The sequence below is a fragment of the methanotrophic endosymbiont of Bathymodiolus puteoserpentis (Logatchev) genome (assembly GCF_900128525.1).
In the GTDB taxonomy this organism is placed as follows: Bacteria; Pseudomonadota; Gammaproteobacteria; order Methylococcales; family Methylomonadaceae; genus Methyloprofundus.
On the sequence record NZ_FQTQ01000007.1, the window covers coordinates 1 to 56,285 of the forward strand.

Below are 56,285 nucleotides of genomic sequence, written 5' to 3' on the forward strand. Positions count from 1 at the left end.
TCATTGTTAGTTTAATGAGCTTGCAGGTTACCTTCCTATGCGAATAGAAGGAAGTGAGGTTACAACTTTAATTACCGGCGTGGTGGTTCTTTTCTCCGCGTTAGCGGCTTCGTCCAACTAGTGGATTCTGGCTTGCCTTTTTGTTTGCCATAATGTAAAAATTATTTCATTTTCATTCCTAAGTGATTTTTTAATAGGACTAAATAAGGGGAAATAATAATGATAAAAAATAAGTCTTTAAAATTAGTATGTTTAATCGTTAGCGTTGGTTTTACTGGCTCTGTCTTTGCTTATGGGACATCGGCAACCAATAACGGCTGTAAAAAGCCTAAGTTTAAAACTTTTACGCCTGCGCATAAGTCCGAAGTAGACCCTGAGTCAGAAATTTCGTTTACTGTCTCTGGTTATGCTGATCCTGCAACGATCAAGGCGACTGCCAAGAAAATTCCGTTAGAAGTCGATACTGAATATAAAATTAGCTTTTATGCAGTAAAAGCAAAACTTCCCGCATCTTTAAGTGGTAAGTATGCTCGTATCCATGTGCAAGCAGATGCGATGCTAGGCTGTACGGGAAAGGATGGCTGGTTACTGAAAATTAGAGATAGTTGCAGAGGGTTTTAAAGAGTCAATGCGAATTGTATTTGATGAGCACCTGAGGCAATGGAATTATACTGCCATTCCTGACGCAACAACTTTATAAGTTGCCTAAGTTATTTCATGCACATTCCTTATCTCAAGATGCTGCATATTGATAGTGCGTTTTTCTGGCGCTACAGCAATTTCATTATAAATAAAACTATCATCAAAGCCTGCTTGTGCGGCATCAAGGTGATTACAAGCAAAATAGACCTGCTCCAAGCGTGCCCAATAAATAGCGCCTAAGCACATAGGGCAGGGCTCGCAACTACTGTAAAGGGTGCAGTCAGTGAGCTGAAAATTGTTTAAATGCTTGCAAGCCGTACGAATGGCAGTGATTTCAGCATGTGCGGTCGGATCATTACTACAAGTTACGATATTAGAGCAAGCTGCAATGACTTTGTTGTCTTGACAAATAACGGCACCAAACGGTCCGCCATTTCCTGTATGTACATTTTTTATGGCTAAGTCAATTGCTTGTTGCAAGAATTGCGCGTGCATTTATAAGTTTAGGGGATTGTTGGGGTCTATGCCATCCATAAAGGGGAGGCGACGATCCTGATTGGTAATTTGATACACTTTTCCAAGCCAATTATTAAAAACGGCTTTTGCAGTATCGCGCCAAGTATTGTCTAAAAATGGTTCAACTTCTTGTTCTGGAAAATCGTCAATAGGGCTGTGATTCTTTAGTGCATCTTGTACATGCTCAGCGTAGCGAGTAAAAATTGCTTGCGCCTCGTGACTAAAATAATGCTCTGGAAAATGCGGGTACTGATCAATCTCTTGATTAATATAGCGCAATACTTCGCGTTTATATTCTTTCAATAAACTGATGTTATCGTACTCTGGGTGTCCCTGGAAAAATACAATGCGAAAACCATCGGGACTGACCGCGAGATGCAAACCAGCTTCTGCGCTAGAAACCAGTGTTTTTACGCCATGGTGTTCTAAGTCTTCTTGAAATACAGCGTTAAAGCGTGAGTGAGGAACATCAAAGCGTGTGTTAATTTCGGCAATCAAAGGGTGCTTACGATCAATGACTTTATGCGCATAAACGCCCCAACATTTTGCGGGTAAACGTGTACGCTCTATGCCATAGCAAAACTGAATCAGTGCATGTGTAGCGAGGCATGAACAGAGAATTGAGGTGACATTGTCTTTTGCCCAATCAAATACTTCCGTTAACGGTTGCCAAAAATCTTCGTCCTGTAAATGTGCGTGAGTAACATTCGCGCCACTGATAATTAAGGCATCTAAGCCATCGAGTTTAAGTTGCTCAAAGGTTTCATAGTATTGGTCGATATGTGCTTGCGCGCTCACACCTCTAGGTAAACCATTAATGGTGAATGGGTGGACGTGAAATTGTGCAATTTGATTACAGGCGCCGATTAATCTAAAAAATTGACGTTCTGTGGCCTCGAGCGCTGCATCCGGCATAATATTTAGAAAACCAATATGCAGTTCACGGATATGTTGATGCGTGGCGCGTTCAGGGTTAAGAATATCCTCGCCTTCTTCTTGCAAGCGTAGGAATGTGGGTAATTGTGTGTGGGCAACTAAAGGCATCGTGGTTAAGTAGTTTGCTGTTCTAGCGCAGCGGCAATCAGCTGAATAAAGTCTTCTTCGTTACTAACTTGGGCGACATCATTAGCATCGAGCGTATAGCCATACTGATCGGCTATGGCTTGGTAGCGTGGTAAGCGAGAGCGAAATAATTCAGGAAAAATCCATGTTACAAATTCATCTGGCGGAATGCTACTAGTCTCGCTGTAGTGGTTTTGTTGCATAAATTCGGCAAGCTTTTTATCCAGAAAAGATTCACGATAATACAATGGCTTGGGTGATGATTTAGCCCGGTTAATAATCATTTTCTCTTGCTCGGGAGAGGTTTTTATATAAAGAATAAGTGTTTGTTCAGCGAGATGATCTAATACGGCTTGATTGTCTAGTTCGCAAACGCTGCCACCTGCATCATTAATAAAGTTTTTATAGCCGTAAATGTCTTCAGCCTTATGAATAAAATTGCCAACATCCAGCATAGCAGCAACTTCAGCATGATAATGTAGGGCTTGTCTGCGTTTAAATTCATCTAGTGTTAGCCCCCCTAAGTCAGGGTTACCTAACTTGCTTAAAAAACTGGAAATGGGTGCTAAATTTTCTACTGTGACGTTATTGCGAATATAAATAGAATCAGACAGCAGAAGTTCCTTTAAAAAAGGCACTTCCATTGCCTGTTGTTTAATATTGTCTAATATTGGCTCGTCTAAATATTTAGTGCCTATACGGTAATCACCTGAGTAATGGAACCATTTCTCTTTAGGCAGTTTACTTGATAGCGTGGTTTTTCCGGCACCAGACATACCTAGTAAAGTCAGGCTTTTAGAGCTCCAGTTTAGGAACTCTTGAGAACTCATTTTCATGCAGGGGTATATCCTAATCTAGGTAGTCTTTTAAAGGCGTGTCGTCCATATCAGTACGTCGTGTGTCTGAGTTAGAATAGCCTAAATCATCAGATTCAAGATCATCAAAGGGAGCACTCCAATCTTCTGGGTCTTCAATGAAGTCAAAGGTCGAGTTATACCAACTATCAGTATCATATTCGCCAATATCACCATTACTATATTGCACTTCAATGGTATCATCGCTCTCTTCAATAGCGACGACTTTGAATGTGAGGTTATTTTCTACGTCTTTGTACCACTGTTCAATAACGGGATCTGTTATGGTAGTCATGATCAATTCCTTGTATTGTTTAGTTAATATTCTAGTCGTATGGGTATGGCTAGAAAAATAGGGGTAGCCAGTATGTATTAGTTCTGCTGTTTATTGGCTGAGTTAAGAGAATATTATGCTTATGATGTGTAGATTGCAAGGCGGATTTGCACAAGTTAATGAGTAATAGCCTGTAGACTGATAGTATAAAACCTAATAAAAGTGGGAGCTGATTTTAGCCTAAATTATAACGGGTAGACTAGAGTTTGTTTCATGCACGGTCCTTATTGTGCCAAAGTTGCTGCATATATTTATTGGCCCTATCAGGCTGCAATAAGCAGCACATTTAATTAGAGTGAAAATAAAGAGGAATAGTGATGGAGTTGTCTGTGTGGGAAAATGTTTTTCTTGGAGCGATGGCGTTGGGTCTAATTTTTTGGATGCGACCGAGCATTAAAGCTTCGTTACAACAAAATAAAGAGACTCCTTCCGACTGGGTAGGGGCGTTAATCCCTATCGTTGGGGTAGTGTTATTTGTTATTTTTTTAATTACGATGGTTTGATATGAGTGATTTTACAGATGAAGAGTTTGACGAGCTTCAAAGGCATGAAGAAGGTGATGAATATGAAGAGCAAACCTGGGCGATTAGGCCCAATAAGACACAGCTAAAACGTGATATTGCCGTTATACATAAAATGTGTGAAGACATGGCTTTGCTTGCCCCAGCGCAGATTGAAAAATTAAATCTTCCTGAAGAGATAGAGGCAGCGATTTTGGCGGCGGCTAAAATGCCTTTTAAAGCAGCGCGTAAACGGCAGTTAAAGTTTATTACGGGCTTAGTGCGAAAGATTGATATTGAGCCAATTGAGGAGGCTTTAGCTAAGATTAAAGCAAAAAGCGCACATGCTACTCGTGAATTACATCAGCTAGAGCGCTGGCGAGAGCGTTTATTGTCTGATGATAAACAGGCATTGACCGAATTATTAGATAAATATCCGGAGGCTGATGTTCAGCAGTTACGGCAGCTCATTCGTAATGCGAAAAAAGAAATTAGTCTTGAGAAACCTATTAAATCATCACGACTCTTGTTTAAGTATTTAAGAGCTTTATTTGAAAATACCCAAAATATAGAAAATGAACAAGGTCTTGAGGGGGATTCAAGTGTTGAGTAGGTTTAGACAATTTTTATTGCGTTTAATTAGGTCGGTTAAGGGAGGCAGATGTAGTGGTAGTTAAGCAATTTATACGTATATTTTTATGCTTAGGCTTGATGTTTTTTTCAATGCAAGGGTTTGCCGAAGAAGGTGATAGGCGGTATGCCGCTATTGAGGATGTTCTTATAGACGTTGCTACTCTCAATCAACAAATTTCAGAGAATAAAGACGAAACAAAGTTGACACGGCTCATTAAAAATAAGGATGACTTATTTGATCGATTAATGATGGTGATACGCGGTTCAGCGCTTGATTATGATATTGAATCTATTAATAAATCAGAATTGCAATTACTTAACTCGAAAATAAGAATAAACCGAGCGAGGGGTAATAAGGCAGCAGTGCAGCGAGATCAGTTTAGTATTGATTATTACTTGGCTAAGCGTGATATAGGTAGCTTTGTTGTATTTTTAGTTGAAGCAAGTCGTAATTATCTGCCTGAAGAAGAAATTTTAGCTGAAATCGAAGCTAGAATAGCAAAAATTAAGAAAAAGATAAAAGCGATGCCAGAGCCTCTGCAGGGTGATAGTAAGATTTATCAAGATATAGCTAAAAATTATCAGGACTTAAAACGTATTTATACTGTGTATTTGGATTTTTTGGAATATGTAAAAAATAACCCAGAAGATGTTGTTACAAGCAGTTTTTTAAATAAAATTTCTTTAATTGCTTTAATTTCTTATTTCAATAATATTGAAGTATTGAATCGTATAAACCCTATCATCGCGCCTTTGCGTATTGATATGGGAGGGCTTATTGTTTCTTTATGTATTTTCTTGTTGACCATGATTTTTTTCCCTGTTGTTTCCAGAGGAAGTAATAGCTTGATTGAGCGCTTTATTTTAAATGATGGCAAAGTAGAAAATATGGAGCTTGTTTTTATCAGTATTCATAAGCCACTTTTGTATTTAGTGTTCTTTTTTGGTATTGATTTAGCCATGAATGCTTTACTTTATAAAACTGAATATAAGGGCGTTGTTGATCATTTTATTTATATTTTTTATCAGGGGCTTTGTGTTTACTTGCTGTTTAACTTAATTGATAGCGTAGTGGCTGTCCAGTTCGATAGGGCAGATAAGAGGAATAAGGAATTAAGTAGAGAGCTCGTCTTATTAATGGTGAAAGCCTTAAAGGGTATTGTTGTATTGCTTTCTTTAACATTTATATTGAGCCACTTTGGTATAAATGTAACCGCAATTCTTTCTACTTTAGGAATCGGTGGTCTAGCTTTTGCAATGGCTGCAAAAGATAGTTTGTCTAATTTTTTTGGTGGCCTAAATATTATGGTCGATCATATTTTCAAAATGGGCGACTGGATTAAGGTAGGCGATGTTGAAGGGACAGTAGTTGAAATTGGGCTACGCAGCACTACAGTGAGAACCTTTGATAATGCCTTGGTGACTATGCCTAATGCGATGGTTTCGACAGCGAGTGTTCTAAACTGGAATCGTCGCTCCGTTGGGCGGCGTATTAAAATGTATATTGGTGTAACTTATGAAAGTAATATGGATGATATTCGTCAAGCAGTGGCAGATATTAAGCTGATGCTGGAAGAGCATCCTGGTATTGCCAGCCCTAAAGAATCACATACTTCCTATAGAGCGCGTAATAAGTTTTTAAAGCAAGAAGACTTGCACGGGATTAAATCGACGCAATTAGTGTTTGTAGATCGCTATAGTGACTTTTCGATAGATATATTAATTTACTGTTTTTCAAAATCGGTAGATTGGGTGAAGTGGCTGGAGGTGAAAGAAGATGTGTTATTTCAAATAGCGAATATTTTACAAACAAATAACCTGTCTTTTGCTTACCCAACAAATGTGCAAATTAATCGAAATGAGGAGACTGAAGAAATTAATTTAGGCGAGATTTTAAGAGAATAAAACCGTTTGACTATAAACTTAGCCCTCCTAAAATAAACCTTGATATGCCTGCACTGTACACTTTAGTAGCTAAATAATTGGGAAACTTCAGCTTTGAAAGTAAAAGCTAAAAAATGGAAAAAAAATTAACAGATAAAGTCAGTGCTTTGGCAGGGCTAGTAGGCGCTTACGAACCGATTGTTGGTTATCTTACTCAACTTGCTTAATTGAGGGGCTGTAAGCGTTACTTTGTGAATAAATTCGCCCTTATTCAGGGTTATTTGATGCTAAATCTGTCTTACTATTCACTTGGGCCTGCTCATGATATTTGGTTAATAAATACCTTGTGAAAGCTTGTAATTGCTGCAACTGTGGGCTGTATAATGATATTTGACGCGCTTGGTATAAACATTGATTGGCGGATAATAACTGCTTTTTCTCAAGTCGTTGTACGACGTCTTGATAGTATTTCTGAATCAGAAAATTACGAAATGTGACGGCCAGCTGCGTCTTTTTTAAACGCAAGGAAAGCACGAGTGTATGAATACTTTGTTCCTTATTATTTTGCGCCCAATGCTGTATTGCCTTGGCTAAGTAGTGTTCGGCTGCTTGTTCTGAGCCGATTACAGCACTTAGGTTTGCTTGGCAGCGCGGACAGATGAGCGCTTCTTTTAAGCGTGCATTACAGCAAGGGCAGCGTTTCATCAAGATTCCAAATAATAAATAATATCAGTTAATTGTGCGCTAGACTTATCTAAGCCTTCAATATCTTGCGCTTCAATGCAGCCGGTCATTGTTTCAATTAAATCTACCATATCCTCTTTATCTTCAGCAGATATTTTCTCGAATAAACCTTCAGCCTTAGTTATTAATTCACGCGCTGCTGTAATTTCTGGTGTATCAGAAACAGTGCTAGGCTCTTCCTCAATAATGCGCGGATCCATTTGTCCAAATAAAGAGGTAATACGTTGTTTGGCGGTATCTAATGATTCGCCTTCAAATTGAGATAACGCATTTTTAATGGTAATGGATTTCTCTAGTCCGGTTTCTTTTTCTACTGCGGAAACATTTAAAATACCATTCAAATCCAAACCTAAAGTTAGTGTAATAACATTACCTCGAGGCACCTCTAATAAGCCTTCAACTAAGAACTCACCTATTTTGACATTATTTAAAGCATCAGGGTCTTCACCTTGGTAAATAATAATTTCAACTGTATCTTGGTTATCATAACTGGTCAAAAATGCTTCAGTTTTACGATTAGGCAAAACGCTATTTTTATGAATAATAGGCACAAACATAAAGGGATAGGGTTGGCCATCTAATACACCGATAGCACTGGTTCCATAAGTATAAGGTGTTACATCAACCAGCACTGTATCGACTTCTTGACCGCTAATCATAGCGGCTTGTATTGCTGCCCCCATGGCAACGCATAAGTCAGGATCAACTTCGCTATGTGGTTCAAAACCAAATTCATTAAGTAAGCGCTCACGGATGCAGGGTGTACGTGTCGAGCCACCGACTAAGATCACTTCATCTATATCCGATGCGGTTAGTTTTGCGCCTTTTAAGGCGATATGCGTAGCATCAATCGTGGCATTAATATAGTCTTCAATCATGTCTTCGTAAGCTATCCTGGATAGCTCAAGCGATAGATGCACGGCTGCGCCGTCATGCTCTAATAAGTATTCTTCATTGATTTGTGCATAAGGCTGGTCGGACAGTAAAAATTTCGCTTCTTCAGCGGCTCGTGTAAGTCGTGCCATCGCTTTACTGTGCTGGCGCACATCAACATTATGTGTTTCTTGTATATGTTCAATTAAATATTCAATAATTTGTTGGTCAAAATCATCACCGCCTAGATGGTTGTCACCATGACTGGAGAGTACCTCAACTACGCCATCTTGCATGTTCACTACGGAGACATCAAAGGTTCCGCCGCCCAAATCATAAACCAAAACCTGCTTTGCTTCAGCTTGCTCAGTGCCATAAGCTAATGCCGCCGCCGTTGGCTCATTAATCATACGCATGACTTCTAAGCCTGCAATTTCACCTGCTTCACGGGTTGCTTGGCGTTGTGCATCCGAGAAGTAAGCGGGTACAGTAATGACTGCTTTACTGACGGCTTGACCTAGATATTGTTCGGCGATACCTTTTAGGCGAGTAAGAATAATAGCGGATATTTCTTGCGGCGTATAAGCTTGATCTGCTAATACGACTTGCGTATCTTGTCCCATTAAACGCTTGATGGATTTAATCGTTCGCTCTGGGTAGACGAGGTATTGATTGCGTGCGGTTTCTCCGACAATCACCTGACCTGCGTCATCAATACCAACAAAAGAGGGGAGCATTTTTTTGTCACCCTCTTTAATAATAGTAACCTTACCTTGTTCAACAACCGATACTTCTGAGTTAGTTGTGCCTAAATCTATACCTATAATGATATCTTTCATTTATTTGCCGTTAATTTTATTGACTTTGACTTCTGCTAAACGCAGAACCTGACCTTTAAATAAAAAGCCTTTACGTAATTCTTGTAATACTATGCCATTTTCGTGTGTGGTATCCTGCCCTGTTTCCACAGCACTCATGGTTACTGGATCAAGGCGCTTACCAACACAATCAATCACTTGTACTTTATACTCTGCGAGTAATTGTTCAAAACGTTTTAAAGTCATTATTTGGCCTTCTTTAAAGCGCTTAATAAAATTGACATCTTTTACCCGAGATTTTTTAAACGGGCGATTGACTGGTCGATAGTTTTGTAAAACGTCAACCCCTGTATTTAAACGATCATACATATCGACCATTTGTAATAGCATAGTGCGCATTAATTTTTCTTGCTGTTGCTCTAGTCGTTGACTATAAGCGGCCAATTCCGTTGCTAAGGTTTTATTATCTTCTTGAACAGTCGTTAGTGCTGTCGTTAAGGTGTCTAAAGTATTTTTAAACTGCCTTGCTTCTGCCTTTACTTCAGTTTTTAGACCGCTCATTTCACTTAGCAGACTGTGTAAGTCTGGCTGGTTCTGGATAGCAAAAGGATCAAGCGTATTTTGCTCTAGGTACTTCTGGAAATCTTCCAATAATTCGTTTTTCTGACCTTCTGTACTCATCATTTTTTAGAGGTGGCTGTGGCATTTAAAAGCGTTGTATCATCTATACTGGCTTGTAACAATTGATTAATAAATTCGGCACTCAAATTAAGCGTGTGCTCAGTTTGTAACAGTTGCTCCATTAAGGTATCAAAATTAACCTCGGGTAGCCTAAATAATGCATAACTAACTCGGCTTTTATGGTCTTTAATTGCACTATAAGCGTCATGAATTAACTGAAATTTTTCTTGGTTACGATCTGGCGGGTTATCTTTTACTAATCGTAAATAGGCTTGTTTAATTTCAGCATCATTGGCTGTTGTTGCTACATTTAAAACTTCATAAGCTGTGCTCATAACAGACCCCCTTAAAAAGGAAAAGGAAAAGAAGATGAACTTGTACGTTTACCTATACCATAATATGCAAGTACATCCTCTATGCTGACATCAATATTAATACCGAGTTTATCGGCTGCTTTAACAATCATCAGTGCTGAAAATAGATCAGGTTCTTGCATAATAGCTAACATAACACTCTTATCGCCTATGGACTGTATAAGCTCTATAGCGACTTGTTCAATACTGGTTTTTTTAGATAAAGATTCAACGGTTTCATCGAGTTTCATTACGACTTCATCAGAAAGATGACCAAATAATATATCCAGCTTATCATCCTCTTCGTCATCATCATTTATACCAAAGAAATTATCAAGAAAGTTCATACTGCTTTGTGGGTGTGCGTGATAATACCGGTCTATTAGTTTCTGCAGCTTTATGCCCACCTGAAAATCCTTAGCCAGCATGGCTTGCTCATGATAATGTTCTAAGCTCATCAGCTCTCTATAGGTACAATCCTCGGGTTTGCCATTATTATCTGCATAAACGCGGTAATACATCCATATAGGTTCTTGCCATTTAGCAAAGGCAGTTTTGGCACAATGCCGTAATAATTCAAAATGCTCAAGCTTTTCTAATAGTTTGCATAAATGGCGTAAGGTGGATTCTGCAAAATCTTGCCCTGTTAGTGCCTTTTTCAGTGGTGCCTTAACTTTTTCTAATGCCTTGTGTATCTGGCTATTATCAGCCTCATTGATAAACTGCTCTAGCAGTTGTATAAATTGAGTGAATTCAGACTCTGTCAGTAAATAATCTTTCGCAGGTGGTAAGACGCGTAAAATAGTCGCAACGGGTAAGCCTGCAGACAAAGCTGCCATGCTGGCATGAAAATGCCTATTAACTGGGTCGGTATATAAGTTAGCTAAGGCATCGCTAATTAATTGTAAGCCCTGCTCTTTATCTTCATGAGCAAAACATAATAGCGCACGCATAAGTTGGGTTTGCTTAACATAAATTTTACCAATATTGAGCGCTTCTGCCAGTGCAATTTCCTTTGCGACTAAAGGGTAAGATTTTTCGCGCATCAACCGATAGGCATGTGCTAAGTGACTCGCAAACAAAGTTTGCTTAGCAAAGGTATTCAGTGGGTCGATTTTTAATATTTTTGTTGCATATTGGCTGGCTTTTTTATAAGTTTTGTTACGTGTTGCTTCGCGCACAGCCTGAATAAGTATATCAATATCTTGTGGGAATTTTTTCAACGCTTTAGATAGCCATAACTTATAGTCCTTAGTCGCTTCTGCTTGTTGATAATGCTGTAAGATTTGTAGATAAATATCGCGATCTTCAGCATCATATTGTAAACTTTCAATCAATAATTCAGTTTTCTCAGCAGGTTCCTCTCGCTTGCTGAGATGACGTAAAATCAACGCTATTTTTAAGTTGTTTTCCTCAAGGTGTTGACCTATTAATTCTTTAATACAAAGACGCCAATAATGTTCAGCATCATAACTATTGCCCTGGCGCTCACATGCTAGAGCATGAAGGCGATTGTTTTCAAACTCATCCACTGCACCAAAATTCTTTTTAAAAATTTTGTGTCCCGCCGAGTAATTAACTAAAAGCTGTTGACAGTAATTTTTCGCAAATTCTGTACCGCATAGCGATTGATACTGAATAGCCATATTGAACTTTACTTTATCTGATAAATGCTCATATTGACGTGTCAAATGCGTTAGAAATTCAAGCTGAGTTTTATTAAACCCTTTTATATTAGAGATAATATTACGTTGTGCAGGACTAAGCTTAACTAGATTTTTTGCCAATTCAGCACCGTCAAAAGTGCTGACTAACAATAAATGAGCAAAGTTAGAATAAGCTGAATTGTCAGGTATCTTGGCTAATAATACACGTGCTTGATCTATTGACTCAGGTAGGGTTATTAAAGCATTTAGCACAGTACGCAAATCTTTAAAAGCAGAGCGGTACGGTAATTGTTTTAATGCCTCGTCTAGCTTTTCTCGGTTATTATCTTGGTAGGCCTGCAATGCCATTTTCACTTGTTGCAAGTGCGCAATAAACATAGAATCTTGCGGTAAATCTAACGCAAACTCAGGGTGTTCAGTGAGTATTAATAAACCTAATACAGCGGCGAGCGCAGGATATTCTTTATCTAGCTGCTGCGCTGATAATTGCTGAATATTCTCTTGGATACGTGCTTTATTTTTACTTAAAATAAGCCAAATAATATATTGATCATAAGCGGCATAAGGTGCATGTGTATGTTGACGGTGATTTTCCCACAGCACTAAAGCCTCTTTAAACATTCCTTGCGCAGCCAAAGCCGTTGCACGCTGCACATAACAATAGGCTAATTTCTTATGCCACTCGTTATGATCAGAAATTTTTAATAATTTCTTATATAGCCCAATCGCCTCTTTATATTTGCCAGCACTTAACTGAGTTTGAGCTTGTTGCTCAAGGCTATTGGGGTCAGCTGGGGCAGCTGCAGGTTTCTTTTTCATAAGCTTGTTACGAGAATTTAAAAGGAGGAGATTTGAAATTATAATCTAATTCGACGATAGGAGGTATAGTCGGGCGCTGAATTTTATAGCTATAGCGCACTCCGGTGGCGAGCATGTAAATCCATACATTTTTAGAGGGCTACAGAGTGTCGTAGCTGCTGAGGAGCGAAGCGCATCGTTTACGTGATGCGCTCTCTACAGACCTTAATATCTCAAATATTTGTGGGTATGAGGATTTTATGCGAGTCCTAAATCTTTTTCAGTAGGGCTGAGGGTAATGAGAAGGGGGCTGAACGGTTATACTTTATTTGGCTGTTGCGGCACTACGTGAGCGAGACCTATTACGATTTCTACTACTTGGACTATTGCCTTGTTTATGAGTACCTGAGCGCTGTCCATCGCGGTGCTCTACTTTCGGTTTTTTCGGTTTTTTTGCTTTGAACGGACGTGTATCCAAGCGTGACTCCGGTAAGCTATGTACAGGATCAAAACCTTCAATAATCTCGCGCGTGAGTAACTTCTGAATGAGGCGCTCAATATCTGATAGTTGCTCGAATTCATCGGCGCTGACTAATGATACGGCTTGACCTGATGCGCCTGCACGACCAGTACGGCCAATACGATGCACATAATCTTCAGGAACATTTGGTAAGTCAAAATTCACTACTTGGGGGAGCTGATCAATATCTAAGCCGCGTGCGGCGATATCTGTGGCAACCAAAATACGCACTGTACCTGCTTTAAAATCAGCTAAGGCTCTGGTGCGCGCGCCTTGGCTTTTGTTGCCATGAATGGCGGCAGATTGAATACCTTCTGCTTCTAAGTGACGGGTAAGTTGGTTTGCACCGCGTTTTGTTCGTGTAAACACGAGCACTTGTTGCCAGTTCTGCTCATTGATGAGTTTGGTTAATAGAAGGGCTTTTTTCTTTTTATCAACGGGACAAATCCATTGTTTAACGGTTTCTGCTGTTGTATTGCGAGGACTGACCGACATTTCTACAGGGTTATGAACAATGCCTTTAGCTAACTGACGAATCTCATTTGAGAAAGTAGCTGAAAATAATAAGTTCTGACGTTGTTTAGGTAAAAAGGCTAATATTTTACGAATATCATGAATAAAGCCCATATCTAACATGCGGTCAGCTTCATCTAGGACTAAGATTTCTAATTGTGAAAATCTGACGGCATTTTGATTGTATAAATCTAATAGTCGCCCAGGCGTTGCTACTAGAATATCTACGCCTTGGCGTAAGCGCATCATTTGTGGATTTATTTTTACGCCACCAAAAACAACGGCAGACTTCAGAGGTAAGTTTTTACCATAGCTAGTGATGCTTGCTTCAACTTGAGCCGCAAGTTCACGCGTGGGTGTTAAAACCAGAGCACGCACTTGATTTACTGGTGCGCGCTGGCCTTTAGACAGTAGCTCTAATAAAGGCAGTGTAAAGCCCGCTGTTTTCCCTGTGCCAGTTTGCGCGGCAGCCATAACATCCTTGCCTTCGAGAATGGCTGGAATCGCTTGGGATTGTATTGGAGTGGGGGTGTTATAACCTTGTGCTGTTACAGCGTCAAGAATAGGGAGGGATAGGCCTAGGGAGGCAAAACTCATAGATTTTCTCTTTTAATTTGGAATTACTTTTTGCGATAGAAAGGAAATGATCTCCGAGACGCGGGCATCATAACTGTTCCATTTCTTGGTGCGGACACCTAGTTTACAGGATCTTAAGGGCATGCATGAAATAAATTAGGGGATTTCCTCGATAAATAAAAAATGTAGTTATTTTCGAGGTTTTAATGGGCGCTATTTAGTTGATTTCAGAGGTTATGCATATTATACGAATTCAGGATTACTTTAGAAGAAATAATAGGTGGAGCAACGTAAAGCTTGATTATTATATGGTGACGCAAGATAAAAAGAGGTCATTATAGATTATTCTTGTTCAGCTTTCGTTCAGTCTTTGCGCGGTAAAGTATCAATAACGGAAAATTACTCCGTTTTAAAAATGTTACTTGGAGCAATAAGATGAAAATAATCACAAAAATAAAATCAATTACATTCGTTAGCATAATATTAGTTTTCACATCGTCTATCGCTATGGCAGAGAGGGGAGAACATAGTAATAAGCATGGCTCGCATCGTCATGAAGCTGAAACACACTATAATGACAGGTTTGAACATCAACATAGACAGGGTTATGGTAATGAATATCGCCGCCATCATAAGCATCATGCGTATGGTTGGCGACATAATAGACATCACCGTTACTTTGATAAGCATGCTTATCGGCACGGGCACAGAAAGCATCATAATCATAGGTATTATGCTCAAAATCATAATTATTATCAGCCTGCACGTATTTTATTTGGCTTGCAAGGTGGCGATTTTAGATTCTTATTCCGTGATTAAAATATCAACCTAAACGAGCTATTGTACCTAAGTGCTGCTTGATATGATTAGTCATGCAAATGAGTTTTGCGCCTTAATAAGAACGCAGTGTAAACTCTAGTGATTAAATAAATTAGGCTAATTTAATGAAAAATTTGATGAATTATCTATATATTATCTGTTTATTGATGGTGAGCTGTAATATTTATGCGGCTCCCGTCAATATTAGCCAGCAACAGGCGGTTAGTATTGCTCAACAAGTAAATGTAGGGCGAGTATTGGGCGTAAAGCGTAAAGGTAATACATATCGAGTAAAAATACTGCTCAGCAATGGCGAAGTGAAAATTACTCAAGTTGATGTTAATAGTGGGAAAATCAAGTAAAGGCGTGGCTAATGCGAATACTGTTGATTGAAGATGACCCTGATTTACAAGATCATATTAAACAAAGTTTAGAAAAAGAAAGTTATATAGTCGATGTTAGCGGTGATGGTAATGAAGGGTACTTTTTTGCCACCGAATATCCTGCGGATGCTGCGATTATTGACCTAGGTTTGCCGGGAATGAACGGCATAGAAATTATTCAAACACTACGCAAGCAAGGGTCGGTACTACCTATACTGGTCTTAACTGCACGTAGTCGATGGCAAGAAAAAGTAGAAGGCTTAGAAGCAGGAGCGGATGATTATTTGGTTAAGCCATTTCAAATGGAAGAACTACTTGCTAGGCTTAAAGCCTTATTACGTCGATCGGCTGGTTCGGCAACTTCAGAGCTAAGTTGCCAAGGTCTAAGGCTAAACCCGTCCACAGAACAAGTCTGGTTAAACAATGAATTATTAGACATAACAGCTTTTGAATATCGTATGTTAGATTATTTAATGCGTCATGCAAATGAAGCCGTTTCTAAAGCGCGTCTCGCAGATTATATCTATCCGCACGATCATGATCGAGATAGTAATGTGATTGAAGTATTGATTGGTCGTTTACGTAAAAAATTAGACCCAAATAGTTGCTTGCACCCCATAGAAACTTTGCGTAACCGCGGCTATCGTTTTACGCTTTACGATCAACAATAACATGTCGCTTGCTACGCGAATTAACTTAAGTGCAGCTTTAGTACTGCTCAGTTTTATTTGTCTAACAGCCTTTGCATTGGAGCGGGCTTTTTTTGATAGCACGGAAAGCGCGTTGCGCGACACGATGAGCAGTCAACTATTTGCATTGATGGCTGCTGCTGAAATGGAAAATCAGCAAGTGATTATGCCTTCAAACGAGTTGGATGCCTTATTAGGTCTACCGGCTTCTGGTATTTATGCGACGATTAGTAACCCTACTGGCAATATTCTATGGCAGTCGTCTTCAACACTTGGCACTACATTACCCAAACCTCCTTTATTAAAACAAGGCGAAAAAATTTTTAACAAAGTCTATGTTGATGATAAAGGTTTTTATCGTACCGCATACACAGTGCTTTGGCCGACTCAGGCAGAAAGTGTCGAATTGACCTTTAGCGTGATTACAGATTTACGCTCCTTTGATAAGCAAATTAATCGCTACCGCGCCTCCTTATGGGGTTGGCTTGGCGCGATGGCAGTTTTGTTATTATGTAGTCAAGCCATTATTTTGCACTGGGGGCTATCACCTTTACGTAAAGTTGGGCGCGAACTTAATCATATTGAAACAGGTCAGCAGCGGCAAATTGAGGCACAGTATCCACAAGAGATTAAGCAGCTGACCGATAATATTAATTTACTTTTAGAACAAGAGAGACAGCAGAAAATACGCTATCGTGATGCGATGGGCAATTTAGCGCATAGCCTAAAAACCCCATTAGCTGTTTTACAAGTCAATTTACAAGCAGGGGCGCAGCAACAAGATAAGCAAGGTATGCAAGAGCAGTTAGATAGAATGGATATGATTGTAAAATATCAACTGCAATGGGCGGTATCAGCAGATACTAAACAGGGTACAAGAGTGAATTTATTATCTACTATTGAGCGTTTGCTAAATTCATTACAAAAAGTTTATGCGGATAAAGCCATCGCTGTGCAAGTTATTGTTGATAGCAGTTTGAACTTTAGGGGGGATGAAGGCGACTTAATGGAGGTGCTAGGCAATTTATTAGAAAATGCTTTTAAATGGACTAGGCAAAAGATAATTATCAAGGCTGAACAAAGAGAAAATCACCTATTTATAAGTATTGATGATGACGGCGTAGGGTTAGCACCAGAAAAAGTAGATGAACTATTGCAGCGTGGTGTGCGTGCAGACCAATCAACCGCTGGGCATGGCATTGGCTTGTCTATTGTAAAGAATATAGTGCAAGCTTATGGTGGTGAGTTAAAGATAGGAAAAAGTCATTTAGGTGGGGTTGGGGTTAGAGTGACCCTGACTTTTTAGCTAGAGTTTATGATCTTGCGAGTGTTTTTTGTTAGCAATAAATCCATTTTTTATTGGTAGCATCACGTACTTCAAGAATACGTAGAGTGGAATAGCGTAGCGTTTGCCATCATCAGAAGTAACCCTGTCATCAGCGGTAAACACTATGCCGAAAAAATGCTACGCTATCCGGTCTACGAGTTAGATTATTTCAAACCTCGGCCAAATTACCTTTACTTTCCAGCCAAAACTTACGGTCTTGTGAGCGTTTTTTCGCCAGCAATAAATCCATTTTTTCATGGGTATCATCGCCCTCTTCAATAGTGAGCTGTACTAACCGGCGAGTATCTGGATTCATCGTCGTCACACGTAATTGCGCTGGGTTCATTTCACCCAAGCCTTTAAAACGCTGAATATTAATTTTACCTTTGAGCTTTTCAGCTTTAATGCGATCTAGCACCCCTTGACGCTCATACTCATCTAAAGCATAAAATATTTGTTTGCCGACATCAATACGATACAAAGGCGGCATCGCAACAAAGACATGACCCGCCTGTACCAGTTTAGGGAAATGCTTAAAGAATAAGGCGCAAATCAAAGTAGCAATATGCAGCCCATCAGAGTCAGCATCCGCGAGTATGCAGATTTTACCGTAACGTAAGCCAGTTAAGTTATCTGAATCAGGCTCTATGCCAAGCGCAACGGCAATATCATGAACCTCTTGAGAAGCCATCACTTGCGCTGATTCCACCTCCCAAGTATTAAGTATTTTCCCGCGCAATGGCATAATTGCTTGAAATTCACGCTCACGCGCTTGTTTGGCTGAGCCACCCGCTGAGTCTCCTTCCACTAAAAATAACTCACTGCGAGTAATATCTTGCGAGGCACAATCGGCTAATTTACCAGGCAATTGAGGGCCGGCTGAAATCTTTTTGCGAATCGCTTTTTTGCTAGATTTTAAACGTTTTTGTGCGCTCAAAATAATGACTTCAGCAATTTTTTCCCCCGCAGCTGGGTGTTGATTAAGCCATAAGCTAAAGCTATCTTTAGCCACACCAGAAACAAAAGTAACGCACTCGCGCGAGCTTAAGCGCTCTTTGGTTTGCCCTGAAAATTGCGGATCCTCCAATTTAACAGACAAAATATAATGACATAGCTCCCAAACATCTTCGGGGGTGATTTTTACCCCGCGAGGTAATAAATTACGAATTTCACAAAACTCACGCATAGCTTCAGTTAAACCAGTGCGCAAGCCATTAACATGCGTTCCGCCCTGCGAGGTAGGGACTAAATTAACATAACTTTCAGTGATATTTTCAGGTAAAGACTCAGCTGTCCAGACGATTCCCCATTCAACGGCTTCATGGTCTGATGACATTTTCCCCATAAAGGGCTCATTCGGATAAAACTCAACATCACCTACACGGTCTAACAAATATTCCTCCAAGCCATTTTGATAGAGCCACTCAAAAGTTTCCTCGCCTTGCTCAAGGATTAAACGAATTTTTAAACCGGGGCAAAGTACAGCTTTAGCGCGTAAAACGTGTTTAAGTTTTAAGACGGAGACTTTATTAGAATCAAAATAGCTAGCATCGGGCCAAAAATGTACCATAGTACCGGTATTCGCTTTGCCAACCGTGCCGATCTCGCTTAATTCACTTTGTTTTTCGCCATTAGCAAACTGCATCTGATAAACTTTACCATTGCGTTTTATTTCAACTTCCAGTCGTTCCGTAAGCGCATTAACAACAGAGATACCCACGCCATGCAAACCCCCTGAAAATTGGTAATTTTTATTAGAAAATTTACCGCCAGCATGTAATTGAGTCAAAATAACTTCAACACCAGGCATGTTTTGTTCCGGGTGCATATCAACTGGCATGCCGCGACCATCATCCTGTACCTTGATGCTGCCGTCTTTATATAAAGTGACCTCTATACTGGATGCGTGTCCCGCGACAGCCTCATCGACACTGTTATCGAGCACTTCTTGTACTAAGTGATTAGGCCGAGTGGTGTCGGTATACATGCCCGGTCGTTTGCGCACAGGGTCTAAACCACTTAAAACTTCAATAGCCGCTGCGTTATAGGTATTACTCATTTTCTAGTTAATTACTCTGACGATTTTCATATATAATAGTTTGCCTAATACATCGTATCATTAAATTATTTTTATCGACATGGCTAGAAAGAAAAGCGCAACATTATTTGAAGATTCTCTCAAGAATTTAGAAGGAATTGTTGAGCAATTGGAGCAGGGAGATATATCTTTAGAAGAGTCATTAAAATCATTTGAAGAAGGTGTGAAATTAACGCGTATTTGCCAAACCGCTTTACAAGAAGCAGAGCAAAAAGTGCAAATATTATTAGATAAAAACGGTCAACAAACTTTGGAGCCATTTACAGATGAGTAACGCCTTAAAAGAATATTTAGTCGCTAGCCAAGAGCGGGTCGAAAAGGCTTTAGACTTACGCTTACCCGCTAATAATATTTTACCAAAAAGATTGCATGATGCGATGCGTTATAGTGCTTTAGATGGCGGTAAACGTATGCGTCCTATGTTGACATATAGTGTGGGTAAGGCTTTAGGCATAGCAGCCGACGTTTTAGATGGCCCTGCTTGTGCTGTTGAGTTTATTCATGTCTATTCATTGATACATGATGACCTGCCCGCAATGGATGACGATGACTTGCGCCGTGGTAAAGCAACATCACATATACAATATGATGAAGCAACGGCTATTTTAGCAGGTGATGGCTTGCAAACCTTAGCCTTTCAAGTTTTGGCTAATGATGACAGCATGCAAGCGAGTGCTGCAACGCGCATAAAAATGATTCAGGCTTTAGCAAAAGCCAGTGGCTCACAAGGCATGGTGGGCGGGCAGGCAATTGACTTAGAATCTGTCGGCAAAAAACTCACGTTGCCTGAGCTAGAGAATATGCATATTCATAAAACCGGTGCGTTAATTCGTGTCGCAGTGCAACTGGCGACTTTATCTCAACCAGATTTAGACCCAGCTGTGACCGCTAAATTAGATCATTACGCAAAATGTATCGGACTTTCATTTCAAGTAAAAGATGATATTTTAGACGAAGAAAGTGATACCGCGACTTTAGGCAAGACGCAAGGTAAAGATCAAGATAACGATAAACCGACTTATCCCGCTTTATTAGGTTTAGAAGGTGCTAAAGAAAAGGCTCAGAACCTACATGAGCAAGCTTTAGAAAGTTTGGCTGATTTTGGCCCAGAAGCTGATTTATTGCGTGATCTTTCTTTGTATATTATTCAGCGCGACCATTAAGGAATGGGCATAAAATAACTTGTATATGATGGTAAACTAAATAATATCCACAAGCACCACTAGTCCTTTAAGGACTGGTGGTGCTGAGTTAGTTGATTACTCTTCCCAAGCCCTACCGTCTCTAGCAAGTAGCGCAACTGAAGCAACCGGTCCCCAAGTTCCTGCTGGGTAGCCTTTTGTTTCTTCATTAGATTTTTCCCAAGCTTCTGAGATAGAGTCGATCCATGTCCAGGCTTGTTCAATTTCTGCACGACTGATAAATAAAGTGGGATTACCGCGCATTGCTTCTAAAACTAATTTTTCATAACCACCAAACAGCTTGCTGTTTTTGAAGGTTTCGGAAAAACTCAAATCCAGTTTTGTACGTTGTAATTTGATATTTTCATCAATCCCCGGGATTTTATTTAGCATTTGAATTTCAATACCTTCATTGGGTTGTAAATGAATGATCAGCTTGTTTGCGGGTAATTCTCGGTAGCTTTCTTGGAATATATTGTGTGGTAGCTGTTTGAAGTTAATGACAATCTCTGTGCGCTTATGCATTAAGCACTTGCCAGTACGTAGGTAGAATGGCACGCCAGCCCAGCGCCAGTTATCAATATCGACACGCAAGGCGACAAAGCTTTCAGTGGTGCTGCTAGTATTTGCCCCTTCTTCATTAAGATAGCCGGGAACTTCTTTACCCTTGATAAAGCCGTCCGTGTATTGGCCGCGTACAGTTTTTTCATGGACATTTTCTGCGGTAATAGGGCGTAGAGCATCGAGTACTTTGATTTTTTCGCTATGTATGCTTTGTGCCTCTAAATTAACGGGCGGTTCCATAGCAACAAAGGTCAAAATTTGTAACAAATGGTTTTGTACCATATCGCGCAATTGCCCTGTTTGGTCAAAATATTCCCAGCGACCTTCGATACCGACTTCTTCTGCAACCGTGATTTGTACAGAATCAATGGTGTTATGATCCCAGTTGGTAGTGAAAATAGAGTTGGCAAAGCGTAAAGCTAATAAGTTAAGAACAGTTTCTTTGCCTAAATAATGATCGATGCGGAAGACTTGATCATCATTAAATACACTAGCAACGGTATCATTAATCTCTTTTGATGATTCAAGGTCATGGCCAATGGGCTTTTCCATGACCATGCGTGATTGATCGGTTAGCACGCCTGAGTGTTTTAAGCCTTTGCAAATATGTTGGAATAAGAAAGGGGCTACAGCAAAGTAATTAACCATAACTCGCTTGCTAGAGTCGGTTAGTTGGTTGAAAATTTTGTATTCTTCAGGCTGCGTTAAATCCATTTTCTGATAGGATAAACGCGCTGAGTATTTTTTCCAGATGGCTTCATCAAGGGGCTCTCCCAAAAAGTCTTGTAAGCTTTTATAGGCGATTTTAATAAAGCTGGCACTGTCTTCTTCTAGCCTGTCAACGGCAATAATACGTGTATCAGGCTCTAAAAAATTTCCTTTTTCTAAGCGATAGAGAGAAATAATGAGTTTACGGCGTGATAAATCGCCTAGCCCACCATAAATAACTAAGTCGCAAGGTGGGAATATTTCTTGTGTTGTTGTCATTTTTTTATTTTTTTTGAATGAATAATGACCTAGCTTTATAGCATAAGAGCTTAAAGGCTATAAAACAGGGGGATTATGCTATAAAACGCCAGTAATGTTTGTGGCACTGATTTAGAGTATATTACCCCCCTAAGTAAAAGTAAATATTGAACTCGGAGGTGGAAAATGAAATTTAACCCTTGTAAAGGTGGTGCGTGGTGTGAAGATACTGGCACGCACTGTAATGGTTGTGGTCGCTCACATAAAGAAATCGCAGAGACGAAAGTGTTGATAAAAGGTTTGGTGGAATTTGCGCAAAAACAAGACTATGAAAATCCAGAGGATTTTGCGCAATTTATTGGCGAGACTTTAGCAAGAAAACTGCAGAAGCCTTAAGTGATATATAGGAGTAAACATCATGAAAATAAATCCTGATATTTTGCCTGAGTTGATTCAGGCAGTAAATAATACAGTAACATTGCATGCCGATGAATTGACTGAATTAGACAAGGCAATTGGTGATGGTGATCATGTGATTAACTTACAGCGTGGCTTAGATGCTTTGTTAGCGCAGCAAGATGAAATCGCTCAGCTAGATTGGGCGAGTGCATGGCAGAAAATAGGCATGATTTGCATGAGTAAGATTGGTGGTGCTTCAGGTTCTTTATTTGGCACTTTATTTGTGACTATGGCAAAAACAGCTAAGGGTCAGGCTGTTGATGTTGAGGTGTTTGCTCAAGCGTTTGCTGCGGGTGTTGAATCTATGAAATTGCGCGGTAAGGCTGAGGCTGGTGAGAAAACAATGCTGGATGTTTTGATCCCTGTTGCGCAAGTTTTGCAAGAGAATGCGAGTCGTGCTGAATTCCCTGATTTATTGGTACAAGTTGAACAGGCTGCGCAGGTTGGCATGGAATCAACACGTGATATGTTGGCGACTAAAGGGCGTGCTTCTTTTCTAGGTGAACGTAGTTTAGGGCATATTGATGCAGGCGCAAAAAGTAGTCAGTTAATCATTAGTGCAATTATTGATACATTGCAAAGACAATAAAAAGGTATTTATGGCTAATTTTTTTAATACTGGACTAAGTCAACAACAATTTTTAGAGCAATATTGGCAAAAAAAGCCATTATTAATACGTCAGGCCTTCCCTGATTTTGTCTCGCCTATAAGTCCAGAAGAGTTGGCGGGTCTAGCTTGTGAAGATGAGATTGAATCACGCTTGATTGAAGAGTGTGGTCAAGAAGGTAAGGCATGGCAGGTAACTAGCGGGCCATTAAGTGAAGGTGATTTTGCTTGCCTGCCAGAAACACATTGGACAATACTTGTGCAAGATGTCGATAAACATTTACCCGAGTTGCAGTATTTGCTTGACCCCTTTCGTTTTATTCCCGATTGGCGACGTGATGATTTAATGATTAGTTACGCCTCTGAATTTGGTTCGGTAGGGCCTCATACGGATAGCTATGATGTTTTTTTATTGCAAGCAATGGGTGAACGTCGTTGGCAAATTGGTGAAGGGCCTATTCATGAAGCTCAACTAGTTGATGGTTTAGGCCTGCAAATATTAGCTGAATTTACAGCGGACCAAACCTGGGATTTGCAGCCAGGTGATATGTTATATCTACCGCCACATTTTGCGCATCATGGTGTTGCACTTAATGATTGCATGACTTTTTCTTTTGGCTTTCGCGCCCCGACTCAAGTTGAGGCTCTGGATGCGGTAGTGAATAATTTGCTTGAACAACAATTAGGTAAAGCTGAATACAGTGACCCTGATTTGTTAAATAAGCCGGGTAGTGAAATAGATACTCACTCTGTTGCACGCTTGAAACAAATGTTACATCAGGCAGTTGATGATGCTGAACCTATTTTGGCGCGCGTATTAGGTAAAATTGTTACCGAGACAAAACCTAGCTTAACTGCTTTAGCGACAGAGGCAGCGACTGAGCTACCAGAGGTAGATGAGTTGACTGTTCTGTTTGAGCAAGGCGGTATATTGCAGAGGAATCCATATTTTCGTTTTGCATGGTCTAGTCATGCAAAGAATGGTCAGTTGTATATGGCTGGTGAAGTTTATGAGGTTGATATGCAGGGGGGCAAGTCTTTGCCGCTATTAACCGAGCAGGCCATTTTGCGAGACAGTGATTGGCAAAAGATACTTAAAAATCGGTCGGCTGCTACGTTATTGTGTCAGTTGATTGCCGAGGGTGCTTGGTTTTGGAGTGAGGGTTAATATACGCTTAGAGTCTGAGTGAGGATATTTTTATCGATTATATATTAGTATATTATTATTTTTATGTATAATGATTTATTTTCCTGGCTAGGAACTCATTTTTCTTGATGTTTATTATAGAGAAAATATTTTGGTTTCTAAAAAAATGGATTACCTAAATTAAGAAGAGAATAACTATGTGGGTTCACAGCTTTAGCTTAAGGCGTCAAATAGTATTGCTAGCGGTTTTTTCGGTCATGTCTAATGCGGCGTACGCTGAATGGTCTAGTGGCTTTGATTTTAGTACTTATTATACTGATGATGTAGGGTTGTTTTCTGTAACACGCCGTCTCTCATTGGACGAGGATCCAACTCAGCCGATTGTTGATGAGCCAAACCAGGGCGCTGATGCAGTATACGAGCCTAGTGCTTATGTTAGTTGGGCAACTGAGAATGCGCTGGGTGAATTTGAACTTACTTTGGATGCGGGCGGGTATATTTTTAATAACTATAGCGCATATACGCATGGTTTCTTTCAGATGGAAGTTGCGCAGGCGTTAACAGAGAAAACGACAATAAAATTTCTTTACGACTTTGTGCCTAGGTTATTTGTTGGTGTTAAGTCTTTGTCACAAGATGAGCATGGTGAAGGGGAAGCAGATGAGCGACTTAATAGTCATATTTGGTCTATGCATTTAGAGCATGAGTTGTTTAATAATTTAATGTTGCGTGGCCTCGTGCGCTATGGTCTTAGGGATTACGATCAGCCGTTTGCCTATCGCGATACTCAGTTTTTTACGGTTGGTTCGCACTTTGAGTGGGCTATTACTTCTGATATTGAGTTATTGGCTGGTTATCATTTTGAGCGAGGCTATACCGACCATAAGCAAACGGTGTATTACCAAGATGATATAGCTTATATTAATCACTTTGCCTCAGCAGAGCTAAAAATACACCTATTACCTAAATTAGAAATGAGGGTGATTTTTGATTATGAGCATAATGACTTTACCAGTAGCTATACCGAGGATATTCATTATGCAGGTAATGAAAACGTTTATCAGGGTGAGCTAGAGTTTTTATATGAGTTAACGGAAACCACTTTACTTAAAGCAGGCTGGCAGCATGGTTCGCGTAAGTTTAATTATGAGCAGTTCAGTGTGCAGAATAATAACGTTTGGCTAGGAGTTGAGTTTCATATTTAACTACTTAATTTGCTGTAAAGTGGCGCGCCTAAGGGTTAAGTATAAATAAAAGCTAATGGTATGTATTATTTATGTTAATTATCATTAATTGTTTTTTTCGCATATTATGACACTCTTAACCCTTTGTAAGGGTTCTCTGAATTACTCTTTAGTATTTTATTTTGAGTGTGTAACATCCGTTTCAGTATTACTTTCAGGAAAATAATCTAATGAACTTATTTAAACTAAAATCTGTTGCAGTGGCGATAGGGTTGAGTGCCTTATCGAATTTAGCACTTGCTGATATCAGTACTTCTAAAGCGGTGCTTGGCAACGATGGTAGTGAGCGACTTGCTGCAAGCGCTGATTTTACGGCGGCCGTTGAGGGAGATTTATATATTGCAATAGGGGTCGAGGAGAAGTTACTCTTTCTAGCAAATGGTGGGAACAGTTTGACAGAACGCATCAGTCCTTTTGCGGCAAACCAGGTTTATATAGGGTCTATACCTTTATTTAATTTTTCGACAGCGGGTATTCCGGCAGGGCGCTACCCAGTCTATAAAATTGTTACTCGTACGGGCACTGATCCATTAAATTTTACTAATTGGGTAGGCGGTTTGACTTCAGTCAACTTTATGGTAGGCCTACCGGTTGCGCACAGTGGTGATTTTGATGGGGATGGTTTTGCGGATAGTGATTTAGATCAAGATGGTTATTATATGATGACCTTGATAAAGATGGGTTTCATGATGATGACCATGATAAAGATGGTTATTATGATGATGATCATGATAAAGATGGTTGGAGTGATTCAAACGGAAGTATGGTACCAGTGACCGGGGGAACGACAGGGAAGGCGCTATATGCTATTCATTGTGCTGAGTGCCATGGCGTAGACCCTTCTCGAGGAAAAAATGATATTTATGAAGCAGTAGACCCTAGGGAAACACGAGAAGCCATCAATGAAAATGAAGGTGGGATGGGAATTTTGAGTTTTCTAACGGATGCTGAGTTACAAGCGATTGCTGCTTATGTGCGTAATCCTAATTAGGGGATGTACAAAATAACAGCTGTTCCATGAAACCTGTAAGCAGTATCCTCCGAGTAAGCACCAACCGAAGGAGGTTTTCATAGGTTTTCTCAAATACTATCAGCAGCGACTTTGGTATTACGTCTCTAGGATCGAATTTATTTGGTACTAAAAATCCTATTAAATATGAAGGTACAAATAAATTCGATTCTACAAAGCGTTAAATTAATTATGCCTCAGTATTTAGGGCTCTGTTCTTAGCTTTTAAGGAAATGAGTGAAGTGTGCATTTAGAAGGGGGCTTTACTCGTTTTGTTAATGCTTAACAGCCCCAACGTAAATGAGGCGTATGTACGGGCGCATCCCATAATTGCGTCATTTCATCATCTAGTAAGGTTAAAGTGATCGACACGCCTGCCATATCTAATGAAGTAGTATAATTGCCAACTAAAGAACGGGTGATATTGATACCGCGTTTTTGCCAGAACTTTTCTGCTAAATCATAAATCAAATATTGCTCCATTAACGGTGTAGCGCCTAGACCATTAATATGCAGTAAGGCTGACTGGCCTTTTTGAGGTTTTAAATCTGCTTCAATAGCTTCGGCAATCGTTTTAACTATTTCCGTGGCCGTGGCGAGCGGCATAGTTTTATGGCCGCGTTCGCCATGAATACCCACACCCATTTCCATTTCTTGTGCGTCAATTTCAAAAGTTGGTTCGCCTAATGCGGGTACGGTACAGCTGGTGAGTGCTACACCCATAGATGCTGTGTTGTTATTGACGCGTTCTGCCAAGACTTTACATGCAGTTAAATCAGCGCCATTTTCAGCCGCAGCACCCACTATTTTTTCGACAATTAAAGTGCCAGCAACACCACGACGTCCTGTGCTATGTGTTTTGGGTAAAGACACGTCATCATCAACTAACACTGAAGCATTGGGGCATTCCAGCATTTCGGCGGCAATTTCAAAGTTCATAACATCGCCAGCATAATTTTTGACGATAAATAATACACCTGCTTCTGTAGCAACTTCTTCTGCAGCAGCAAGCATTTGGTCAGGAGTGGGGGAGGTGAATATTTGCCCAGGACATGCTGCATCTAACATGCCTTTGCCGACAAACCCAGAATGTAAGGGTTCATGACCAGAGCCACCACCGGAAATAATGGCAACTTTGTTTTTGTGCGTACTTGGCGCGCGGCTAATAAAATAGGGCTCGGTATTCAGTTGGATAATATCAGCGTGGGCTTTGGCAAATCCTTCTAGGCTTTCTGTGTAGAGAGTATCGATTTCATTGATAAATTTTTTCATAGTCTGTTTCCGAAAATGATAAATAGAGAGTATTGCTGATTGTGTAAGGTCTTAAGGCTGAAACTTATTAAGATAATAAGCGATTAGGTTTATAATGCTACATTTTGCTATTCTTAGTTTTATTATGGCCTCATCTTTTTCTTTTTTGCAACAGGCCGCGCAGGCAATAGATGCTCTTAATGAGTTTGTTGGGCGCTTGGTTTCTTGGTTGACGCTTGCGATGGTTTTAACTACTTTTATTATAGTCGTTTTGCGTTATTTGTTTGATTTAAGTTGGGTGCCTTTGCAAGAGTCAATTATTTATATGCATAGTTTAGTATTTATGCTGGGTGCTGCCTATACCTTAAAGCATGATGGTCATGTGCGTGTCGATATTGTTTATCAGCGTTGCACACGGGTTGTTAAAGCATGGATTGATTTTTTTGGCACTTTATTGCTCTTATTGCCGGTAGCAGGTTTTATATTATGGAGTAGTTGGGAGTATGTTGTTGACTCTTGGGCTATTACCGAAGGTTCGCGTAATTCAGGTGGCCTGCCTTTGGTTTATTTATTAAAAAGTTGTTTAATATTGATGTCCGGCTTATTGGTTTTACAGGGTATATCTCTACTGATTTCTAAGTTGAATGTTATTATCACAGCAGGCGCTAAACATGGATAGTTATATGGCTTTATGGATGTTTTTTGCTGTGTTTGTCGTTTTATTATCAGGGTATCCGGTTGCTTTTGTGCTGAGTGGTACGGCTTTATTGTTCGCGTTATTGGGCTTACAAATGGATACCTTTGATGCGGATTTTTTGGCAGCATTACCAAATCGTTTATTTGGTATTATGAACAACGAAACGTTGATTGCTGTGCCCTTATTTGTTTTTATGGGGGTCATGCTGGAGCGCGCTAAGATTGCCGAATCTTTACTTGAAGCGATGTCGGAATTATTCGGATCTTTGCATGGTGGTTTAGGTTTGGCAGTAACGATTGTCGGTATGCTGATGGCGGCTAGTACAGGAATTGTTGGTGCCACGGTTGTGACTATGGGCTTACTATCATTACCTACTATGTTAAAACGTGGCTATGATCCCTCTATTTCTTGTGGCATTATTTGCGCATCAGGAACACTAGGACAGATTATTCCACCTTCGATTGTTTTGGTTTTGCTGGGTGATGTGATTTCTACGGCTTATCAGCAAGCACAATTAGATATGGGAGTATTTGCACCGGAAACCATTTCCGTGGGGGATTTATTTGCTGGCGCATTAGTGCCAGGTTTATTGTTAGTATTCATGTACTTAATTTATATTGCTGTGACAGCGTGGTTAAGACCGGATGCTTTGCCCAAGCCGGAAAAGACTCGAAATCATGAGCAGGGCTTTTATTTTCGAGTATTTAAAAGTCTTTTGCCGCCACTGTTGCTTATTTTAGCGGTATTAGGTTCCATTATTGGAGGCCTAGCAACACCGACGGAAGCTGCTTCTGTTGGGGCGATAGGGGCGATTTTTCTCGCTTTTGTCAGTGGGCAGTTAAACAAGGAAATATTGCAAGATGTTACGCGTAATACCACGCGAATTACTAGTATGGTCTTTATGATTCTTATTGGTGCTGCTCTGTTTTCCTTGGTCTTTCGAGGCTTTGAAGGCGATGAAATCATTATTGAGTTACTGTCTGATTTACCGGGCGGGAAGTTTGGTGCGCTGTTTATCGTCATGTTAGTGATGTTTTTATTAGGCTTTGTACTTGATTTTATTGAAATTACCTTTGTTATTGTGCCTATCGTCGGTCCTGTTTTATTGGCGATGGGTTTGGATCCGGTCTGGCTGGGTATTATGATTGCCTTAAATTTACAAACCTCTTTTTTAACACCACCTTTTGGTTTTGCTTTATTTTATTTACGCGGCGTAGCGCCTGCTGAAGTAACAACGGGACAAATTTATAAAGGGGTGTTCCCGTTTATTCTTATTCAGTTGTTCTTGCTTGGGGTGTTGGCTTATTTTCCTGAACTGGCAACTTGGCTGCCGTCACTTATTTATGCTTGATAACGTATGATATTTCCTAGATTATTAACTGCTTTGCTATTTAGCTTGCTGATTGCCTGCGGCCAGCAGGGCCCTTTATTTATGCCAATAGAAGATACTAAAACTCAACAGGGAGACGCTCTGTAATGGATTATTTTGATTATCATGATAATGTCTTGTGTGCTGAGGATGTTGCGGTTAGTAAGATTGTTGAGCAATATGGTTCACCTTGCTATATTTACTCAAAAGCAACGCTAGAGCGCCATTGGCATGCTTTTGATGATGCTTTTGGTGCACAGGCGCATTTAATTTGTTATGCGGTAAAAGCAAACTCTAACTTGGCAATATTAAATACTTTGGCACGATTAGGCTCTGGGTTTGATATTGTTTCATTGGGTGAGCTAGAGCGTGTTTTAGCGGCCAAAGGTGAGCCAAAGAAGATTGTTTTTTCTGGTGTTGGTAAGCGTGAAGATGAAATCAAGCGTGCTTTAGATGTTGGTATTCGTTGTTTTAATATCGAAGTAAAAGGTGAATTAGATAGAATTAACCAGATTGCGGGCGAGCTAGGTGTTAAAGCGCCCGTTTCATTTCGTGTGAACCCTGATGTCGATGCAAAAACGCATCCGTATATTTCTACCGGCTTAAAAGAAAATAAATTTGGCATTGATATAGATTCTGCTCTTGAAGAATACCGTCGTGCAGCGAGTATGAAAAATATTCAGATTATCGGTATTGATTGTCATATTGGCTCGCAATTAACCGAAACTCGCCCCTTTTTAGATGCTTTAGAGCGGGTGCTAAAAATAGTCGAAACTTTGAAGTCAGAAGGGATTGTTTTGCATCATTTAGATTTAGGTGGTGGTTTAGGTATTTGTTATAGTGACGAAACACCGCCCGAGCCTGCTGAATATGTGGCGGCTATTTTGCAGCATCTAGGTGCTAATGATTTAGAAATTTTACTTGAACCTGGGCGTGCAATTGCAGGTAATGCGGGTATTCTCGTCACTAAAGTAGAGTATTTAAAGCCTACCAAGTATAAGAATTTTGCTATTGTTGATGCGGCAATGAATGACTTGGTACGTCCGTCTTTATACAGCTCATGGCAGGCTATTATTCCGGTGCAATTAGCGAGTGCTGAGGCAGAAAAAGAATGGGATATTGTCGGGCCTGTGTGTGAAACCGGTGATTTCTTAGGTAAAAATCGTTCTCTCGCTTTAGTACAAGGTGATTTATTGGCGATCCGTTCTTCTGGCGCTTATGGTTTTACGATGAGTTCTAATTATAATTCACGCCCTAAAGTGGCAGAAATCATGGTCGATAAACAAGAAGCGTATCTTGTACGCGAACGTGAAACGATTGCTCAATTATGGTTGGGCGAGCATTTACTACCTTAAAGCAGCGGCTTACTATGATAATTGAATTTACAAAAATGCATGGCTTAGGTAATGACTTTGTTGTTATCGATGCGATTCGTCAGGAAATTTCTTTAACACCTGAGCAAATTCGTTTTATTGCGGCAAGGCATTTTGGTGTTGGTTGTGATCAGTTACTCTTGGTCGAATTGGCTGCGAAGCATTCGGATGCGGATTTTCGTTATCGCATTTTTAATGCTGACGGCAGTGAGGTGGCGCAATGTGGTAATGGCGCGCGTTGCTTTGCCCGCTTTGTGAGAGATAAGAAGCTGTCATATAAGGATAATATTCTGGTTGATACACAGGGGGGGCAGTTGCTCTTAAGTTTTGATGATGATGGCTTGATTACGGTTAATATGGGTATTCCTCGTCATAGTCCAGCGATCATTCCCTTACGTACTGAGCAAGAAGAAAAATTTTATACCGTTGATGTTAATGGGATAGAAAAGGCTTTTGGCGCGGTTTCTATGGGGAACCCTCATGCGGTATTAAAGGTTAATGATGTGCAGCTTGCGCAAGTGAGTGAAATCGGAGAGGCTTTAGAAAGTCATCCGTTTTTTCCTGAGCGAGCGAATATAGGATTTATGCAGGTTATTGACCGTCATACTATTAAGTTGCGTGTTTATGAGCGGGGCACTGGCGAGACTTTAGCTTGTGGGAGTGGGGCTTGTGCCGCTGTCGTGATTGGTATTGAGCAGAAATTACTAGATCAAGATGTTATTGTTGAGCTGCCTGGAGGCAAGCTTAAAATTCATTGGGAAGGTCGGGATAAACCGGTTTTTATGACGGGGCCGGCGGTAAGTGTATTTGAGGGAAGAGTGGAAGTATGAGTGAAATTGATTCAAGTGTTGTAGAAAATTATCTAAAACAGCACCCAGAGTTTTTTAATGAGCATTTAGAGTTACTGGAGCATATGACTGTCCCACATCCGAGTGGTAATGCTGTGTCATTGATTTCTAAACAGTTAGAATTATTTCGGCAGCGGCATCATGATATGGAGGTGCAGTTAAATGGCTTGATTGAAATAGCGCGTGATAATGATCATTCAGCTAATCAAATGCATGAGCTAACGTTGGCTGTGATTGAGGTTGATACGCTAGATGCGGCAATTGAGAATCTAAATGTAGTTTTGGCAGAATGTTTTTTAACCGATTTCTTTTCAGTAAAAATTATTTCTGCTGACAAGCATAAGTCCGCATTAGCTGATTTATTTGTTGCGCCAGATTGTGAGGAGTTAACACACTTTGTGAAAGAGTTGGGCAGTAATCAAGCAAGCTGTGGCAAGCCCACTTTAGCACAAGCTCAATTTCTCTTTGGTGATAATGCATTAGAGGTCCAATCCTGCGCAATTATTCCTATGTCATTTACCGAGATAGAAGGATTGCTAGCAATTGGCAGTCGCGATGATAGCCGTTTTCATTACAGTATGGGGCATTTGTTTTTAACTCAGATGAGTGAAATCATAGGCACACGCTTTGCTTCATTGCTGAAGGCAGCTTAATTATGCAAGCCCTTGCACAGCAGCAGTTGTTAGATTTTTTACAACAGTTAAAAGTTGAAAAGCGTGCTTCTGAGCATACGGTGAAAAGCTATCAAAGGGATTTGCAACGTTTAGTGGCTTATTGTGAGCAGCATAATGTTGATTGTTGGGCTGATTTAAGTTCGACAGATGTGCTTAAGCATATCGCAGAACGACATCGCTTAGGCTTAAGTAGTACGAGCTTGCAGCGTGAACTTTCGGCGAGTAGAAGTTTTTATTTGTTTTTAATGAAAACAGGACAGGTTGATATTAATCCTGCATTGCATGTGAAAGCGCCAAAACAAGCGCGAAAACTACCTAAAACATTAGATGTTGATCAAGTAAGTGCTTTACTAGATGCTGATGCCAACTCTATTTTAGAGTTGCGTGATGTCGCGATGTTTGAATTGTTTTATTCTTCTGGATTACGTTTGAGTGAGTTGCATGAACTTAACTTAGAAGATATAGATTTGCATGATAAACAGTTAAAAGTGGTCAAAGGTAAGGGAGGGAGGTCTAGGCTTTTACCTGTAGGCACCAAAGCAATTAGTGCGCTGCAGGCGTGGCTAAAAGTTCGTTCACCAGCAATGGATAGGCAAGAAAATGCTGTCTTTACCAGTGTAAAAGGTAAGCGGCTAGGTCAGCGTAGTATTCAGTTACGCCTAAAGCAATGGTGTCGCAAAAAAGGTGTCACTGAGGCAGTGCACCCTCATATGTTGCGCCATTCCTTTGCTAGTCATCTATTGGAAGCAAGCCAGGATTTAAGGTCTGTGCAAGAGCTATTAGGTCATGAAAATATTAGTACTACGCAGATTTATACGCATTTAGATTTTCAGCATTTAGCTGAAGTTTATGATCAGGCGCATCCACGAGCAAAAAAAACAAGCGAATGATCTGTTTTGCTAGTAAAAAATGTTACTATAAATAAAATTTATTAGCGGGAATATAATAGATTACACTTCAAAAGTGCCATTAGTGTGGCTTTGGAGGTGTATGGTTATTTAATTGAATAGGGTTATAAAATGGCAGCAAGCGACTTTTCGCAGGAAGCAGAAACAAAGGGGTTTAAGTGGTTTTTAGGAATCGTAGGAGCCATCACGGTAATCATTGTGATTGCGCTAGGCGGTTACTGGAGTATTGAGCCTACTTCCTTTGATGTGATCGAAGAGGCGAAAATCCGGCAACAAGAAGATCATATTGATGATTTGCCTATCGGCTATGTTTATGCCAATACTTTAGCCCATATTGCAGAAACCTTGTTATATAAACCAGGGGGTTATATCACTAATGATGTAGGTGTACCTGGTGTGTATTTAGATAATATTACCAGCTGGGAGTATGGGGTTTTAGTGATGTTGCGTGATGCTACCTCGGCATTGCGCAATCATTTAGCGCGTTCACAGTCTCAGTCTGCAGAAGATCCAGATTTAGCTAACGCCGAGCCTTACTTTTACTATGAGCATAACTCATGGGCTTTGCCTTCTTCTGAGTCTGAGTATCAGAAAGGAATTGACTCACTACATAAGTATATGGTGCGTTTGGCTGATCCTAGCCATAAAAACCCAGGGCATTTCTATTCTCGAGCAGATAATTTATGGCAATATATTGAAATTATTATTAAGCGTTTAGGTGGTTTATCTACACAATTAAGTGCGAGTACTGATCGCTATGAAGCTTATGATATTAAGCTAGAAAAATCTGCGGCAATTTCACAAACAAGTTGGTTAATGCTGGATAATGTTTTTTGGCAGGCGCGCGGTTCTTGTTGGGCTTTGTTACATATTTTGAAAGCAATTAAGCATGATTTTAGGCTGATTTTAGAAGATAAAAGAGCAATGGACACGGTCAATATTATGATCCACGAAATGGAAAATGCCTTAGCTCCTATTACTAGTCCTGTTATTCTTAATGGCAATGGCTACGGTATTTTTGCCAACTATTCTTTAGCAATGGCTAGTTATGTTTCTCGGGCCAATGCGGCAGCACTTGATTTGCGTGATGTAATGAACAGAGGTTAATAGCGATGGATGAAGAATTAAATAACAATCTCAAACAAGTGGGGACTTGGAAGCGTATTGCTTTTATTCTTGTTTTTGCCATTATTATTGGTATCGTGCGTACTTTGTTGTGGGGGGTTGTGTTGTTGCAAATCGCTTCCGCCTTATTAACGGGGAGTGCTAATCAAAATATTTTAAGTTTTGGTCAGAAATTAGCGGCTTATACTTACCATATTTTATTGTTCCTTACTTTTAACACGGATGAAATTCCTTTTCCTTTTTCGGATTGGGGGCTAACAGAAGAAATTAGCGCACAGAAGGATTTGGTGTCTAAAAAATAATACTATGGCAATACCGTTGCGTAAAATCATTCACATTGATATGGATGCTTTTTTTGCAGCGGTAGAGCAAAGAGATAATCCAAGCTATCAAAATAAACCGATCATTGTCGGTGGTCTGCCAGATAGTCGAGGTGTTGTTGCAACCTGTAGTTATGAAGCCAGAAAGTATGGTATTCATTCAGCTATGTCTTCTTCCAGAGCTTTTCGTCTTTGTCCTCATGCAATTTTTGTTAAGCCACGGTTCACGCAATACAAAGAGGCTTCGCAGCAGATACAAGGCATCTTTTATCAATATACTTCACAAATTGAGCCTCAGTCTTTGGATGAGGCTTATTTAGATGTCACTCATAGTCTTTTGTGCCAAGGCTCTGCCTCGCGGTTAGCTGAAAAAATTAGGCAGCAGATTTTAGATGAAACTGGTTTAGTCGCTTCTGCTGGCATATCGTACAATAAATTCCTAGCAAAATTAGCTTCTGGTATAAACAAGCCTAATGGACAATATTTAATAACGCCAAAGCAAGGTATTGGTTTTATTGCTCAATTACCTATTGGCCGGTTTCATGGAGTAGGTAAAGCTACTGAGAAGAAAATGCATGCTTTAGGTATAGCTAAGGGCGCTGATTTGTTGCGTTTTTCTTTGCCTGAATTGAAGTTGCATTTTGGAAAGTCGGCAATATTTTTTTATCAGATAGCTCAAGGTGTTGATGATCGGCCTGTGAGAGCGCGTCAAGAAAGTAAATCAATAGGCGTCGAAATTACTTATGCACATGACCTTGAGGAGAGGTCTGAAATATATCAGCAATTAATGAACTTGCTTGATAAGGCCTTAGATAAAGTTTTTGCTAAGACTTTGTATGCTCATACCCTGACGGTAAAGGTTAAATATCATAATTTTCAGCAAATTACGCGCAGCTTAACCTTTAGTGGGCCGATTAAAAAACGGATGTTAATGTTGCCTGTTTTTCAGCAATTATTGGAAGGTGAGAGTGTAGGGCAAACGAAAGTGCGTTTATTAGGGGTTACTTTGTCGTCATTAGAACAGCAGAGTTTATATTATCAGCAGGTGGATTTATTTGATTAAGCTATGCTGATCGCTTAGAGAATCAAATGCAATAATAGCCGAAAGCGCTATCGGCCCTTTATGCCCTAAAGTCTTTAATGTGCATTCCTTGATTGGATTTGAGTAGAGATAGAGTCAGTGAGTAAAAACATTTTGATAACAGGTGGGGCAAAGCGAGTTGGAGCGCAGTGTGTGCGTTATTTGCATGCGCAAGGGCATAATATTTTGCTGCATTACCGCTCGTCCGCAATAGAAGCTAAGGGTTTAGCTGATGAATTGAATCATGAGAGGGACGACTCCGTGCGTTTGGTGCAAGCAGATTTAGCTGATTCTGAGGCTTTGAAAGATTTGGTTGATGTGGCTAGTCATGCTTGGGGTGGTGTTGATGTGCTTATTAATAATGCCTCCGCTTTCTATGCAACAGAGTTTGGTTCAGTCAGTGAGGGGCAGTGGGATGAGTTGCTGGGTAGTAATTTAAAGGCTCCTTTTTTCTTGGTGCAGGCATTGGCTCCGGTATTGAAGAAAAAAAATGGCTGTGTAGTTAATATTGTCGATATTCATGCTGAGCGAGGTTTGCCGGGCTTTTCTGTTTATAGTATAGCTAAAGCGGGCTTGGTGGCTTTAACTAAGATTCTTGCCAAAGAGTTGGCGCCAGAAATAAGAATTAATGCGGTGGCACCAGGTGCGATTTTATGGCCTGATCAGGGTGAAATGAACGAGCAGCAGAAGCAAGAAATAGCGGCTAAAGTTGCATTGCAGCGGGTGGGAACTCCTGAAGATATTGCTCGGGCAATTGCTTTTTTAATTGCTGACGCAGCTTATGTGACGGGGCAGGTGATAACCGTCGATGGAGGGCGTACCTTGTTTACTTAGGGTGGGGGGGCTTGTTTGTTGGTAGGTGTTTAATTCGCCGTTGTTGATATTTGCTTTTATCAAAATCTTGCCACAGTTGCGCATAACTTAGTTTTTTTATCGGGTGTTGATGATCTGGTGCAATTTCGGCTAAAGGTTCAAGCACAAAAGCATATTTTACAATATCATGATGCGGAATTTTTAGGTTTTCAGTATTAATGATTTGTTGGTCATATAAAAGTAAATCTAAGTCTAACGTGCGTGATGAGAACTTTTCTTTACTGCGTATGCGCCCGTGATCCGCTTCTATCTGTTTGAGCTTTATGGCGATGTGCTTTGCTTCTTGGTCGCAATTAAAAGTGCTGACTAGATTATAAAAAGCATCACCAGTAAAGCCAACGGCAGTAGATTCGTATATGCTGGAGTGCTGGAGTTGGCCGAATTGCTGGCGCAATGCACCGAGAGCTGAGATGATATTGTGCTCTCGGTCGATATTGCTGCCTATGCTAATAAAACAAAGAGGCATGTTTATTTTATGCCGCGCTCAATGATAATGCCAACATCGCTTGCGCCGCTAATAGCGCCTTTTTTGTTGAGTATTAGTTTGACCCAGGGTACATTAAATTCTTCGCGGATTAGGTGGTTGATTTCTTCGGCAAGTTTCTCCACTAGAAAAAAATCACTTTGTTCGACAAAGCTAATGACTCGCTGTGATACGGCTTTATAATCGAGGGTATCTTCTATGTCGTCTGTTGCGGCAGCTTTTTTTATGTCATGCGCCATTTCGATATCTAAGATAACTGTTTGTTTGGTTTTTCGCTCCCAGTCATAAATTCCAATAATTGTCTCGATTTGTAAGCCGCCTAAAAAAATAATGTCCATTAACACTCCAGTTATTATAATAATTATAGATTTAGGTAAGTATCAGGGAAATATCTCTGTCATACAAGTAATAGGCTTATATTTTTAAAAAATAGGATAAAAAAATGATTGAATGGTTGTTAGTCCCGGTTGCATATTTATTAGGTTCTATTTCTAGTGCGATTATTGTTTGTCGGGTGATGGGCTTGCCTGATCCAAGAGCTCAGGGCTCTGGAAACCCGGGTGCTACAAATGTGATGCGTATTGGTGGCAAGAAAGCTGCTGGCATTACACTTTTTGGTGATATGTTAAAAGGTTTGATACCTGTTTTAATTGCGCAAGCGCTTAATGTGGGGCCGCTAATTTTATCTGCTGTGGTTTTTGCTGCTTTTGTCGGGCATTTATATCCGGTTTTTTTTGGTTTCAAAGGAGGCAAGGGGGTTGCGACTTCATTTGGCGTATTTTTTGGGGCTCACTGGATGCTTGGTGGGGCGGTCGCGGTAACTTGGTATATAGTTTATAGGTTGTTCAAAATTTCTTCTTTATCTGCTCTTGTTGCTTCGGTATTGGCGCCTGTTTATGTTTATTTTATTATGGGTATGCAGCCACTTGTTTATGTGGCTGCACTTATTTCAGTTATTTTGATTTGGCGCCATAAAGGCAATATTCAGCGACTTTTGGCGGGAGAGGAAAAATAGTGCTTATGCTTTGTAGAGCTCGTTAATAGGCCAACGAGGTTTTGCTTGAATTGCTAGGGATTCGGATTGTTGTGCTTTTAAGTGTTGGCTGCCTGCGTAGGCAATCATTGCGCCGTTATCGGTGCAGAATTCAGGCCTGGGAAAAAAGATTTCCGCCCTTTCTTTTTGGGTCATATCGGTTAATGTTTGGCGGATGTATGTATTGGCGCTGACGCCGCCAGCAACAACTAGGCGTTTTAGTCCGGTCTGCTTAAGTGCTCGTTTGCACTTTATCGCTAGGGTTTCAGCGGTGGCCTTTTGAAAGGCGAGAGCAACATCGGCTTTATCTTGGTCTGTTTGCTTGGTGCTGATCAGGGTGTTCATGGTAAAGGTTTTTAGCCCGCTAAAGCTAAAATCCAAGCCAGGGCGGTCAGTCATTGGGCGTGGAAATTTAAAGCGTTCAGGATTGCCTTGTTCTGCCATTTTTGCTAATAAAGGGCCGCCAGGATAGGATAATCCAAGCATTTTAGCTGCTTTGTCAAAGGCTTCGCCCGCAGCATCATCGAGTGATTCACCCAGTAATTCATATTGGCCAATATTGGTAACTTTGACCAATAAAGTGTGCCCGCCTGAAATAAGTAGTGCGACAAAGGGGAATGCTGGTGGATTATCTTCTAACATAGGCGCTAATAAATGGCCTTCCATATGATGTACGGCAATAGCAGGTATACCCCAGGTCCAAGCTAAGCTTTTTGCTGTTGCTGCGCCGACTAATAGTGCGCCGATTAGGCCAGGGCCGGCGGTATAGGCAATGCCGCCTATGTCTGCTTTAGTTAGCTGGCTGCTTTTTAAACATTCGTGGATCAGAGGAGTAAGTTTGCGAATATGGTCGCGCGAGGCTAGTTCTGGAACGATCCCGCCATATAGATTATGCATGGCTATTTGGCTGTATAAGCAATGGTGAATTAGCCCTTTTTCGCTATGATAAATGGCAACGCCAGTTTCATCGCATGATGTCTCTATACCTAAAATATACATGGGTTTGATTTTAAAAATATTGCTGCTATAATCGAGGGTTTCGCTGGCTGACATATATTAATTTTAGCTAGCCCCATAAACTTTGAACTTCTTATCATTCAATAACTGAATTTTAGCAAACTGGAAAAATTTATGCCTGCAATTAAAATTAAAGAAAACGAACCATTTGATATCGCTCTACGCCGCTTTAAGCGCTCTTGTGAGAAGGCGGGTATTTTGTCTGAAGTACGTCGTCGTGAATTTTATGAAAAACCAACGGCCGAACGTAAGCGCAAAGCAGCTGCAGCAGTAAAGCGTCACCTTAAGAAATTATCTCGTGAGCGTTATGCTTTGAAAAATTTACGTCGTGGCCGCCCCCAGCTGTAAGTTATGACTACTATGCAAAGTCGTCTTAAAGACGAAATGAAGCAGGCAATGAGAGACAAAGAAAAATCTCGTTTGGGGACTATTCGGTTAATTATGGCTGCGATTAAGCAGATAGAGGTTGATCAGCGTATTGTTTTAGACGACGAGCAAGTTATTGCGACATTAGATAAGATGCTGAAGCAACGCAGAGAGTCGATAAGGCAATACCGCGATGCAGGCCGTGAAGATTTGGCTGAAGTTGAAGAGGCTGAGATAGTTGTGATTCAAGATTTTTTGCCTCAAGCATTGACTGAAGAAGAGATTGTGGCAATGGTTGAAAGCGCTATTGCGGATTGTTCAGCAAGCTCTATTAAGGATATGGGTAAAGTAATGGCTTTGTTAAAGCCTGCTATGCTGGGTCGAGCAGATATGTCAGTTGTCGGTAAAAAAATAAAGACAGCACTAGGCGTTTGATTTTTAACTGATTATGGCAGGCAAGATCCCGAGGTCATTTATTGATGATTTATTGGTCAGGGTTGATCTAGTTGATCTTGTTGATAGTTATGTTCCATTAAAGAAAGCGGGGAGTAGCTATGTAGCACGCTGCCCTTTTCATACGGAAAAGACGCCTAGCTTTAGCGTAACTCGCAATAAACAGCTGTATCATTGCTTCGGTTGTGGTGCGGGTGGCAATGCTATTAGTTTTTTAATGGATTATGGTCACCTCAATTTCGTTGAGGCGGTAGAGGATTTAGCTGACTTTGTTGGTGTGGAAGTACCACGAGAAGCTAACGCTGATCCGGTAAAAAAGAATAATACTGCAGAGATTTTGCAGCTGCTTGAGCAGGTTACTGGTTTCTATATAGACCAGTTGCGCGATAATGTCAGTGCTAAGGCCGCTGTCGATTATTTTAAGTCGCGTGGCTTAAGTGGTGAGGTGGCGCAAGAGTTTCAATTAGGTTATGCGCCAGCAGGCTGGGATGCTTTGAGTAAGCGTTTTAAGTCGCAGCAGTTGATGGAAGCTGGCTTAGTGGTTGCTAAGGATAGTGGCGCAGTTTATGATCGTTTTCGTGATCGAGTGATTTTCCCTATTCGGGATCGTCGTGGTAGGGTGTTAGGGTTTGGTGGGCGTGTTTTAGATGACTCCTTGCCCAAATATTTGAATTCTCCTGAGACAGCTGTATTTCATAAGGGCCGAGAGGTTTATGGGCTATATGAGTTGTTGGCCAGGAATGCCAAGCCTGAGCGAATTCTTGTCGTTGAGGGTTATATGGATGTTATTGCATTGTCCCAGTTTGGGTTGGGTTATGCAGTAGCGACCTTAGGTACGGCGACCTCTAAAGAGCATTTGGAATTACTGTTTCGTTTTAGTTCAGAGATTGTCTTGTGTTTTGATGGCGATAAGGCGGGAAGGGCAGCTTCTTGGCGGGCTGTTGAGGCTGCTTTGCCAAGTCTCAAAGATGGGCGGCAAGTAAAGATTATGCAGTTGCCTGCAGGAGATGATCCAGATATTTTGGTGAGACAGGAGGGGCTTGTTGCTTTTGAGCAGCGTATAGCATCAGCAGCCAGCTTATCGGCGTTCTTTTTTGATCGACTAAAGCAAGGTTTAAACCTTAATGACCTGGAAGGTCGTGCAAGTTTAGCGAGTAAGGCAAAAGGATACTTAGAAAAGATACCAAGTGGTGTTTTTCAAGATCTAATGCTAGAAAAATTAAAAGAGATATCTAAGGTAGACCAGTTGGACTTTTTTGGAAATCCGACTACGCTTAAGGTTTCAAGGCATAAGCAAAAGCAGGCAGACGTAAAGCTGTCGCCAGTAAGGATAGCGATATCTTTGCTGCTGCAGAACCCTAGCTTAATTGATGTACTCGAAGAAAAAAATATAAATTGGCAAAGTTTGAACTTCCCAGGGATAAGTTTATTAAAAACAATAGTTGAAATTATTGTGGAGAGCCCTAATATTAATTTACCTAGTTTGTTAGAGTATTTTAGAGGAAAAGAGGAAGAGAGTTATATAGGTGTAATGATGAATCATGACTTTTTTATCTCAGGAGATGAGTTAAAAGAGGAGTTTTCAGGAGCAATTGACAGGTTAATTAGTCAGGGTCAGGAGAGTCGTCTTGATCAGTTAATTGCAAAGGAAAGGGCGAGTGGTTTGAGTGAGCATGAGCGAAAGGAATTGTTAAGTATGCTGGCGAACCGTAAGTAGAGAAATTTTTCTATATCAGAAGCTTTTGATATAGCGTCTTTAAGGTAAATAATGAATCAAGAACAGCAGCAGTCTCAGCTTAAACAATTAATTGCAAAAGGTAAGTCGCAAGGTTATTTAACTTATGCGGAGGTTAATGATCACTTACCAAGTGATATTGTCGATCCTGAGCAAATTGAAGATATTATCGGTATGATTAATGACCTTGGTATCAAGGTTCATGAAAGTGCGCCTGAAGATACTGAGGACCTTTCTAATGATGAAGTGACTGCTGATGATGATGATGCGGAAGAAGTTGCAGCGCTGGCATCAGTCGATAGTGAATTTGGCCGTACCACTGACCCAGTCAGAATGTATATGCGTGAAATGGGCTCGGTTGGGCTATTGGCGCGACCTGAAGAATTAAAAATTGCGCGCCGAATTGAAGAGGGGCAGCGTCAAATTGTGCGTGCTATTGCTCGATCTGGCATAGTTTTAGAATCTTTGTTTGCTGACTTTGAAACGGTAGGTAAAGAGAATGGCTTGCGTTTGACTGATATTCTTAGTGATTTTATTGATCTTAATGAGCCTGACTACGATGATTCGAAAGTTGCCGTTGTGGCAGGAACTGATGATGACGACGATGATGATGAGGTAGTTGAGCCTACTGGTATTACTTATGAAGAGGCGCAAGCGAAAATTGAGGAAATTAGAGCCGCGTATAAGCGAGTTAAAGCCTCAGTGAAGAAAAATGGATATAAGCATGAAAAGACAGAGCAAGCAATGGAAGCGTTGTCTGAACGGTTTCTTGAGGTAAAGTGGACACCACAATATTTTAAAAAGAAAGTCGCGTTACTTGATGTGGTTACGCAAAATATCCGAGAGCAAGAGAGGGTAGTTTTATCTATTTGTGTTAAACAGGCAAAAATAAATCGTAAAGAATTTATTGATAAATTTATTTCTAATGAAACTGATTTAACATGGCTGTCTGAGTATGCAGATAAGGATGAGGCAGTTGCTGCCGTTTTAGAAGCTAATGCAAAAGAGCTTAAACGAGCTCAGGCGCAGTTTAAAGCGATGGAGGAGGCACATGGTTTATCTATTGTGGAAATAAAGGATATTAGCCGCCGTGTGTCGATTGGTGAGGCAAAGTCACGACGTGCGAAAAAAGATATGATCGAGGCTAATTTGCGTCTGGTTATTTCGATTGCAAAAAAATACACTAATCGTGGTTTACAATTCTTGGATTTAATTCAGGAAGGTAATATCGGCTTAATGAAGGCGGTTGATAAATTTGAGTATCGCCGAGGCTATAAGTTTTCGACCTACGCAACATGGTGGATACGTCAAGCGATTACACGGTCTATTGCTGATCAAGCAAGAACCATTCGTATTCCTGTGCATATGATTGAGACGATTAATAAACTGAATCGTATTTCACGTCAAATTATGCAAGAAAAAGGCCGTGAAGCAACGCCTGAAGAATTAGCAGTGCATATGGAAATGCCGGAAGATAAAGTGCGCAAGGTTCTGAAAATTGCTAAAGAGCCTATTTCAATGGAAACACCGATAGGCGATGATGAAGATTCGCATTTAGGTGATTTTATTGAGGATTCAAAGATGCTTTCTCCTGTGGACTCTGCTACAATTGCCGGTCTAAAAGAGTCGACACAAAGTGTATTGGCGGGATTGACGGCAAGAGAGTCGAAAGTTTTGCGTATGCGTTTTGGTATTAATATGAATACTGATCATACCTTGGAAGAGGTTGGAAAGCAGTTTGATGTAACACGCGAACGTATTCGCCAAATTGAAGCAAAGGCCTTACGTAAATTGCGACACCCTTCTCGCTCGGATCAGTTGAAGTGCTTTTTGGATGCAGAATAAGCAAGAAGTGAAAAATCTATTTAAATAATTTAGGGCCCTTAGCTCAGTTGGTTAGAGCATCCGACTCATAATCGGCAGGTCCCCAGTTCGAGTCTGGGAGGGCCCACCATATATTAAAGGTTGCAGATGCAACCTTTTTTTTTATCTGAAAAACATGCGTTAGCTGTTTTCAGTCTTTATATCTATCCCTTGTATAAAAAAGGACCATATTTATGAGCAATAACTATATTTTTACTTCTGAGTCTGTTTCAGAAGGGCATCCTGATAAGGTTGCCGATCAGATTTCTGATGCTATTTTAGATGCACTACTTGCACAAGACCCTAAATCAAGGGTTGCTTGTGAAACTTTGGTAAAGACTGGGATGGTGATTATTGCCGGAGAAATTACTACAGATGCCTGGGTTGATACTGAGGAGGTTGTTAGAAAAGTTGTTCATGATATAGGTTATAACAGCTCGGATATAGGTTTTGATGCGGCAAGTTGTGCCGTATTAAATGCGATTGGTAAGCAATCGGCAGATATTGCTCAGGGAGTTGATGATAGCGAAGATCATGAGCAAGGGGCGGGTGATCAGGGTTTAATGTTTGGTTATGCGAGCAATGAAACGGATGTGTTAATGCCTGCCCCGATTACTTATTCGCATTTATTAATGAAGCGTCAAGCAGAAGTGCGTAAAAATGGTACTTTACCTTGGTTGCGTCCTGATGCAAAAAGTCAGATTACTTTTCGCTATGAAAATAATAAACCCGTTGCGATTGATGCTGTTGTTTTGTCTACGCAGCATTCGCCTGACATGGGGGGGAAGCTTTTAGAAGAAGCGGTGATGGATGAAATTATCTTACCGACTTTACCTCAAGAATGGCTGCATGCCAATACCCAATATTTTATTAATCCAACGGGCCAATTTATTATTGGTGGCCCAGTGGGTGACTGTGGTTTAACAGGCCGTAAAATTATCGTTGATACTTATGGTGGTATGGCTAGACATGGTGGTGGCGCTTTTTCAGGAAAAGACCCCTCAAAAGTAGATCGTTCAGCGGCTTATATGTGTCGTTATGTGGCAAAAAATATTGTTGCGGCAAAATTAGCAGAGCGCTGTGAAATTCAGGTGTCTTATGCGATTGGTGTTGCTGAGCCTACTTCTATTAGCATAGAAACCTTTGGTACAGGAAAGATGAGCGAAGAGCGTTTGGTACAAATCATTAGGGATGTATTTGATTTAAGGCCTAAAGGTTTAATTGCTATGCTCGATTTATTAAAACCTATATACCAGCCTACTGCTGCCTATGGTCATTTTGGTCGTACAGAAGATACATTTAGTTGGGAAAAAACTGATAAAATTGATGCCTTAAAAAGCGCAGCTGGCCTTTAAAAAATTAAATATACGGAATAATAAAATGAGTGAACAAGATTATAAAGTTGCAGATATGTCTTTGGCCGAATGGGGCCGTAAAGAAACTTTAATTGCTGAAACAGAAATGCCAGGATTAATGGCATTGCGTGAAGAGTTCGGTGCAGCACAACCATTAAAAGGAGCACGTATTGCAGGCTGTTTGCATATGACTATTCAGACAGCCGTTTTAATTGAAACGTTAACGGCGCTAGGTGCTGAAGTGCGTTGGTCTTCGTGTAATATTTTCTCTACCCAAGATCAAGCTGCGGCAGCAATGGCAGCAGCAGGTATTCCTGTGTTTGCTTGGAAAGGCGAAACTGAAGAAGAAGCAGAATGGTGTATTGAGCAAACTATTATCGGTCCTAATGGCTGGCGACCCAATATGATTTTGGATGATGGCGGTGATTTAACCGTGATGATGCATGAAAAATTCCCAGAATTAATGGCGGATGTAAAAGGCCTTTCTGAAGAAACGACAACGGGTGTCTTGCGTTTATACGAGATGGTTACAGAAGGGACTTTAAAAGTACCGGCATTCAATGTGAATGACTCTGTCACTAAGTCAAAATTCGATAATCTATATGGCTGTCGTGAGTCTTTGGTTGACGGTATTAAGCGTGCAACAGATGTTATGGTTGCGGGTAAAATCGCGGTTGTGTGTGGTTATGGTGATGTAGGTAAAGGTTGTGCGCAATCGCTACGTGGCTTAGGTGCTACGGTTTGGATAACAGAAATTGATCCGATTTGTGCGCTACAAGCATCAATGGAAGGCTACCGCGTGGTCACAATGGAAGAAGCAGCGCCTTTAGCGAATATCTTTGTCACAGCAACGGGTAACTACCATATTATCAATCATAAGCATATGTTAGCGATGAAAAATAACGCTATCGTATGTAATATTGGTCACTTTGATTCAGAAATTGAAATTGCGGCCTTACGTCAGTACACTTGGGATAATATTAAGCCGCAAGTGGATCATGTTACTTTCCCTGATGGCAAAAAGCTGATTATTTTGGCGGAAGGTCGTTTAGTAAACTTAGGCTGTGGAACAGGCCACCCTAGCTTTGTTATGTCGAATTCATTCTGTAACCAAGTGCTAGCGCAAATGGAATTATGGGAAAATGCTGCTGATTATGAAAATAAAGTATATATTCTGCCTAAGAAATTAGATGAAAAAGTAGCGCGTTCGCATTTGGCGCAATTAGGAGTGCAATTAACACAGTTAACACCTGAGCAAGCTAAATATATTAGCGTACCGGTTGAAGGTCCATATAAAGCAGATCATTACCGTTACTAAGCGACTTTATTAGCGGGTTTGTTGTAAAAAGGGCTTTAGTTGCGCATATTTACGGCGTGTCTATAAGCCCTTTTTACTTTTTATTATTTCTCTGATGCTTAAAAGATGATGACCAAAAAAAATAAAGCAGACTTATTTAGTTTTGAATTTTATCCGCCAAAAACGGAAGAAGGAGCGGTAAATTTAGAGAAAGTCCATCAAGAATTGGCCCAGTTAAACCCTGACTTTTTCTCGGTTACGTTTGGTGCAGGGGGCTCTACGCGCGATAAAACTTATGATACTGTGGTTAAAATACAGAAAAATGGCGTTTCTGCTGCGCCGCATTTATCTTGTGTCGCTTCAACTAAAGAAAATATTCTAGAAATTCTACAAAACTACCGTCAGCATGGGGTATCTAAAATCGTTGCTTTGCGCGGTGATTTGCCCTCAGGAATGATGTCTGCTGGTGAGTTTCGTTATGCTAATGAGCTAGTTGAATTTATTCGTAAAGAAACGGGTGATCATTTTCAAATTCATGTAGCAGGCTACCCTGAGATACATCCACAAGCAAGCTGCGCGCAAACAGACTTTGATAATTTTAAGCGTAAAGTTGATGCGGGGGCGAATGCGGTGATTACTCAGTATTTCTATAATGCTGAAGCTTATTTTTACTTTCTAGATAAATGTGAGAAAAGTGGCATTGATATTCCTATTGTGCCGGGCATTATGCCGATTACTAATTATTCACAATTGTTTCGATTTTCTGATATGTGTGGTGCGGATATTCCGCGTTGGATGCGTAAAACATTGGAAGGATTTGGTGATGATAGAGAGTCGATTGTTGCCTTTGGTGAAGATGTGGTCTCCAAATTATGTCAAGAATTACTAGATAATGGTGCGCCGGGCTTGCATTTTTATACTATGAATCAAGCAAAACCTACTTTAGCGGTCTGGAATAATTTAAAATTCTAAACGCGTTTGAACAGGCTATAAAGGCAGGCAAGGCAGCTTATGTTTTGCCTGCCTTTTTTGTTGGGGCGGGAGAGTAAATGAGAGTATCAAGATTATATGTAGACATGCCTTTGGTTGTGCAGGAAACAATTAGTTTAGATGAAGGTTGTGCGCATTATGTGCGTACTGTTTTACGGCTAAAAAAGTCCTATTCAATTATATTATTTAATGGCCTAGGTGGTGAATATCAAGCTGAAATCATGGTCGTGTCACGTAAGCAGGTTTTAGTGAAAATACTAAGTTTTGTGGACCGTGACATTGAATCGCCATTGCAGGTGTTGTTAGGCTTAGGTGTATCACGCGGTGAACGTATGGATTTTTCCGTGCAGAAGTCAGTAGAGCTGGGTGTTATGAAAATTACCCCTTTAATTAGTGAGCGTTGTGTGGTGCAGCTAAAAGGCGATAAAGAGAGTAATAAGATTCGCCACTGGCAGAAAATTGCGCAGCATGCAGCTGAGCAAAGTGGACGGACGGTTATGCCGAGGATTGAATCTGTTGCACTTTTAGCTGCTTGGGTAAAACAGCAATCTGGACTTAAAGTTTTTTTAGATCCTTTTGCGACGCAAACTTTGCAAGATTTACAGCCAGAAGGTAATAAAGTGACTTTATTAGCAGGGCCTGAAGGTGGTTTTTCTGAACAGGAACGAGAAACAGCTAAGCAAGCTGGATTTATTCCAGTGCAATTAGGGCCGCGAGTGCTACGCACAGAAACAGCCGCTTTGGCTGCTTTAACTGCTGTTCAAGTTTTATGGGGTGATTTAGGTTGCACTGATGCTTAAAAAAGTTGCTGTTAGCTTAGTGCCTTTGGTTATGCTGCTGCTTTATACTGGTATTGCCTGTGTCATTGGTTATGGTATTTTTATGCTTATTAATGGTGTAGCAGAGTTGCATCGAGTGATTAGTCGAGTGACTCAAGCATTATTGATATTGAGTATTTATCCAACGATGCGTTATTTGAATATTAGCGCAAAGCAGTTGGGTTTTGTGCCATTTAAACGGTTTCTTAAGCAAATGTCAGGAGGCATGATTCTAGGACTGTGTACTTTGCTGCCTGTTTTATTATTAAGTTATGCCTTAGATATTACGATTATTAATGAAACTAAAGCCTGGACCCTAGAAAAAGTTTTGGTTAAATTATTGGTGACTTTTTTGTTGGCTTTGTTAATTTCTCTTTTAGAGGAGCCGATGTTTCGAGGGATTCTAATTTCAGCATACGTAAAGCGTATTGGCGTCGCTGCAACGATATTTATTAGTTCGTTTTATTATGCCATATTGCATTTTATTAAAGCGCGTACATCCATTCCTATTGAGGATGCGCAGTTGATAGATGGTTTTTATCTTGCAATAGAGGCTTTTCAAAACTTATTAAAGCCCGAGCATTTAGGTGCTTTATGGGCTTTATTGATGGTGGGTGTGTTTTTGGCGATTATGCGCGCACGTCTGCAATTGAGTCTGGCTTGGTGTATAGGTTGTCATGCGGCATGGGTGTGGCAAATTAAAATGGCACATCAACTGGTGAATGTAAATCCAAGTTCGGATTTGATTTATTTAGTCAGTCCCTATGATGGTGTGATTGGCCCTATGGTGGCAATATGGTTGTCTTTGGTGATTGCTGCTTATTTTATTTATGAGAAAGTGAAAGTGTAGGTTAATAAATAATGTACACCTCTACTTGGCTTATACTTCGTGCAGTTACAGGTGTGCTGTTATAGCGCGTTTATTTTGGTCTAGAGAAAGATGCTGAGTCAGGCGGCGCGTAGCAAGCTCTGTAACGGTTTCAGAAACTTAGCTATTGGCTAAAATCAACCGTTAGAAGTTAGTAGTCGTGAGCGTGCGAAGTATAAATAGAGGTGTGGAATGCTCTAGTCTCTAAAATTATTAAACTGTAATGGCTGCTCTAAATCTTGTTTACGTAATAATTGCATAGCGGCTTGCAGGTCATCTCTTTTTTTGCCGGTTACTCTGATTTTTTCGCCTTCAATGGCGGTCTGCACTTTGATCTTGCTATCTTTAATGGCTTTAACGATCTTTTTTGCTAAAGGCTTGTCGATACCTTCTTTCAGCGAAATGGGTTGTTGTGCTGTTTTTACGCCTTCTTTTATGTCTCCCATTTCTAAGCAGCTAATATCAATGCCGCGCTTAGTCATTTTAGAAAATAAAATGGGTAGCATCTGTTGTAGTTGGAATGTTGAAGCAGCTTTCATCAAGATAGTGTCATCTTTTAATTCAAACTCTGCATTAGAGCCTTTAAAGTCAAAGCGAGCTCCTACTTCTTTATTAGCTTGGTCAAGGGCATTTTGAGCTTCGTGCATATCAAGCTCTGAAACAATATCAAAAGAGGGCATATTAAATCCTATGGTCTTAATTTTTAGTAAATTGGGCTTTTATTTTACTGATTTCAGCTGTGCGTAGTCTATTAATTGCTATGCCAATTTCTTTGCCTTGCAAATTCCCGCTTAAAACCGTTGAGCTATCTATATCAGCTCCTGCTTTTTGTGCGGCTAAAATATAGTGAGCTTGAGGATAAGCTGAATTCTCAAATCCTAAGCGACCTTTAGCATCAGCTTCGCAAGCGAGTAAAAAGTCATTTAAATGATTGTCAGCTTTAAATGCATTGAGGCTAACCAGTGTTGCGCAGAGTGTCGATGCTTTTAACTCAAAAGCGCGATGACTGTGAGTATGATATTGCATGACTTGTTGTGCCAGTTTCTGGTAATTATTGGGTACGCGCAGTCGAGTGCAGAGTGCAGTGAGGGCACTTAATCCTAATGTTTCATGACCATGGTGGCTAGGCCAATTTGTTACAGGAGTCAGTGCTTTTCCTAGGTCGTGGGTTAGGGCTGCAAAGCGTATTGTGGTTTTATTGCTTAATAAAGCGGCTTGGTCTAAAACCATCAGCGTATGTATGCCGGTATCAATTTCAGGGTGATAGATGGCTGTTTGCGGTACGCCAAATAAGGCATCAATTTCTGGGAAAATACGCGCTAAGGCACTGCAGTCACGTAAGGCTTGAAAATAAGCAGAAGGCGACTGCTCGCTTAGGGCTTTGGTGGTTTCTGCCCAAACACGATCAGGAACAAGATGATCAATTTCACCTTGTTTAACCATGTTCTGCATTAATTTTTGTGTTTCTGGTGCAATATGAAAACCAAGGTGTTGGTAGCGTGCACAAAAACGCGCGATGCGTAAGACGCGTACAGGATCTTCACAAAAAGCGGGAGATATATGGCGAAACACTCTGTTTTTAAGGTCTTCTTGGCCACCATAAGGGTCGATGATCTCGCCATTATCTAGCATGGCCATAGCATTAATCGTTAAGTCGCGGCGTAGTAAATCCTCTGCTAAGCTAACGTCAGGTGTTGCGCAAACAGCAAAGCCTTTATAGCCATGAGTTGTTTTCCTTTCGGTCCGTGCGAGTGCATATTCATCTTTTGTTTCGGGGTGTAGAAAAACGGGGAAGTCTTTGCCTACTTTGGTAAAGCCTTTTTGCAGCATAGCTTCTGGTGTTTCTCCGAGCACAACCCAGTCGCGCTCGCGCACGGGTAGATTGAGAAGTGTGTCACGTACAGCGCCGCCAACTAAATAGGCTTTCATCATGTTAAATTTATTATCTTTTTAATATTAAGATGCATGATAAAGGATTCAGTGCTAAGTTGGCAATGAGCTGTCGTATTGATATTTGATGTTGATTAGGGGCTGGAATAGAGTGATGGAATATTTTTCATGTTAGAGGTTGTCCTAGTTTGTTTGGCTTTTGGTTGTTTTTCGGGGGTCTTAGCTGGGCTTTTTGGTGTGGGTGGTGGTTTGGTTTTGGTGCCTTTTTTTGCACTTTTATTTGCGCAGCAAGGCATTGCTAGTGAGTTGGTTATGTTGATGGCAGTTGCAACCTCATTGGCAACAATTATTGTTACCTCTATAGCGACAGTTCTCGCGCACCAGCGTTTGGGGGCTGTTATTTGGCCTTATGTATGGCGGCTTTCTGCCGGTATTGTATTGGGTGTTGTTGCGGGCGCTTATGCAGCGGATTACCTTTTGTCGGCAAACTTACGTTTTATCTTTGCCTTGTACATGTTATATGTAGCAGTACAGATGGTAATGCAATTAAGGCCCAAAGCCGCTGTGCAAACAACAAAGTTGACTAGTCTAACTTTAACTATCGCAGGTTTGGTGATAGGTTTTGTTTCTGCTGTCTTAGGTATAGGGGGAGGAACACTAACTGTTCCTCTGTTAGCTAAGTATCAGATTCCGATGCGTAATACTGTAGCTGTTTCCAGTGCTTGTGGTTTGCCGATTGCGCTTGCGGGTAGTATCAGTTATGCACTGTTGGGTTGGCAAAAGGTCGGCTTGCCTGAGGGGAGTTTTGGCTATATTTATTTGCCAGCATTTTTAGGGGTGGTGCTGAGTAGTATATTGGTTGCTCCTATTGGCGCTAAATGGGCTAATCGCTTGCCAACAAAAAAGCTAAAACAGTATTTTTCTATCTTGTTATTTATCGTGGCCGGCAAATTATTATGGCCTTTTATTTATTGATTGGGAGAGTGTCATGGCAGAGTTTAAAAAATATCGCTGTTTAGAATGTGAACATGTTTATGATGAGGCTATAGGTGACCCAGATAGTGGTCTTGCCCCTGGTACATTATGGGCTGATATTCCAGATGATTGGGCGTGTCCAGTTTGCGGAGCACCGAAAAGTTTCTTTGAGTTGATGGTTTAATTTAAGTACGTTGGTATTGGTAATGCCAATAAACAGCTATTAATGGGTTGGTTATTTATAGTATAATCATCGGTTAATTTTTATTTCTTGAACGGAAAATATCATGCAAATTATCCAGGAAGCCTTAACTTTTGATGATGTGCTGTTAGTGCCGGCTCACTCAACTGTGATGCCGCGTGAAGTGTCAATGGTGACGAAGTTGACACGTAATATTTCATTGAACATGCCGCTAGTTTCAGCGGCCATGGATACTGTTACCGAATCAAGATTGGCTATCGCAATAGCTCAAGAGGGCGGTATTGGTATTATTCATAAGAATATGACGGTAGCTCAACAAGCGCATGAAGTACGTCGCGTTAAAAAATATGAGAGTGGTGTTATTAGAGAGCCTATTACAGTCGCTTCGACAGCCACTGTACGTGACGTTATGGCGCTGACTAAGCAAAAAAACATTTCCGGCGTGCCTGTTGTTGATGGCAATGAACTCGTTGGGATTGTGACCAGTCGTGATTTGCGCTTTGAAACACGACTTGATGAGTCTATTGCTAAGGTCATGACACCTAAAGACCGTTTGATCACCGTAAAAGAAGATTTTACTAAGCAAGAAGCACTAACTTTGCTGCATGAACACCGCATTGAAAAAGTATTAATTGTGAATGATGATTTTCATTTGCGTGGTATGGTGACGGTAAAAGATATACAAAAAGCTAAAGATTACCCGAGTGCATGCAAGGACGAGTTAGAGCGGTTGCGTGTAGGTGCAGCAGTAGGAACGGGTGAAGGCACAGAAGAGCGTATTGCGGCATTAGTTGCTGCAGGTGTTGACGTGGTTGTGGTTGATACCGCACACGGACATTCGCAAGGTGTATTAGATCGTGTGCGCTGGGCGAAACAAAATTATCCAGACTTGCAGATTATTGGTGGCAATATTGCCACGGCTGCTGCTGCTCTTGCTTTAGTAGAAGCTGGTGCTGATGGTGTCAAAGTTGGAATTGGCCCAGGTTCTATTTGTACTACGCGAATTGTTGCCGGTGTCGGTGTGCCACAAATTTCAGCGGTTGATAATGTTGCACAAGCGCTAAAGGGGACGGGTGTTCCTTTGATTGCTGATGGTGGTATTCGTTATTCAGGCGATATGGCGAAAGCTTTAGCTGCTGGCGCGCACTCGGTGATGCTCGGTGGTCTTTTTGCTGGTACAGAAGAGGCCCCCGGTGAAATTGAATTATATCAAGGTCGCTCTTATAAATCCTATCGTGGCATGGGCTCAATTGGTGCGATGGCACAGCAACAAGGGTCAAGTGATCGCTATTTTCAAGAAGATGCTGATTCTTCAGATAAATTAGTTCCAGAAGGTATTGAAGGTCGTGTTCCTTATAAAGGTACTTTGTTAGCGATTATTCATCAATCTATTGGTGGTATTCGTGCCAGCATGGGCTATACCGGCTGTGCAACCATTGAAATCATGCATGACAAAGCAGGGTTTGTCCGTGTGACTAGCGCTGGAATGCGTGAAAGCCACGTACATGATGTCACCATAACTAAAGAAGCACCGAATTATCGGGCTTAGTTTTAGGCTGGCATTATTGTTATAAAATAAGGCTCCTAGTGAGCCTTATTTTGTTTATATACTTTGCGCAATTGCGGATGCGTTGTGTTTAGCGAGTTTATTTTTGTCGATAGCAAGCTCTGCAATTGTTTCGGCAATGCAGCTATCGGTACAAACCAACCGCTGGAAATCCGTAGCCGTAACCGTGCGAAGTATAAAACCTAGTCGTATTAAATAATTAAAGAGATTTACCGTGAACCAACATTCAACTACAGATATCCATGCCCACAAAATCCTGATTTTAGATTTTGGCTCGCAGTACACACAGCTTATTGCACGTCGTATTCGTGAAATTGGCGTTTATTGTGAAATTTACGCCTGTGATTGTTCCGATGATGAGGTGCGTAATTTTGGCGCAAAAGGGATCATTTTATCCGGTGGCCCTGAGTCAGTGACTTTAGGTAATACACCAAGAGCTCCGCAGGCTGTATTTGATGCTGGCGTACCTGTTCTAGGTATTTGTTATGGTATGCAAACTATGACCGAGCAACTTCATGGCAAAGTAGAGTCCTCAGATCATCGTGAATTTGGCTATGCGCAAGTCCGCGCGCGCGGCCATTCTAAATTATTAAAAGACATAGAAGATGCTGTTACGGTAGAAGGTTTTGGTTTATTAGATGTGTGGATGAGTCATGGTGATCGTGTCGTCGAATTACCAGAAGGTTTTAAGCTGATTGCAAGTTCTGATGGTGCCCCCATTGCTGGGATTGCGAATGAAGAAAAAGATTTTTATGGTATACAATTTCATCCTGAAGTAACCCATACTAAACAAGGTGGCCGCATATTAAGGCGTTTTGTCTTGGATATTTGCGCTTGCGATGCTTTATGGGATTCAGCGCATATTATTGATGAAAATATTCAAATTATTAAAGAGAAAGTCGGTACAGATCAGGTTGTTTTAGGCTTGTCAGGCGGAGTTGATTCTTCAGTAGTTGCAGCTTTATTGCATAAAGCTATTGGTAAACAATTAACCTGTGTATTTGTCGATACAGGCTTGTTGCGTTTAAATGAAGGCGATCAAGTGATGGCTATGTTTGCTGAAAACATGGGCGTTAATGTGCTGCGTATTAATGCAGAGCAGCGTTATTTAGACGCTTTAGCAGGTAACAGTGATCCTGAGCAAAAGCGCAAAATTATCGGTAACTTATTTATTGAAATTTTTGATGAAGAAGCCGCTAAATTAACCGATGCAAAATGGCTCGCACAAGGTACGATTTACCCCGATGTGATTGAATCGGCTGGTGCAGCAAATGGAAAAGCTCACTTGATTAAATCGCACCACAATGTTGGGGGCTTACCTGAAAATATGCAGCTAAAATTACTCGAGCCATTACGTGAATTATTTAAAGATGAAGTGCGTCAACTTGGTTTGGAATTAGGTCTGCCTGCCAATATGATTCATCGCCACCCTTTTCCAGGGCCAGGCTTAGGCGTACGTATTTTGGGTGAAGTAAAAAAAGAATACGCAGATTTACTGCGTAAAGCGGATGCTATTTTTATTGAAGAATTATACAAAAATAATTTGTATCATACCGTTAGCCAAGCCTTTGCTGTATTTTTACCAATTAAATCAGTAGGTGTTATGGGGGATGGGCGACGTTATGATTATGTGATAGCCATTCGTGCCGTAGAAACGGTTGATTTTATGACCGCACGCTGGGCGCATTTACCTTATGACTTTTTAGGCTTAATTTCCAACCGTATTATCAATGAAGTCGAAGGTATTTCACGCGTGACTTACGATATTTCAGGCAAGCCACCGGCAACGATTGAATGGGAATAACAGCAGAAGATGAAGCGTGGATGCGTCATGCCATTAGGCTGGCGCAGCGTGCTGAAGAGCAAGGTGAAGTACCTGTCGGTGCGGTTGTGGTAATGGAAGGGCAATGCATTGCCGAAGGTTGGAATGTCCCGATTACTACACATGATCCATCAGCACACGCAGAAATGGTCGCATTACGATTAGCGGGCAAGACTTTAGCAAATTATCGTTTAATGAATAGCACTTTATATGTGACACTAGAGCCTTGTGTGATGTGTATGGGGGCAATCGCTCATGCTCGAGTTAAGCGAGTGGTATTTGGCGCATTAGATGAAAAACGTGGTGCGATTTGTAGTGCTTTAGAATTAGCAAATGCTGATTTTTTAAATCATCAGGTTGATTGGCAAGGCGAGGTGCTGGCAGAAACCTGCGCTGATTTATTGCGCGATTTCTTTCGGGCTAAGCGGAGAAAAGCTAAGTTAAGTGTGTCTAATTAAAGTGTGAGCAATATTCAGAGGTGCTGAAATGCAAGAAAATAGCAAAGTTAATGTCTTTATACTCGGTTTTTTTATATTTTTAGGTTTATTTGCATTAGGCTACTTATTAGCT

General features: G+C 40.7%; 61 protein-coding genes and 1 tRNA gene (1 of these 62 running past the window's edge). 43 read left to right on the forward strand and 19 right to left on the reverse strand.

Annotated elements, in window-relative coordinates:
- Positions 1-219 precede the first annotated feature (219 nt).
- Positions 220-621 carry a hypothetical protein gene (locus BQ7314_RS00140; RefSeq protein WP_174481681.1) on the forward strand — a complete coding sequence of 134 codons (402 nt, stop codon included), beginning with the start codon at positions 220-222 and terminating at the stop codon, positions 619-621.
- A gap of 84 nt (positions 622-705) precedes the next feature.
- Here the strand turns inward: BQ7314_RS00140 and BQ7314_RS00145 are convergent, their stop codons facing one another.
- The 4 genes from BQ7314_RS00145 to BQ7314_RS00160 are packed head-to-tail and all read right to left on the reverse strand — an operon-like array spanning position 706 to position 3,369.
- The gene (locus BQ7314_RS00145) at positions 706-1,137 is read right to left on the reverse strand and encodes a nucleoside deaminase (protein WP_174481682.1); all 432 of its coding nucleotides are present in this window, start codon (positions 1,135-1,137) and stop codon (positions 706-708) included.
- Positions 1,138-2,202 carry a homoserine O-succinyltransferase MetA gene (gene metA, locus BQ7314_RS00150; protein ID WP_174481683.1) on the reverse strand — a complete coding sequence of 355 codons (1,065 nt, stop codon included), beginning with the start codon at positions 2,200-2,202 and terminating at the stop codon, positions 1,138-1,140.
- A gap of 5 nt (positions 2,203-2,207) precedes the next feature.
- Positions 2,208-3,056, reverse strand: coding sequence for a nucleoside/nucleotide kinase family protein (locus BQ7314_RS00155; RefSeq protein WP_174481684.1), 849 nt, complete (start codon positions 3,054-3,056; stop codon positions 2,208-2,210).
- A gap of 13 nt (positions 3,057-3,069) precedes the next feature.
- Positions 3,070-3,369, reverse strand: a complete 300-nt coding sequence (locus BQ7314_RS00160; RefSeq protein ID WP_174481685.1) for a DUF6763 family protein — start codon at positions 3,367-3,369, stop codon at positions 3,070-3,072.
- A 356-nt stretch (positions 3,370-3,725) separates the two neighbouring features.
- Between BQ7314_RS00160 and BQ7314_RS00165 the strand changes: the two genes are divergently transcribed.
- Genes BQ7314_RS00165 through BQ7314_RS00175 form a run of 3 tightly spaced genes read left to right on the forward strand, consistent with a single transcriptional unit; the run spans position 3,726 to position 6,446 of the window.
- The gene (locus BQ7314_RS00165) at positions 3,726-3,911 is read left to right on the forward strand and encodes a hypothetical protein (protein ID WP_174481686.1); all 186 of its coding nucleotides are present in this window, start codon (positions 3,726-3,728) and stop codon (positions 3,909-3,911) included.
- Between the two features lies 1 nt (position 3,912).
- Complete coding sequence (yjgA, locus tag BQ7314_RS00170; protein WP_174481687.1) at positions 3,913-4,521, forward strand: ribosome biogenesis factor YjgA; 609 nt, start codon at positions 3,913-3,915, stop codon at positions 4,519-4,521.
- 53 nt (positions 4,522-4,574) lie between these two features.
- On the forward strand, positions 4,575-6,446 hold the full coding sequence (locus BQ7314_RS00175) for a mechanosensitive ion channel family protein (protein WP_174481688.1): 1,872 nt from the start codon (positions 4,575-4,577) through the stop codon (positions 6,444-6,446).
- 246 nt (positions 6,447-6,692) lie between these two features.
- On the opposite strand, the gene BQ7314_RS00180 is transcribed toward BQ7314_RS00175, so the two are convergent.
- From BQ7314_RS00180 to BQ7314_RS00210, 7 genes are all read right to left on the reverse strand, one after another.
- A complete protein-coding gene (locus tag BQ7314_RS00180) occupies positions 6,693-7,130 on the reverse strand; it encodes a hypothetical protein (protein WP_174481689.1) in 438 nt (145 codons plus the stop codon).
- Positions 7,130-8,881 (reverse strand): Hsp70 family protein, encoded by a 1,752-nt coding sequence (locus tag BQ7314_RS00185; RefSeq protein WP_174481690.1) that lies wholly within the window; start codon positions 8,879-8,881, stop codon positions 7,130-7,132. The genes BQ7314_RS00180 and BQ7314_RS00185 overlap by 1 nt, the downstream gene beginning before the upstream one ends.
- Positions 8,882-9,541: a nucleotide exchange factor GrpE gene (locus tag BQ7314_RS00190; protein WP_174481740.1), complete on the reverse strand. Its 660-nt coding sequence runs from the start codon at positions 9,539-9,541 to the stop codon at positions 8,882-8,884.
- The gene (locus BQ7314_RS00195) at positions 9,541-9,876 is read right to left on the reverse strand and encodes a J domain-containing protein (protein ID WP_174481691.1); all 336 of its coding nucleotides are present in this window, start codon (positions 9,874-9,876) and stop codon (positions 9,541-9,543) included. Before BQ7314_RS00195 ends, BQ7314_RS00190 begins: the two co-directional genes overlap by 1 nt.
- A gap of 11 nt (positions 9,877-9,887) precedes the next feature.
- The gene (locus BQ7314_RS00200) at positions 9,888-12,380 is read right to left on the reverse strand and encodes an outer membrane protein assembly factor BamD (RefSeq protein ID WP_174481692.1); all 2,493 of its coding nucleotides are present in this window, start codon (positions 12,378-12,380) and stop codon (positions 9,888-9,890) included.
- Between the two features lie 304 nt (positions 12,381-12,684).
- Positions 12,685-13,989 carry a DEAD/DEAH box helicase gene (locus BQ7314_RS00205; RefSeq protein ID WP_174481693.1) on the reverse strand — a complete coding sequence of 435 codons (1,305 nt, stop codon included), beginning with the start codon at positions 13,987-13,989 and terminating at the stop codon, positions 12,685-12,687.
- Between the two features lie 484 nt (positions 13,990-14,473).
- On the reverse strand, positions 14,474-14,734 hold the full coding sequence (locus BQ7314_RS00210) for a hypothetical protein (protein WP_174481694.1): 261 nt from the start codon (positions 14,732-14,734) through the stop codon (positions 14,474-14,476).
- A gap of 178 nt (positions 14,735-14,912) precedes the next feature.
- Between BQ7314_RS00210 and BQ7314_RS00215 the strand changes: the two genes are divergently transcribed.
- From BQ7314_RS00215 to BQ7314_RS00225, 3 genes are read left to right on the forward strand one after another with little or no spacing between them, the layout of a single operon-like run.
- The gene (locus BQ7314_RS00215; RefSeq protein WP_174481695.1) at positions 14,913-15,149 is read left to right on the forward strand and encodes a PepSY domain-containing protein; all 237 of its coding nucleotides are present in this window, start codon (positions 14,913-14,915) and stop codon (positions 15,147-15,149) included.
- Between the two features lie 11 nt (positions 15,150-15,160).
- A complete protein-coding gene (locus BQ7314_RS00220) occupies positions 15,161-15,841 on the forward strand; it encodes a response regulator transcription factor (protein ID WP_174481696.1) in 681 nt (226 codons plus the stop codon).
- A 1-nt stretch (position 15,842) separates the two neighbouring features.
- On the forward strand, positions 15,843-17,165 hold the full coding sequence (locus BQ7314_RS00225; RefSeq protein ID WP_174481697.1) for an ATP-binding protein: 1,323 nt from the start codon (positions 15,843-15,845) through the stop codon (positions 17,163-17,165).
- A 190-nt stretch (positions 17,166-17,355) separates the two neighbouring features.
- On the opposite strand, the gene parE is transcribed toward BQ7314_RS00225, so the two are convergent.
- Positions 17,356-19,245 carry a DNA topoisomerase IV subunit B gene (gene parE / locus BQ7314_RS00230; RefSeq protein WP_174481698.1) on the reverse strand — a complete coding sequence of 630 codons (1,890 nt, stop codon included), beginning with the start codon at positions 19,243-19,245 and terminating at the stop codon, positions 17,356-17,358.
- Between the two features lie 79 nt (positions 19,246-19,324).
- On the opposite strand from parE, the gene BQ7314_RS00235 reads away from it, so the two are divergent.
- Together BQ7314_RS00235 and ispA are read left to right on the forward strand one after the other, a co-directional pair.
- The gene (locus BQ7314_RS00235) at positions 19,325-19,558 is read left to right on the forward strand and encodes an exodeoxyribonuclease VII small subunit (protein ID WP_174481699.1); all 234 of its coding nucleotides are present in this window, start codon (positions 19,325-19,327) and stop codon (positions 19,556-19,558) included.
- Positions 19,551-20,447, forward strand: a complete 897-nt coding sequence (ispA, locus tag BQ7314_RS00240) for a (2E,6E)-farnesyl diphosphate synthase (RefSeq protein WP_174481700.1) — start codon at positions 19,551-19,553, stop codon at positions 20,445-20,447. Before BQ7314_RS00235 ends, ispA begins: the two co-directional genes overlap by 8 nt.
- Positions 20,448-20,543: 96 nt before the next feature.
- On the opposite strand, the gene zwf is transcribed toward ispA, so the two are convergent.
- Positions 20,544-22,016, reverse strand: a complete 1,473-nt coding sequence (zwf, locus tag BQ7314_RS00245; protein WP_174481701.1) for a glucose-6-phosphate dehydrogenase — start codon at positions 22,014-22,016, stop codon at positions 20,544-20,546.
- Positions 22,017-22,181: 165 nt separating this feature from the next.
- Between zwf and BQ7314_RS00250 the strand changes: the two genes are divergently transcribed.
- The 6 genes from BQ7314_RS00250 (at position 22,182) to BQ7314_RS00275 (ending at position 26,443) form a co-directional block, all read left to right on the forward strand.
- Positions 22,182-22,391, forward strand: coding sequence for a DUF1289 domain-containing protein (locus tag BQ7314_RS00250; protein WP_174481702.1), 210 nt, complete (start codon positions 22,182-22,184; stop codon positions 22,389-22,391).
- 22 nt (positions 22,392-22,413) lie between these two features.
- Positions 22,414-23,043, forward strand: a complete 630-nt coding sequence (dhaL, locus tag BQ7314_RS00255; RefSeq protein ID WP_174481703.1) for a dihydroxyacetone kinase subunit DhaL — start codon at positions 22,414-22,416, stop codon at positions 23,041-23,043.
- Between the two features lie 10 nt (positions 23,044-23,053).
- Positions 23,054-24,229 (forward strand): cupin domain-containing protein, encoded by a 1,176-nt coding sequence (locus tag BQ7314_RS00260; protein ID WP_174481704.1) that lies wholly within the window; start codon positions 23,054-23,056, stop codon positions 24,227-24,229.
- A 176-nt stretch (positions 24,230-24,405) separates the two neighbouring features.
- Positions 24,406-25,413 carry an outer membrane beta-barrel protein gene (locus BQ7314_RS00265; protein ID WP_174481705.1) on the forward strand — a complete coding sequence of 336 codons (1,008 nt, stop codon included), beginning with the start codon at positions 24,406-24,408 and terminating at the stop codon, positions 25,411-25,413.
- 209 nt (positions 25,414-25,622) lie between these two features.
- Positions 25,623-26,228: a hypothetical protein gene (locus BQ7314_RS00270; RefSeq protein ID WP_174481706.1), complete on the forward strand. Its 606-nt coding sequence runs from the start codon at positions 25,623-25,625 to the stop codon at positions 26,226-26,228.
- A complete protein-coding gene (locus tag BQ7314_RS00275; protein WP_174481707.1) occupies positions 26,216-26,443 on the forward strand; it encodes a c-type cytochrome in 228 nt (75 codons plus the stop codon). Before BQ7314_RS00270 ends, BQ7314_RS00275 begins: the two co-directional genes overlap by 13 nt.
- A gap of 300 nt (positions 26,444-26,743) precedes the next feature.
- Here BQ7314_RS00275 and dhaK read toward each other — a convergent pair whose 3' ends face one another.
- On the reverse strand, positions 26,744-27,733 hold the full coding sequence (gene dhaK / locus BQ7314_RS00280; protein WP_174481708.1) for a dihydroxyacetone kinase subunit DhaK: 990 nt from the start codon (positions 27,731-27,733) through the stop codon (positions 26,744-26,746).
- Between the two features lie 94 nt (positions 27,734-27,827).
- Between dhaK and BQ7314_RS00285 the strand changes: the two genes are divergently transcribed.
- The 11 genes from BQ7314_RS00285 to BQ7314_RS00330 all read left to right on the forward strand — a co-directional run bounded on the left by BQ7314_RS00285 (position 27,828) and on the right by BQ7314_RS00330 (position 36,941).
- Complete coding sequence (locus BQ7314_RS00285) at positions 27,828-28,391, forward strand: TRAP transporter small permease subunit (RefSeq protein WP_245394864.1); 564 nt, start codon at positions 27,828-27,830, stop codon at positions 28,389-28,391.
- Positions 28,384-29,760 carry a TRAP transporter large permease gene (locus BQ7314_RS00290; RefSeq protein ID WP_174481709.1) on the forward strand — a complete coding sequence of 459 codons (1,377 nt, stop codon included), beginning with the start codon at positions 28,384-28,386 and terminating at the stop codon, positions 29,758-29,760. Before BQ7314_RS00285 ends, BQ7314_RS00290 begins: the two co-directional genes overlap by 8 nt.
- Positions 29,761-29,766: 6 nt before the next feature.
- On the forward strand, positions 29,767-29,886 hold the full coding sequence (locus BQ7314_RS16025) for a hypothetical protein (protein ID WP_425356626.1): 120 nt from the start codon (positions 29,767-29,769) through the stop codon (positions 29,884-29,886).
- On the forward strand, positions 29,886-31,133 hold the full coding sequence (lysA, locus tag BQ7314_RS00295; RefSeq protein WP_174481710.1) for a diaminopimelate decarboxylase: 1,248 nt from the start codon (positions 29,886-29,888) through the stop codon (positions 31,131-31,133). The genes BQ7314_RS16025 and lysA overlap by 1 nt, the downstream gene beginning before the upstream one ends.
- A gap of 17 nt (positions 31,134-31,150) precedes the next feature.
- Positions 31,151-31,981, forward strand: a complete 831-nt coding sequence (gene dapF, locus BQ7314_RS00300) for a diaminopimelate epimerase (protein WP_174481742.1) — start codon at positions 31,151-31,153, stop codon at positions 31,979-31,981.
- Positions 31,978-32,652 carry a DUF484 family protein gene (locus BQ7314_RS00305; protein ID WP_174481711.1) on the forward strand — a complete coding sequence of 225 codons (675 nt, stop codon included), beginning with the start codon at positions 31,978-31,980 and terminating at the stop codon, positions 32,650-32,652. Before dapF ends, BQ7314_RS00305 begins: the two co-directional genes overlap by 4 nt.
- A 2-nt stretch (positions 32,653-32,654) precedes the next feature.
- Complete coding sequence (xerC, locus tag BQ7314_RS00310; RefSeq protein WP_174481712.1) at positions 32,655-33,563, forward strand: tyrosine recombinase XerC; 909 nt, start codon at positions 32,655-32,657, stop codon at positions 33,561-33,563.
- 129 nt (positions 33,564-33,692) lie between these two features.
- A complete protein-coding gene (locus BQ7314_RS00315) occupies positions 33,693-34,688 on the forward strand; it encodes a DUF2333 family protein (RefSeq protein WP_174481713.1) in 996 nt (331 codons plus the stop codon).
- A gap of 5 nt (positions 34,689-34,693) precedes the next feature.
- On the forward strand, positions 34,694-35,008 hold the full coding sequence (locus BQ7314_RS00320; RefSeq protein ID WP_174481714.1) for a DUF4389 domain-containing protein: 315 nt from the start codon (positions 34,694-34,696) through the stop codon (positions 35,006-35,008).
- 4 nt (positions 35,009-35,012) lie between these two features.
- A complete protein-coding gene (gene dinB, locus BQ7314_RS00325) occupies positions 35,013-36,089 on the forward strand; it encodes a DNA polymerase IV (RefSeq protein WP_174481715.1) in 1,077 nt (358 codons plus the stop codon).
- 117 nt (positions 36,090-36,206) lie between these two features.
- Positions 36,207-36,941, forward strand: coding sequence for a pteridine reductase (locus tag BQ7314_RS00330; protein WP_174481716.1), 735 nt, complete (start codon positions 36,207-36,209; stop codon positions 36,939-36,941).
- Here BQ7314_RS00330 and folK read toward each other — a convergent pair.
- Positions 36,934-37,446, reverse strand: coding sequence for a 2-amino-4-hydroxy-6-hydroxymethyldihydropteridine diphosphokinase (folK, locus tag BQ7314_RS00335; protein WP_174481717.1), 513 nt, complete (start codon positions 37,444-37,446; stop codon positions 36,934-36,936). The two genes, BQ7314_RS00330 and folK, sit on opposite strands and share 8 nt — an antisense overlap.
- Before the next feature lie 2 nt (positions 37,447-37,448).
- The gene (gene folB, locus BQ7314_RS00340) at positions 37,449-37,802 is read right to left on the reverse strand and encodes a dihydroneopterin aldolase (RefSeq protein ID WP_174481718.1); all 354 of its coding nucleotides are present in this window, start codon (positions 37,800-37,802) and stop codon (positions 37,449-37,451) included.
- A 104-nt stretch (positions 37,803-37,906) separates the two neighbouring features.
- Here folB and plsY point away from each other — a divergent pair, with 104 nt between their 5' ends.
- Entirely contained in the window at positions 37,907-38,479 is a 573-nt protein-coding gene (plsY, locus tag BQ7314_RS00345) for a glycerol-3-phosphate 1-O-acyltransferase PlsY (protein ID WP_174481719.1), read from the forward strand.
- A gap of 3 nt (positions 38,480-38,482) precedes the next feature.
- On the opposite strand, the gene tsaD is transcribed toward plsY, so the two are convergent.
- Complete coding sequence (tsaD, locus tag BQ7314_RS00350; protein ID WP_174481743.1) at positions 38,483-39,496, reverse strand: tRNA (adenosine(37)-N6)-threonylcarbamoyltransferase complex transferase subunit TsaD; 1,014 nt, start codon at positions 39,494-39,496, stop codon at positions 38,483-38,485.
- 132 nt (positions 39,497-39,628) lie between these two features.
- On the opposite strand from tsaD, the gene rpsU reads away from it, so the two are divergent.
- The 10 genes from rpsU (at position 39,629) to BQ7314_RS00400 (ending at position 49,241) form a co-directional block, all read left to right on the forward strand.
- Complete coding sequence (gene rpsU, locus BQ7314_RS00355; RefSeq protein WP_174481720.1) at positions 39,629-39,862, forward strand: 30S ribosomal protein S21; 234 nt, start codon at positions 39,629-39,631, stop codon at positions 39,860-39,862.
- 3 nt (positions 39,863-39,865) lie between these two features.
- On the forward strand, positions 39,866-40,315 hold the full coding sequence (locus BQ7314_RS00360; RefSeq protein ID WP_174481721.1) for a GatB/YqeY domain-containing protein: 450 nt from the start codon (positions 39,866-39,868) through the stop codon (positions 40,313-40,315).
- A gap of 13 nt (positions 40,316-40,328) precedes the next feature.
- Positions 40,329-42,050, forward strand: coding sequence for a DNA primase (gene dnaG / locus BQ7314_RS00365; RefSeq protein ID WP_174481722.1), 1,722 nt, complete (start codon positions 40,329-40,331; stop codon positions 42,048-42,050).
- Between the two features lie 51 nt (positions 42,051-42,101).
- Positions 42,102-43,913 (forward strand): RNA polymerase sigma factor RpoD, encoded by a 1,812-nt coding sequence (rpoD, locus tag BQ7314_RS00370; protein ID WP_174481723.1) that lies wholly within the window; start codon positions 42,102-42,104, stop codon positions 43,911-43,913.
- A gap of 32 nt (positions 43,914-43,945) precedes the next feature.
- Positions 43,946-44,022, forward strand: a tRNA-Ile gene (locus tag BQ7314_RS00375).
- A gap of 103 nt (positions 44,023-44,125) precedes the next feature.
- Complete coding sequence (gene metK / locus BQ7314_RS00380; RefSeq protein WP_174481724.1) at positions 44,126-45,286, forward strand: methionine adenosyltransferase; 1,161 nt, start codon at positions 44,126-44,128, stop codon at positions 45,284-45,286.
- 25 nt (positions 45,287-45,311) lie between these two features.
- Positions 45,312-46,604 carry an adenosylhomocysteinase gene (gene ahcY, locus BQ7314_RS00385; protein ID WP_174481725.1) on the forward strand — a complete coding sequence of 431 codons (1,293 nt, stop codon included), beginning with the start codon at positions 45,312-45,314 and terminating at the stop codon, positions 46,602-46,604.
- Positions 46,605-46,709: 105 nt separating this feature from the next.
- Positions 46,710-47,555 carry a methylenetetrahydrofolate reductase [NAD(P)H] gene (metF, locus tag BQ7314_RS00390; RefSeq protein WP_174481726.1) on the forward strand — a complete coding sequence of 282 codons (846 nt, stop codon included), beginning with the start codon at positions 46,710-46,712 and terminating at the stop codon, positions 47,553-47,555.
- Positions 47,556-47,632: 77 nt separating this feature from the next.
- Positions 47,633-48,373, forward strand: a complete 741-nt coding sequence (locus BQ7314_RS00395) for a 16S rRNA (uracil(1498)-N(3))-methyltransferase (RefSeq protein WP_174481727.1) — start codon at positions 47,633-47,635, stop codon at positions 48,371-48,373.
- Positions 48,366-49,241, forward strand: coding sequence for a CPBP family glutamic-type intramembrane protease (locus BQ7314_RS00400; protein ID WP_174481728.1), 876 nt, complete (start codon positions 48,366-48,368; stop codon positions 49,239-49,241). Before BQ7314_RS00395 ends, BQ7314_RS00400 begins: the two co-directional genes overlap by 8 nt.
- Before the next feature lie 215 nt (positions 49,242-49,456).
- Here BQ7314_RS00400 and BQ7314_RS00405 read toward each other — a convergent pair whose 3' ends face one another.
- The gene (locus tag BQ7314_RS00405; protein ID WP_174481729.1) at positions 49,457-49,939 is read right to left on the reverse strand and encodes a YajQ family cyclic di-GMP-binding protein; all 483 of its coding nucleotides are present in this window, start codon (positions 49,937-49,939) and stop codon (positions 49,457-49,459) included.
- A gap of 16 nt (positions 49,940-49,955) precedes the next feature.
- The gene (locus tag BQ7314_RS00410; RefSeq protein WP_174481744.1) at positions 49,956-51,188 is read right to left on the reverse strand and encodes a multifunctional CCA addition/repair protein; all 1,233 of its coding nucleotides are present in this window, start codon (positions 51,186-51,188) and stop codon (positions 49,956-49,958) included.
- A 129-nt stretch (positions 51,189-51,317) separates the two neighbouring features.
- On the opposite strand from BQ7314_RS00410, the gene BQ7314_RS00415 reads away from it, so the two are divergent.
- From BQ7314_RS00415 to BQ7314_RS00440, 6 genes are all read left to right on the forward strand, one after another.
- Positions 51,318-52,124, forward strand: a complete 807-nt coding sequence (locus tag BQ7314_RS00415; RefSeq protein ID WP_174481730.1) for a sulfite exporter TauE/SafE family protein — start codon at positions 51,318-51,320, stop codon at positions 52,122-52,124.
- A gap of 13 nt (positions 52,125-52,137) precedes the next feature.
- Complete coding sequence (locus tag BQ7314_RS00420) at positions 52,138-52,308, forward strand: rubredoxin (protein ID WP_174481731.1); 171 nt, start codon at positions 52,138-52,140, stop codon at positions 52,306-52,308.
- A 103-nt stretch (positions 52,309-52,411) separates the two neighbouring features.
- The gene (gene guaB / locus BQ7314_RS00425; RefSeq protein WP_174481732.1) at positions 52,412-53,875 is read left to right on the forward strand and encodes an IMP dehydrogenase; all 1,464 of its coding nucleotides are present in this window, start codon (positions 52,412-52,414) and stop codon (positions 53,873-53,875) included.
- Positions 53,876-54,107: 232 nt separating this feature from the next.
- The gene (gene guaA, locus BQ7314_RS00430) at positions 54,108-55,697 is read left to right on the forward strand and encodes a glutamine-hydrolyzing GMP synthase (RefSeq protein ID WP_174481733.1); all 1,590 of its coding nucleotides are present in this window, start codon (positions 54,108-54,110) and stop codon (positions 55,695-55,697) included.
- A complete protein-coding gene (tadA, locus tag BQ7314_RS00435; RefSeq protein WP_174481734.1) occupies positions 55,688-56,173 on the forward strand; it encodes a tRNA adenosine(34) deaminase TadA in 486 nt (161 codons plus the stop codon). Before guaA ends, tadA begins: the two co-directional genes overlap by 10 nt.
- A gap of 28 nt (positions 56,174-56,201) precedes the next feature.
- Positions 56,202-56,285, forward strand: the 5' end (the start) of a protein-coding gene (locus BQ7314_RS00440) for an SIMPL domain-containing protein (protein WP_174481735.1). Its footprint extends 633 nt past the window's final position; the window shows 84 of its 717 coding nt (coding positions 1-84); the start codon lies at positions 56,202-56,204; its stop codon lies beyond the right edge, outside the window.

Coding starts and splice junctions, on each gene's coding strand:
- BQ7314_RS00140 (WP_174481681.1), top strand. CDS start 220: ATGATAAAAAATAAGTCTTTAAAATTAGTATGTTTAATCGTTAGCGTT.
- BQ7314_RS00145 (WP_174481682.1), bottom strand. CDS start 1,137: ATGCACGCGCAATTCTTGCAACAAGCAATTGACTTAGCCATAAAAAAT.
- metA (WP_174481683.1), bottom strand. CDS start 2,202: ATGCCTTTAGTTGCCCACACACAATTACCCACATTCCTACGCTTGCAA.
- BQ7314_RS00155 (WP_174481684.1), bottom strand. CDS start 3,056: ATGAAAATGAGTTCTCAAGAGTTCCTAAACTGGAGCTCTAAAAGCCTG.
- BQ7314_RS00160 (WP_174481685.1), bottom strand. CDS start 3,369: ATGACTACCATAACAGATCCCGTTATTGAACAGTGGTACAAAGACGTA.
- BQ7314_RS00165 (WP_174481686.1), top strand. CDS start 3,726: ATGGAGTTGTCTGTGTGGGAAAATGTTTTTCTTGGAGCGATGGCGTTG.
- yjgA (WP_174481687.1), top strand. CDS start 3,913: ATGAGTGATTTTACAGATGAAGAGTTTGACGAGCTTCAAAGGCATGAA.
- BQ7314_RS00180 (WP_174481689.1), bottom strand. CDS start 7,130: ATGAAACGCTGCCCTTGCTGTAATGCACGCTTAAAAGAAGCGCTCATC.
- BQ7314_RS00185 (WP_174481690.1), bottom strand. CDS start 8,881: ATGAAAGATATCATTATAGGTATAGATTTAGGCACAACTAACTCAGAA.
- BQ7314_RS00190 (WP_174481740.1), bottom strand. CDS start 9,541: ATGAGTACAGAAGGTCAGAAAAACGAATTATTGGAAGATTTCCAGAAG.
- BQ7314_RS00195 (WP_174481691.1), bottom strand. CDS start 9,876: ATGAGCACAGCTTATGAAGTTTTAAATGTAGCAACAACAGCCAATGAT.
- BQ7314_RS00200 (WP_174481692.1), bottom strand. CDS start 12,380: ATGAAAAAGAAACCTGCAGCTGCCCCAGCTGACCCCAATAGCCTTGAG.
- BQ7314_RS00205 (WP_174481693.1), bottom strand. CDS start 13,989: ATGAGTTTTGCCTCCCTAGGCCTATCCCTCCCTATTCTTGACGCTGTA.
- BQ7314_RS00215 (WP_174481695.1), top strand. CDS start 14,913: ATGAAAAATTTGATGAATTATCTATATATTATCTGTTTATTGATGGTG.
- BQ7314_RS00220 (WP_174481696.1), top strand. CDS start 15,161: ATGCGAATACTGTTGATTGAAGATGACCCTGATTTACAAGATCATATT.
- BQ7314_RS00225 (WP_174481697.1), top strand. CDS start 15,843: ATGTCGCTTGCTACGCGAATTAACTTAAGTGCAGCTTTAGTACTGCTC.
- parE (WP_174481698.1), bottom strand. CDS start 19,245: ATGAGTAATACCTATAACGCAGCGGCTATTGAAGTTTTAAGTGGTTTA.
- BQ7314_RS00235 (WP_174481699.1), top strand. CDS start 19,325: ATGGCTAGAAAGAAAAGCGCAACATTATTTGAAGATTCTCTCAAGAAT.
- ispA (WP_174481700.1), top strand. CDS start 19,551: ATGAGTAACGCCTTAAAAGAATATTTAGTCGCTAGCCAAGAGCGGGTC.
- zwf (WP_174481701.1), bottom strand. CDS start 22,016: ATGACAACAACACAAGAAATATTCCCACCTTGCGACTTAGTTATTTAT.
- BQ7314_RS00250 (WP_174481702.1), top strand. CDS start 22,182: ATGAAATTTAACCCTTGTAAAGGTGGTGCGTGGTGTGAAGATACTGGC.
- dhaL (WP_174481703.1), top strand. CDS start 22,414: ATGAAAATAAATCCTGATATTTTGCCTGAGTTGATTCAGGCAGTAAAT.
- BQ7314_RS00260 (WP_174481704.1), top strand. CDS start 23,054: ATGGCTAATTTTTTTAATACTGGACTAAGTCAACAACAATTTTTAGAG.
- BQ7314_RS00265 (WP_174481705.1), top strand. CDS start 24,406: ATGTGGGTTCACAGCTTTAGCTTAAGGCGTCAAATAGTATTGCTAGCG.
- BQ7314_RS00270 (WP_174481706.1), top strand. CDS start 25,623: ATGAACTTATTTAAACTAAAATCTGTTGCAGTGGCGATAGGGTTGAGT.
- BQ7314_RS00275 (WP_174481707.1), top strand. CDS start 26,216: ATGGTACCAGTGACCGGGGGAACGACAGGGAAGGCGCTATATGCTATT.
- dhaK (WP_174481708.1), bottom strand. CDS start 27,733: ATGAAAAAATTTATCAATGAAATCGATACTCTCTACACAGAAAGCCTA.
- BQ7314_RS00285 (WP_245394864.1), top strand. CDS start 27,828: ATGCTACATTTTGCTATTCTTAGTTTTATTATGGCCTCATCTTTTTCT.
- BQ7314_RS00290 (WP_174481709.1), top strand. CDS start 28,384: ATGGATAGTTATATGGCTTTATGGATGTTTTTTGCTGTGTTTGTCGTT.
- BQ7314_RS16025 (WP_425356626.1), top strand. CDS start 29,767: ATGATATTTCCTAGATTATTAACTGCTTTGCTATTTAGCTTGCTGATT.
- lysA (WP_174481710.1), top strand. CDS start 29,886: ATGGATTATTTTGATTATCATGATAATGTCTTGTGTGCTGAGGATGTT.
- BQ7314_RS00305 (WP_174481711.1), top strand. CDS start 31,978: ATGAGTGAAATTGATTCAAGTGTTGTAGAAAATTATCTAAAACAGCAC.
- xerC (WP_174481712.1), top strand. CDS start 32,655: ATGCAAGCCCTTGCACAGCAGCAGTTGTTAGATTTTTTACAACAGTTA.
- BQ7314_RS00315 (WP_174481713.1), top strand. CDS start 33,693: ATGGCAGCAAGCGACTTTTCGCAGGAAGCAGAAACAAAGGGGTTTAAG.
- BQ7314_RS00320 (WP_174481714.1), top strand. CDS start 34,694: ATGGATGAAGAATTAAATAACAATCTCAAACAAGTGGGGACTTGGAAG.
- dinB (WP_174481715.1), top strand. CDS start 35,013: ATGGCAATACCGTTGCGTAAAATCATTCACATTGATATGGATGCTTTT.
- folK (WP_174481717.1), bottom strand. CDS start 37,446: ATGCCTCTTTGTTTTATTAGCATAGGCAGCAATATCGACCGAGAGCAC.
- folB (WP_174481718.1), bottom strand. CDS start 37,802: ATGGACATTATTTTTTTAGGCGGCTTACAAATCGAGACAATTATTGGA.
- plsY (WP_174481719.1), top strand. CDS start 37,907: ATGATTGAATGGTTGTTAGTCCCGGTTGCATATTTATTAGGTTCTATT.
- tsaD (WP_174481743.1), bottom strand. CDS start 39,496: ATGTATATTTTAGGTATAGAGACATCATGCGATGAAACTGGCGTTGCC.
- rpsU (WP_174481720.1), top strand. CDS start 39,629: ATGCCTGCAATTAAAATTAAAGAAAACGAACCATTTGATATCGCTCTA.
- BQ7314_RS00360 (WP_174481721.1), top strand. CDS start 39,866: ATGACTACTATGCAAAGTCGTCTTAAAGACGAAATGAAGCAGGCAATG.
- dnaG (WP_174481722.1), top strand. CDS start 40,329: ATGGCAGGCAAGATCCCGAGGTCATTTATTGATGATTTATTGGTCAGG.
- rpoD (WP_174481723.1), top strand. CDS start 42,102: ATGAATCAAGAACAGCAGCAGTCTCAGCTTAAACAATTAATTGCAAAA.
- metK (WP_174481724.1), top strand. CDS start 44,126: ATGAGCAATAACTATATTTTTACTTCTGAGTCTGTTTCAGAAGGGCAT.
- ahcY (WP_174481725.1), top strand. CDS start 45,312: ATGAGTGAACAAGATTATAAAGTTGCAGATATGTCTTTGGCCGAATGG.
- metF (WP_174481726.1), top strand. CDS start 46,710: ATGATGACCAAAAAAAATAAAGCAGACTTATTTAGTTTTGAATTTTAT.
- BQ7314_RS00395 (WP_174481727.1), top strand. CDS start 47,633: ATGAGAGTATCAAGATTATATGTAGACATGCCTTTGGTTGTGCAGGAA.
- BQ7314_RS00400 (WP_174481728.1), top strand. CDS start 48,366: ATGCTTAAAAAAGTTGCTGTTAGCTTAGTGCCTTTGGTTATGCTGCTG.
- BQ7314_RS00405 (WP_174481729.1), bottom strand. CDS start 49,939: ATGCCCTCTTTTGATATTGTTTCAGAGCTTGATATGCACGAAGCTCAA.
- BQ7314_RS00410 (WP_174481744.1), bottom strand. CDS start 51,188: ATGAAAGCCTATTTAGTTGGCGGCGCTGTACGTGACACACTTCTCAAT.
- BQ7314_RS00415 (WP_174481730.1), top strand. CDS start 51,318: ATGTTAGAGGTTGTCCTAGTTTGTTTGGCTTTTGGTTGTTTTTCGGGG.
- BQ7314_RS00420 (WP_174481731.1), top strand. CDS start 52,138: ATGGCAGAGTTTAAAAAATATCGCTGTTTAGAATGTGAACATGTTTAT.
- guaB (WP_174481732.1), top strand. CDS start 52,412: ATGCAAATTATCCAGGAAGCCTTAACTTTTGATGATGTGCTGTTAGTG.
- tadA (WP_174481734.1), top strand. CDS start 55,688: ATGGGAATAACAGCAGAAGATGAAGCGTGGATGCGTCATGCCATTAGG.